This window comes from Lachnoanaerobaculum gingivalis (assembly GCF_003862475.1).
Classification (GTDB): domain Bacteria; phylum Bacillota; class Clostridia; order Lachnospirales; family Lachnospiraceae; genus Lachnoanaerobaculum; species Lachnoanaerobaculum gingivalis.
Map to the genome: position 1 here is coordinate 1 of NZ_RRCO01000001.1, position 57,671 is coordinate 57,671.

At 36.7% G+C, this 57,671-nt stretch carries 53 protein-coding genes (1 of these 53 running past the window's edge); 2 read left to right on the forward strand and 51 right to left on the reverse strand.

Translation table 11 applies throughout. From position 1 onward, the window contains the following. Nucleotides 1-454: 454 nt before the first annotated feature. The 36 genes from EHV10_RS00005 to tkt all read right to left on the reverse strand — a co-directional run bounded on the left by EHV10_RS00005 (nt 455) and on the right by tkt (nt 39,101). The gene (locus EHV10_RS00005) at nt 455-1,483 is read right to left on the reverse strand and encodes an RNA ligase family protein (RefSeq protein ID WP_128672764.1); all 1,029 of its coding nucleotides are present in this window, start codon (nt 1,481-1,483) and stop codon (nt 455-457) included. A 65-nt stretch (nt 1,484-1,548) separates the two neighbouring features. Next, on the reverse strand, nt 1,549-2,412 hold the full coding sequence (locus EHV10_RS00010) for an N-acetylglucosamine kinase (RefSeq protein WP_128672766.1): 864 nt from the start codon (nt 2,410-2,412) through the stop codon (nt 1,549-1,551). Then, nucleotides 2,412-3,509, reverse strand: a complete 1,098-nt coding sequence (locus tag EHV10_RS00015) for a DUF871 domain-containing protein (protein ID WP_128672768.1) — start codon at nt 3,507-3,509, stop codon at nt 2,412-2,414. The genes EHV10_RS00010 and EHV10_RS00015 overlap by 1 nt, the downstream gene beginning before the upstream one ends. A gap of 29 nt (nt 3,510-3,538) precedes the next feature. Continuing rightward, nucleotides 3,539-4,885 (reverse strand): PTS sugar transporter subunit IIC, encoded by a 1,347-nt coding sequence (locus EHV10_RS00020; protein ID WP_128672770.1) that lies wholly within the window; start codon nt 4,883-4,885, stop codon nt 3,539-3,541. 1 nt (nt 4,886) lies between these two features. Then, complete coding sequence (locus tag EHV10_RS00025; RefSeq protein ID WP_128672772.1) at nt 4,887-5,198, reverse strand: PTS sugar transporter subunit IIB; 312 nt, start codon at nt 5,196-5,198, stop codon at nt 4,887-4,889. 71 nt (nt 5,199-5,269) lie between these two features. Further along, nucleotides 5,270-6,184, reverse strand: a complete 915-nt coding sequence (gene murQ, locus EHV10_RS00030; protein ID WP_128672774.1) for an N-acetylmuramic acid 6-phosphate etherase — start codon at nt 6,182-6,184, stop codon at nt 5,270-5,272. After that, on the reverse strand, nt 6,168-7,616 hold the full coding sequence (locus EHV10_RS00035; protein ID WP_128672776.1) for a glycoside hydrolase family 1 protein: 1,449 nt from the start codon (nt 7,614-7,616) through the stop codon (nt 6,168-6,170). Before EHV10_RS00035 ends, murQ begins: the two co-directional genes overlap by 17 nt. Before the next feature lie 22 nt (nt 7,617-7,638). Then, nucleotides 7,639-8,481 (reverse strand): MurR/RpiR family transcriptional regulator, encoded by an 843-nt coding sequence (locus EHV10_RS00040; protein ID WP_128672778.1) that lies wholly within the window; start codon nt 8,479-8,481, stop codon nt 7,639-7,641. 39 nt (nt 8,482-8,520) lie between these two features. Then, nucleotides 8,521-8,871 carry a PTS lactose/cellobiose transporter subunit IIA gene (locus tag EHV10_RS00045; RefSeq protein WP_128672780.1) on the reverse strand — a complete coding sequence of 117 codons (351 nt, stop codon included), beginning with the start codon at nt 8,869-8,871 and terminating at the stop codon, nt 8,521-8,523. Between the two features lie 121 nt (nt 8,872-8,992). After that, nucleotides 8,993-9,568, reverse strand: coding sequence for a GNAT family N-acetyltransferase (locus EHV10_RS00050; protein WP_128672782.1), 576 nt, complete (start codon nt 9,566-9,568; stop codon nt 8,993-8,995). Beyond that, nucleotides 9,561-10,253 (reverse strand): potassium channel family protein, encoded by a 693-nt coding sequence (locus tag EHV10_RS00055; protein WP_128672784.1) that lies wholly within the window; start codon nt 10,251-10,253, stop codon nt 9,561-9,563. The genes EHV10_RS00050 and EHV10_RS00055 overlap by 8 nt, the downstream gene beginning before the upstream one ends. An 18-nt stretch (nt 10,254-10,271) precedes the next feature. Then, nucleotides 10,272-11,612 (reverse strand): TrkH family potassium uptake protein, encoded by a 1,341-nt coding sequence (locus tag EHV10_RS00060; protein WP_128673567.1) that lies wholly within the window; start codon nt 11,610-11,612, stop codon nt 10,272-10,274. A 58-nt stretch (nt 11,613-11,670) separates the two neighbouring features. After that, nucleotides 11,671-13,086, reverse strand: a complete 1,416-nt coding sequence (locus EHV10_RS00065) for an oxaloacetate decarboxylase subunit alpha (RefSeq protein WP_128672786.1) — start codon at nt 13,084-13,086, stop codon at nt 11,671-11,673. 9 nt (nt 13,087-13,095) lie between these two features. Next, a complete protein-coding gene (locus tag EHV10_RS00070) occupies nt 13,096-14,247 on the reverse strand; it encodes a sodium ion-translocating decarboxylase subunit beta (protein ID WP_009664072.1) in 1,152 nt (383 codons plus the stop codon). Between the two features lie 18 nt (nt 14,248-14,265). Then, entirely contained in the window at nt 14,266-14,631 is a 366-nt protein-coding gene (locus EHV10_RS00075) for a biotin/lipoyl-containing protein (protein ID WP_128672788.1), read from the reverse strand. 11 nt (nt 14,632-14,642) lie between these two features. Further along, entirely contained in the window at nt 14,643-15,371 is a 729-nt protein-coding gene (locus tag EHV10_RS00080; protein ID WP_128672790.1) for an OadG family protein, read from the reverse strand. A gap of 9 nt (nt 15,372-15,380) precedes the next feature. Then, nucleotides 15,381-16,832 (reverse strand): acyl-CoA carboxylase subunit beta, encoded by a 1,452-nt coding sequence (locus EHV10_RS00085; protein ID WP_128672792.1) that lies wholly within the window; start codon nt 16,830-16,832, stop codon nt 15,381-15,383. Between the two features lie 230 nt (nt 16,833-17,062). Then, complete coding sequence (locus EHV10_RS00090) at nt 17,063-17,884, reverse strand: purine-nucleoside phosphorylase (protein WP_128672794.1); 822 nt, start codon at nt 17,882-17,884, stop codon at nt 17,063-17,065. 10 nt (nt 17,885-17,894) lie between these two features. Next, nucleotides 17,895-19,082, reverse strand: a complete 1,188-nt coding sequence (locus EHV10_RS00095) for a phosphopentomutase (protein WP_128672796.1) — start codon at nt 19,080-19,082, stop codon at nt 17,895-17,897. A 48-nt stretch (nt 19,083-19,130) separates the two neighbouring features. Then, nucleotides 19,131-20,102 carry an adenosine deaminase gene (add, locus tag EHV10_RS00100; protein ID WP_128672798.1) on the reverse strand — a complete coding sequence of 324 codons (972 nt, stop codon included), beginning with the start codon at nt 20,100-20,102 and terminating at the stop codon, nt 19,131-19,133. Nucleotides 20,103-20,110: 8 nt separating this feature from the next. Further along, nucleotides 20,111-20,767, reverse strand: a complete 657-nt coding sequence (gene deoC, locus EHV10_RS00105) for a deoxyribose-phosphate aldolase (protein ID WP_128672800.1) — start codon at nt 20,765-20,767, stop codon at nt 20,111-20,113. A gap of 7 nt (nt 20,768-20,774) precedes the next feature. Next, on the reverse strand, nt 20,775-21,710 hold the full coding sequence (locus tag EHV10_RS00110) for an ABC transporter permease (protein WP_128672803.1): 936 nt from the start codon (nt 21,708-21,710) through the stop codon (nt 20,775-20,777). Then, nucleotides 21,710-22,777, reverse strand: coding sequence for an ABC transporter permease (locus tag EHV10_RS00115; protein ID WP_128672805.1), 1,068 nt, complete (start codon nt 22,775-22,777; stop codon nt 21,710-21,712). The genes EHV10_RS00110 and EHV10_RS00115 overlap by 1 nt, the downstream gene beginning before the upstream one ends. Then, nucleotides 22,770-24,287, reverse strand: coding sequence for an ABC transporter ATP-binding protein (locus EHV10_RS00120; protein WP_128672807.1), 1,518 nt, complete (start codon nt 24,285-24,287; stop codon nt 22,770-22,772). Before EHV10_RS00120 ends, EHV10_RS00115 begins: the two co-directional genes overlap by 8 nt. A gap of 41 nt (nt 24,288-24,328) precedes the next feature. Next, nucleotides 24,329-25,171, reverse strand: a complete 843-nt coding sequence (locus EHV10_RS00125; protein ID WP_128672809.1) for a YjjW family glycine radical enzyme activase — start codon at nt 25,169-25,171, stop codon at nt 24,329-24,331. Continuing rightward, nucleotides 25,171-26,715 carry a YjjI family glycine radical enzyme gene (locus tag EHV10_RS00130; protein WP_128672811.1) on the reverse strand — a complete coding sequence of 515 codons (1,545 nt, stop codon included), beginning with the start codon at nt 26,713-26,715 and terminating at the stop codon, nt 25,171-25,173. Before EHV10_RS00130 ends, EHV10_RS00125 begins: the two co-directional genes overlap by 1 nt. 100 nt (nt 26,716-26,815) lie before the next feature. Continuing rightward, nucleotides 26,816-27,916: a BMP family lipoprotein gene (locus tag EHV10_RS00135; protein WP_128672813.1), complete on the reverse strand. Its 1,101-nt coding sequence runs from the start codon at nt 27,914-27,916 to the stop codon at nt 26,816-26,818. 133 nt (nt 27,917-28,049) lie between these two features. After that, nucleotides 28,050-28,823 (reverse strand): uridine phosphorylase, encoded by a 774-nt coding sequence (gene udp / locus EHV10_RS00140; protein ID WP_128672815.1) that lies wholly within the window; start codon nt 28,821-28,823, stop codon nt 28,050-28,052. A 114-nt stretch (nt 28,824-28,937) separates the two neighbouring features. After that, nucleotides 28,938-30,551, reverse strand: coding sequence for a C40 family peptidase (locus tag EHV10_RS00145; RefSeq protein ID WP_128672818.1), 1,614 nt, complete (start codon nt 30,549-30,551; stop codon nt 28,938-28,940). Between the two features lie 20 nt (nt 30,552-30,571). Beyond that, on the reverse strand, nt 30,572-31,450 hold the full coding sequence (gene rsmA, locus EHV10_RS00150; RefSeq protein WP_128672820.1) for a 16S rRNA (adenine(1518)-N(6)/adenine(1519)-N(6))-dimethyltransferase RsmA: 879 nt from the start codon (nt 31,448-31,450) through the stop codon (nt 30,572-30,574). Nucleotides 31,451-31,492: 42 nt separating this feature from the next. Then, on the reverse strand, nt 31,493-32,278 hold the full coding sequence (locus EHV10_RS00155; RefSeq protein WP_128672822.1) for a TatD family hydrolase: 786 nt from the start codon (nt 32,276-32,278) through the stop codon (nt 31,493-31,495). 32 nt (nt 32,279-32,310) lie between these two features. Then, entirely contained in the window at nt 32,311-32,985 is a 675-nt protein-coding gene (locus EHV10_RS00160; RefSeq protein WP_243116025.1) for a TraX family protein, read from the reverse strand. A gap of 65 nt (nt 32,986-33,050) precedes the next feature. Beyond that, complete coding sequence (gene metG / locus EHV10_RS00165) at nt 33,051-35,015, reverse strand: methionine--tRNA ligase (RefSeq protein ID WP_128672826.1); 1,965 nt, start codon at nt 35,013-35,015, stop codon at nt 33,051-33,053. A gap of 98 nt (nt 35,016-35,113) precedes the next feature. After that, nucleotides 35,114-35,563, reverse strand: coding sequence for a MarR family winged helix-turn-helix transcriptional regulator (locus tag EHV10_RS00170; protein WP_207667106.1), 450 nt, complete (start codon nt 35,561-35,563; stop codon nt 35,114-35,116). A gap of 71 nt (nt 35,564-35,634) precedes the next feature. Then, a complete protein-coding gene (locus tag EHV10_RS00175; protein ID WP_128672830.1) occupies nt 35,635-37,044 on the reverse strand; it encodes an amidophosphoribosyltransferase in 1,410 nt (469 codons plus the stop codon). 65 nt (nt 37,045-37,109) lie between these two features. Then, the gene (gene tkt, locus EHV10_RS00180; protein ID WP_128672833.1) at nt 37,110-39,101 is read right to left on the reverse strand and encodes a transketolase; all 1,992 of its coding nucleotides are present in this window, start codon (nt 39,099-39,101) and stop codon (nt 37,110-37,112) included. Between the two features lie 246 nt (nt 39,102-39,347). Here tkt and rpmB point away from each other — a divergent pair, with 246 nt between their 5' ends. Beyond that, nucleotides 39,348-39,533, forward strand: coding sequence for a 50S ribosomal protein L28 (rpmB, locus tag EHV10_RS00185; protein ID WP_007592637.1), 186 nt, complete (start codon nt 39,348-39,350; stop codon nt 39,531-39,533). Nucleotides 39,534-39,595: 62 nt separating this feature from the next. On the opposite strand, the gene fsa is transcribed toward rpmB, so the two are convergent. From fsa to EHV10_RS00230, 10 genes are all read right to left on the reverse strand, one after another. Beyond that, a complete protein-coding gene (fsa, locus tag EHV10_RS00190; RefSeq protein ID WP_128672835.1) occupies nt 39,596-40,246 on the reverse strand; it encodes a fructose-6-phosphate aldolase in 651 nt (216 codons plus the stop codon). Nucleotides 40,247-40,325: 79 nt separating this feature from the next. Further along, complete coding sequence (locus EHV10_RS00195) at nt 40,326-41,375, reverse strand: hypothetical protein (RefSeq protein ID WP_128672837.1); 1,050 nt, start codon at nt 41,373-41,375, stop codon at nt 40,326-40,328. Nucleotides 41,376-41,397: 22 nt separating this feature from the next. Further along, nucleotides 41,398-41,943, reverse strand: a complete 546-nt coding sequence (locus EHV10_RS00200; RefSeq protein WP_128672839.1) for an HdeD family acid-resistance protein — start codon at nt 41,941-41,943, stop codon at nt 41,398-41,400. Further along, the gene (locus EHV10_RS00205; RefSeq protein ID WP_128672841.1) at nt 41,943-43,280 is read right to left on the reverse strand and encodes a tetratricopeptide repeat protein; all 1,338 of its coding nucleotides are present in this window, start codon (nt 43,278-43,280) and stop codon (nt 41,943-41,945) included. Before EHV10_RS00205 ends, EHV10_RS00200 begins: the two co-directional genes overlap by 1 nt. Nucleotide 43,281: 1 nt before the next feature. Continuing rightward, nucleotides 43,282-43,422: a hypothetical protein gene (locus tag EHV10_RS14590; protein WP_007592648.1), complete on the reverse strand. Its 141-nt coding sequence runs from the start codon at nt 43,420-43,422 to the stop codon at nt 43,282-43,284. Continuing rightward, nucleotides 43,419-44,621 (reverse strand): bifunctional folylpolyglutamate synthase/dihydrofolate synthase, encoded by a 1,203-nt coding sequence (locus EHV10_RS00210; protein ID WP_128672844.1) that lies wholly within the window; start codon nt 44,619-44,621, stop codon nt 43,419-43,421. The genes EHV10_RS14590 and EHV10_RS00210 overlap by 4 nt, the downstream gene beginning before the upstream one ends. A 1-nt stretch (nt 44,622) precedes the next feature. Beyond that, a complete protein-coding gene (locus tag EHV10_RS00215; RefSeq protein ID WP_128672846.1) occupies nt 44,623-47,265 on the reverse strand; it encodes a valine--tRNA ligase in 2,643 nt (880 codons plus the stop codon). Nucleotides 47,266-47,276: 11 nt separating this feature from the next. Further along, nucleotides 47,277-48,092, reverse strand: a complete 816-nt coding sequence (locus tag EHV10_RS00220; protein WP_128672849.1) for a tetratricopeptide repeat protein — start codon at nt 48,090-48,092, stop codon at nt 47,277-47,279. Beyond that, nucleotides 48,083-49,312, reverse strand: coding sequence for a DUF5716 family protein (locus EHV10_RS00225; RefSeq protein ID WP_207667107.1), 1,230 nt, complete (start codon nt 49,310-49,312; stop codon nt 48,083-48,085). Before EHV10_RS00225 ends, EHV10_RS00220 begins: the two co-directional genes overlap by 10 nt. Before the next feature lie 61 nt (nt 49,313-49,373). Next, on the reverse strand, nt 49,374-52,931 hold the full coding sequence (locus EHV10_RS00230; protein WP_128672853.1) for a DUF5717 family protein: 3,558 nt from the start codon (nt 52,929-52,931) through the stop codon (nt 49,374-49,376). Between the two features lie 177 nt (nt 52,932-53,108). Between EHV10_RS00230 and EHV10_RS00235 the strand changes: the two genes are divergently transcribed. Next, a complete protein-coding gene (locus EHV10_RS00235) occupies nt 53,109-53,636 on the forward strand; it encodes a DUF4364 family protein (protein ID WP_128672855.1) in 528 nt (175 codons plus the stop codon). 24 nt (nt 53,637-53,660) lie between these two features. Here EHV10_RS00235 and EHV10_RS00240 read toward each other — a convergent pair whose 3' ends face one another. From EHV10_RS00240 to EHV10_RS00260, 5 genes are all read right to left on the reverse strand, one after another. Beyond that, nucleotides 53,661-54,371: an ABC transporter ATP-binding protein gene (locus EHV10_RS00240; protein ID WP_128672857.1), complete on the reverse strand. Its 711-nt coding sequence runs from the start codon at nt 54,369-54,371 to the stop codon at nt 53,661-53,663. Between the two features lie 8 nt (nt 54,372-54,379). Beyond that, complete coding sequence (locus tag EHV10_RS00245; protein ID WP_128672859.1) at nt 54,380-55,132, reverse strand: ABC transporter ATP-binding protein; 753 nt, start codon at nt 55,130-55,132, stop codon at nt 54,380-54,382. Next, entirely contained in the window at nt 55,132-56,091 is a 960-nt protein-coding gene (locus tag EHV10_RS00250; RefSeq protein WP_128672861.1) for a branched-chain amino acid ABC transporter permease, read from the reverse strand. Before EHV10_RS00250 ends, EHV10_RS00245 begins: the two co-directional genes overlap by 1 nt. Before the next feature lie 7 nt (nt 56,092-56,098). Beyond that, entirely contained in the window at nt 56,099-56,980 is an 882-nt protein-coding gene (locus EHV10_RS00255; RefSeq protein WP_128672863.1) for a branched-chain amino acid ABC transporter permease, read from the reverse strand. Nucleotides 56,981-57,100: 120 nt separating this feature from the next. Beyond that, nucleotides 57,101-57,671, reverse strand: the 3' portion of a protein-coding gene (locus tag EHV10_RS00260) for an ABC transporter substrate-binding protein (RefSeq protein WP_128672865.1). It continues 611 nt past the right edge of the window; the window shows 571 of its 1,182 coding nt (coding positions 612-1,182); its start codon lies beyond the right edge, outside the window; it ends in the stop codon at nt 57,101-57,103.

The following is a 57,671-nucleotide window of genomic DNA, read 5'->3' on the forward strand; positions in this document are numbered from 1 at the left end:
TTTCATCAAGTGAAAAATGCATCTGAAATCTCATCGATTATTATTAAAATAATCAAGTTATTTTCAGGGTTGTGTGTACTGTTTAATCTTAAATTATCAAGGTTCATATCGCTTCGCTGTTTGAAACAGCTTAGCTATTATATCAAGCTTATTTCATCTTGTCAACAACTTTTTTAAAAAGTTGTTTCAGATTATTCCAAGCTATTTTTGCTCTTTTCAAGCAACTCAGATATAATATCATCAATTCAACATCTTGTCAACTACAATTTAAATTATTTTTAAGTTATTCTGACGTTTGAATTAAGTCCTCTGCAAAAGCAGTGTATTTATTATACTTTTTCATATTTCCAAAGTCAAGTTACTTTTTTTAAAAAATTACAAAAAAACAGCTACAGTTTCGAATTCATTTTTATATTCCAAACTGTAGCCGTCTCAGATTTATAAAAGCGGTTTACTACTCTTTCAAAAGATAATCATTATTTATAACTTTCATAGACAGCGGACCTGCTATGGTATTCGAATACACAGCTTCAATCGGTCTTATTACGATACCTTCCTTATTCTTCCCTGAAGCATACTTTCCCTTCGCTCTCTCCAAAAGTTCATCAACACTTTTATACTTAAACTCTTCTTCCACTTCCTCTACAGGCACCATATTTAAACCCAGAAGCTTGCATATCTCCTCAGTCTTATACATGGAAAGTCTTGTATTGGTTTTCATATCTGTTACTGTAAATACATACCACTCAGGTTCTGTCAGCTTCAACCTGTTTTTTTGAATACCCGGTCCGCAAAATTCACCCTGAATTGCTATATTATCAAGATTATTTTCTTTTAATCTCTCTTCTATACTATGCTTATGTGCATATTTCCACATATCACATTTATCATCATCTGCATATTCATAGTTTCTTCCGCATACACCGAAATGATCGCCGCTCTTATACATTGTCACACTGCATCCGTCCATTTTGGTAGTTATGTAATATCCCTTTACAGATTTAAACTCCTCTATTAACTCAGGATATGACTGCACTCTAAGCTCGTCGGTTTTTGAGATTTCACTCGGAAACTCTGCAATAACAGTACCGTCATTGCTTACTCTCTCCTCTATCTCCCATTTCCTTATTCCAAGAAGTTCGGTTACATCATCACCTATTTCATATTTACCTTCAGGAAGTATTTCTAAAGGTTGTACCAATCCCTGTGATATCTGTCCTCTGAATTTCATGGTTTTCAGCCTGAATCCTGCTCCCATTATTTCATTCTCTTTAAAGCTGCTTGCTCGGAGGAATTCAAAAAGTTCGCATACAGGAAGGAATGAATCCACTTCCATATATACACATTTATCCCCTATACTGAATTGACCTTTGTTAGCTACACATTGCCACCCCAATACATGTACACATTCTATCTTTTCAGCACCCTCTATAGGCGTGATATTATGTACATACTGTATGGATGCCAGTTTTCTTTTTCCCATTTTTCACCTCAACAAAATAAAACTTTTCTTTATACTCATTCTATCATAAATATTTCCGTTTTTCATTATACTTGTAGTATACTTCCCTTTTCAGGTGGAAATATCGGTGAAACAATATCAATATCCGGATTCATTTCCTTTATCGTTTTCATTATAAACTCTGACTTAAAGACTCCTCCTATATAACTTAACTTTATTTTATTATCGAATTTTTTACTTAGTGCTTTTATATGTAGGGTTATTTCTCTTGCCGCTTTTTCAAATATAATCTTTATACTTTCACAGCTATAGATATATTTTGATACCTCCGCTGCAAGACCTGCTATATGTTCTCTTGTGAAATCGCTCGTTGCTATATCATTGACACTATTCATCTTAAAATATTCAAGTACCAGATCATATATCTTGCTTTTTTTATTTCTTCCGTCAGATTCTTTTAAAGCTTTTGATATAATCTCTCTGCCTATGCTGTATGCACTGCCCTCGTCACCATACCTGTATCCGAATCCGCCACACCTGTATGTATTCTCACCTATCTTTGCAAGTCCTATACTTCCGGTACCTGCAATTATAAGTATTCCGTCATCTCCTCCAAGTGCACCGAGCATTGCGGCGTAGGCATCAGAATAGAGCCTAAACTCTTTAAATACTGACGAAAACTCATCTTCAAGCTTTTTTCTGTAATCCTTATTTATACCATATCCGCCAAGGCCTGCTCCCACCTTTAAATCATAATCACAGTCTTTTATATTAATAAGCAGCTTTTCTCTCGCCTCGGTAAGAATAGATACCGCTTCTTTAAAACTTGTCTGTGCAGGGTGGATTGTAGGCATTAAAACAGATGCTATACTGTTTTTATCACTGTCAAACAGTATAAAATTTGTCTTGGTTCCTCCACCGTCTATTCCGATGTAATAAGTATTTTTCATCATACTTCCTTTGATTCCTTCATTGCAAACTTCTGCCATGGCCTTATATAATCAAGCAAAAACAGCTCATCTTTATCAATATGCCCGACCACGGAGCTCATTCCCGAATTTCCCATATCGCTTAGAGCAATCTGCAGTTCTCCCGCATAATGACCGTAAAGTGAGCTTTCAATTATAATATCACCTCTTTTTATAGGTGCAGGATTTATCACTTCAAACTTTTCGCCCTTATACTTTACCCTTGAAGCTGTCGATCTGATAAAATTATCCGATTTATCGCCTCTGTTAAAATGCATTTCTTTTAAAACTATAGTTCTTTCAAGTTTTGGAAGCTCAGGTAGTAATTCCACATCAAAGCAAACTCTGTCAAGTGGAATGCTTTTTATCTTTTCAATTTCTTCATCCGTCGGATAGCAGTTTGAAATAATGATATCGTCAATGTCATACATTGCAATCATATGCTTTAATTGCTTATCAATACTCATATTTCTGTGCATTTCTAAAGTCGGAAGACCGAAATCTGTAGGCCATGGACCAAATGATCCTTCACTTCTTGTGGTAATAAATGCCGCAGTATTCAAGCCATATTTTTTAAATCTTTTTGTACAGCTTTTAAAGAAATCAAGTCCAAGTCCGCTGTAATTATGCGGATAAAAGTTATGACAACCGTATAGATTGTATCTGTTCGGCTCATAATTCATTATCGTATCAATAGTTGAAACATCGTTTGACATATTTATCTCTATCTTAAGACCATATTCGTTGAAAGTCATCAAAGACTCTTCCAATCCTGTAAATCCTATGTCAAGTCTCAGACCGTCAGCACCTATTTCCTTGAAGAAAGTAAGGTCCTTATAAGAAATATCAAGCTTACTAAAAACCGCCGGTGATACATCCACTATTATTTCAAACCCCAGACTTTTTGCATAAAGGTTAATTTCTCTAAAATCATGTATTATCTCTTCTTTTGATTTATTCACTGATAAAAGACATGAGAAAATACGAGAAAAGCCGGAAAATCCGGCTTTCTTAATATATTCAATAATATTTTCCACACTGTCTTTTTCAGGATAAATTGATATCCCAAGTCTACGCATAACTCTCCTTTATATTGTTACGTAAAATATTATGCAGCAACATCACTTTCTTCCTGCTTCTTTAAATCAGCATCATACTTGTTAAAGAACGGAAGGTAAATAAGTATTGAAAGAATTATCAAAAGTACATTTAATATAAGTGCTCTGATATCTCCGTTTGTTGCAAGGAATGCGCCTATAGGTCCCGGCAAAGTCCAAGGCACTGATGCCACCACCCTGTTTACAAGTCCAAGCTCTGTTGCAATCCATGCAATTACAGCACAAATAATAGGATTTAAAACAAAAGGTATCAAAAGTACAGGGTTAAGGATTATAGGGCATCCGAAAATCATCGGTTCGTTAATATTAAATAATGCCGGTACAAATGCTACCTTACCAAGTGTCTTGCCATACTGTGATCTTGATCTTAAAAGCAACAAAATTGCAAGTCCTATAGTTGTTCCTGAACCTCCGATGTAAATAAACCACTGATAGAAAGGCTCCGGAGCAATATTAGGAATAGCCATTCCTGCCGCAAATGCATTTGAGTTCTGCTCAAGAAGCATTAACCAAACAGGTCTTGTAAGACTTCCTACTACACTGCTTCCATGTATACCGAAGCACCAGAAAAATGAATCCAGGAATGTAAGAAGCAATACTGAAGGAAGTGTATCCGCAACATTTACTATAGGTCTGATAATAGAACCTACGATATCATGAACCTTTATACCGAGCCACATTGTGACTGTTGAGAAAAGAAGAAGAATGATAACTGTAGGTGTAAGTGCTTCAAAACTTCTTGCAACAGATGCAGGAACCTGCTCAGGCATTCTGATTTTGAATCCTGACTTTTGTGTAAACCTGTAAATCTCCACAGCAATAAATGCTGAAATAATACCTACAAACATACCGTCCGAACCTATATATGACATTTTAAGATGCCATCCGTCAGGAATAGCCTTGATATAATCCGCCAAAGCCTGATTGTTTGCAGCAAGGCTTTGAATTTCTTCACTTGCCTCAGGAAGTGATACAGGTACAACTGTCAACAAAAACGCAAGCTCTGAAAGAATAGCTCCTGAAAGTCCGTCCAAGTCATAACTCTTAGCCAATGAAAATCCTATTCCGAATACTGCATACAATGTCATAATATACATTGCCATACGATACGGAAGCAGGATTCTACCTGCATTAGCCTTAATAAACTGTGCAATACCCCAGCTTGCCGGCATCTGGTTCGGTAAGAACGCAATTACCAGGAAAAGTGAACTTACTACTACAATCGGCAAAGTAGCGATAATACCGTCTCTTATAGCTCGCAAATGCCTTTGTTCACTGAGTTTTGCCATTGGTGTACTTAGATTCTTATCTAAGAATGCAGCAATTTTGTCAAACATTTTAATTACCTCCTGTTAACCCTTTCATCTGTGTATAAAGCTTAGGTCCACCCAGTGGTGAATAAGCCATAGGTTCAATAAGTGCACATGGAATATTCTGTGTATCTGCCGCAGCCTTGATATTATCAAATCTATGGCGAATTTGTGGTGCAACCATTACACAATTCCAACCGTTCTTTACCTCGTCATCAACAGCCTGAGTTCCTATTGCAAGAACTTCAATATTTTCACCATGCTTTTCAGCCTCTTTCTTCAAGGCATTTACGGCAATGGTTGATGACATACCGCCCGAACAAACAAATAATACCTTCATATATTACCTTCTTTCTAAACCCGATTTTGTATGAAATCGAATTTTAATATTTTTCAATAAATATTTTTTAATCACTTATTATTTTTAAGCAATTTCTTTATCGTTGCACTGACATCAAGATTATTATTTTCCAAAGTTTCCTTAGCCTCATCGGCAGTCACAGATGCGATTCCCATAACTATGGCAACTTTGACATCATATCCTGATTCTTCCAAAAGCTTTTTTGATGTATCCTTATCTATTCCTGTAGCTTCACTTATTATATTCAAAGCCCTTACTCTAAGCTTTTCATTGGTTGTAGCCACATCTACCATAAGGTTTTGATATACCTTGCCTATCTTTACCATTGTAGTTGTGGAAATCATATTAAGGACCATCTTTTGTGCCGTACCGGCTTTCATTCTGGTTGAACCCGTTATCGCCTCGGCTCCTACAACCACTTCTATTTTTGCATCCGCATAATCGGATATCCCGGCTCCCTGTACACAGCTGACAGCTACCGTTTTACTACCCAGACTTCTTGCATACTCAAGGCCACCTATTACATAAGGAGTTCTACCGCTTGCTGCAAGTCCTACCAAAGTATCCCTTTCGTCAAGTTTAAGTTCCTTTAAATCATTAACGGCAAGTTCTTTGGAATCCTCCGCACCTTCAACAGCTTTTCTCATGGCCTTGTCACCTCCTGCCATGATACCTATCACCATATCAAAAGGTACTCCGTAAGTCGGTGGACATTCACTGGCATCCAGAATTCCAAGTCTGCCGGATGTCCCGGCACCGATATAAATAAGTCTGCCACCTCTTTTTATACTTTTTACTGCAAAGTCCACCGCCTTTCCGATTTCCGGAATAACAGGCTCCACACAGTCTGCAACTTTTTTATCCTCTTGATTTATTTTCTCAATGATTTCTACTGTGGAAAGTTCGTCAAGATTCATCGTGTTAATATTTCTTTTTTCAGTATCCAATCTATCGAGACTTAACACTTTCTCTCTCCTTTTCTATATAATCCTTGTAGAATTCAAAACTTTTCTTTTTATATCTTTTATAGCTTCCGTTTCCAAGATTGTCGGCATCGACATATACAACACCATATCTCTTACTCATTTCCAAAGAACCGGCCGATACAATATCTATAATTCCCCAAAGCAAATATGCCAGACATTCCACTCCGTCATCGATTGCCAGCTTTATCTGTTCAAAATGGTCTTTCAGATATTCTATCCTATAATCATCATTTATAATATTACCTTCCAAAAGTACATCATTGTATCCGAAACTGTTTTCAGTAATCATTACAGGCTTTTTGTATCTGTCATAAATCTTGTTCATGGAAATTCTTATTCCGACAGGATCAATCTGCCATCCCCATTCATTTGCTTTTAAATAAGGATTCTTTGTACTTACAACAAGATTTCCCGCTGTTTTTTCCATTTCTTTTGATGCACATACATTTGACTGATAGTATGAAAATCCGACAAAATCTGCCGTATTATTCCTTAACAGCTCTTCATCTCCCGGTAGAAACTCCACTTTCACATTATTATCTCTAAAATACTTTTTCATGTAATACGGATACTCTCCGCCTGCCAATACATCTGTAAAGAACCATTGATTCACCTGTTCATATTGAAGTGTCTTTAACTGATCGAAAGGATTACATGAATATCCGTAATAGCAAAAACATGCTGCCATACATCCGAAACTTGCATCAAGCATTTTTCTTCCAAGCTCTATAACCTTTGTCGAAGCTATAAACTGATTGTGCAGTCCTGCAAATATGTCATTTAAATCGTATCCGCTTCCTTCTTTATTTTCATCTCTGAGAAGTCCAAGTCCGTTGAAAGGACTGAAAAAACCGGTATTTATCTCATTGAAAGGTACTACATAATCCAAGTACTTCCCGAATCTTTCAAATATTACTTTTGCATATTTTAAATACAAATCGACAAGCTTTCTGTTTTTCCAACCGCCATATTTTTCAACCAGTGCAAGCGGTAGCGCATAATGTGTAAGACTGAGATATATCTTAATACCCTTTTCTTTTAATTTTTTAAGAATATCCCCGTACATATTAAGAGCATCTTCATTCGGTTCTTCTTCTTCACCTGTCGGGAAAATTCTTGACCAGGCAATGGAAATTCTGTATATATCTATCCCAAGTTCAGATAAATACTCTATATCTTCATCAATATGGGCAAGCCCTTCACTTCCCCTTCTTCCCGGGAAGAAGTCACCGTCTTTCGGATTTTTTGCTCTTTCTATATCGGCTTTTGTTAAAAGTCTTGTAGAGGTAGTCGCATTATCTGTTCGCTTTATATATCTTCTGCAGTCTTGAGTATCCATACCCTTATCAAAAAGAGTAAACCCTCCTTCATATTGGCTTGAGGCACTTGCACCTCCCCATAGCATTCTCATTTTTTTACTTCCTTTAACAAAATCATTCTCTAAGCTTCTTTATCAAATCTCTTGTAGCTTCAATATCTTCAAGAACTTCAGGATAATGTCTGTGTGATATTGCAAGATAAATCATATCAAGTAAAGTAAGCGTTGTATTACGACTTGAAATTGCTCCAAGTCTCAACTCTCTCTCATCATGCGGAACACGAAGAGTTATATCACAGATTTTAGACAATTCATTCTTTCCGAAACAACAAATACCTATTGTCTTTGCCCCTGCTCTTTTTGCAATTTCGGCCACCAAAACAGTCTCCTTTGTATTTCCGCTATAACTTATGCAGACACAGGCATCTTCTTTTTTAATAAAATTCAAATTAACAAGTTGCAAATGTATATCATTATTAAATACAACATCCTTACCTATTCTTGATAGCTTATAATTTACATCGTAACAAACTATACCGCTGGCCCCTACTCCGAACAGATATATTTTCCTTGCATTATCTATTGCATCTATCGCCTCTTCAATAAGGCTTATATCCATCAGCGCATAAAGTTTTTCAATACTGTTAATAAGATTTATCTTATTTTTTTCAATAATATCTTCAAGTTCGTCTTCGGGATGTATTATCTCACAACCTGTATAATCTTTATCCGAATCCAAATCTGCGGCCAATGCCAGCTTAAGCTGTTGAATACCGTCAAATTCCAGACTTTTTACAAATCTGATGACTGTAGCCGGTGATGTCTTCGTTATTGCCGCAATTGATTGTGTACTTAGATTTATAGCATCTTTATAATTATCTATAAAATAATCCGCCACTCTTTGTTCCGACTTGGTCAATTTTGAATATTCCTCTTTGATTTGCAATACTATATCCAATGTATTACCTCCAAATTTTATGGAACTCCTATATCAGTGTTATATTTTCTTTTTTATTTCCTCTATTTCCGTCTTAAGATCTGCTATTGTTTTATAGAGTGAAATCATCTCCTCCGCCAACTCCTCAGCTACATTCGCCATTGTAAGGTGGTCTTGTGAATGTATCAGAATAATATTTACAGGAACCTGCTCACCTCCGGCTTCCTTTGCAATCATATCGGTCTGTAATTCATGAGCCTGTAAAAGTCTTTGATTCGCCTCTTTAAGCTTTTCATTTGCAGATTCAAAGTCGCCTTTTCTTGCATCACAGATGGCATCCATCGAATACCCCTTACTGTCCCCTGCTGTAGCGATTATTTCAAAAGAAATCTGATAATCTTCTTCTCTCATAAAACTCCTATCATTCGCAAAATTATAAAATATTATTTCATTAAATATTTTATTTTATGGAATATTGTTTCTAGCCTTATTTAATCATATTCATACCTTTTTGTCAATGAAATATTAATAATTAAAGTATATAATCAGTCTCCTCAAACTTTATAAACTCTTTAATCTCCCCATGCTTACCTATAATTTTCTCCATCCACACCATATGATACCATCTACCGAATTTATGTCCGCAGTTTTCAAATTTTCCAACCATTCTAAACCCGATATGTTCATGAAACTGTACACTGTTATTATTTAAATATTCATCCTCTTTATCCACATAACCGATACACGAATATAAATTTGTTATATTCTGCGCCTTTGCTATATCCTCCAAGACAGAGTATAATTTTTTGCCTATACCCATTTTCTTCTTATCCGGATTTAGGTATATGGTAGTCTCTGCACTTAATTCATAAGCCTTTCTCCCTACAAATGAATGCAAATAGGCATATCCCAGTATTTCATCATCCTTACAGGCAACAATAAACGGATAGCTTTTTAAAACCTCTTCTATTCTTAATTTAAACTCTTCCTCACTTGGTACTTCTGTTTCAAATGATATTGCCGTATCCGTTACATAATATGCATATATTTTGAGCAGCTCTTTAGCATCCTCAGGATTTGCCGATCTTATAGAAATATCATCAATCATCTTCTTCAGCCTCTTCTTCAGTTGTAAAATTGCTTGAATCAAAATGTAAGAATTTTTGCAAATATTTATTTGCTCCGTAGACCATTATATCCTGATCATTTTCAAACTTTGTCTGTGGAGTAATAGTCATATACCAGTTCTCACCTTTTTTTATTCCCATAATATTAACTTTGTATTTTTTCCTTATATCCAGCTCCAATACTGTTTTTCCCTCCCAGCTTTTAGGCACCTTACATTCAAATATAGAGTTTTCTCCGGGCAATTCAATATAATTTGAAATATTATTTGAGCTGTATCTTATAGCGGCCCATTCCGCCAACTGCCTTTCAGGATATACCACTTCATTTGCTCCGTTTCTAAGTAAAAACTTAGCCTGTGTATCTCTGGATGCTCTGGATACCACATATTTTGCACCACATTCACTAAGCAGCGATGTGGTTTCCAAAGAAGTTTGAAAATCATCACCTATGGCTACAAAACAGGTGTCAAAATTACTTACACCGATTGATTTTATAAAATCCTTCTTTGTACTGTCTCCTATCATTGAATTTAAAGTATAAGGCAATACCGGTTCTATACAGTCCTCATTTCTGTCTACAGCCATTACATCATATCCCATTTCATACAACTTTTTACATAAATGTCGTCCATATCTTCCGACACCAATTACCAAAAAACTCTTCATAATTCACCTCTATAAAATTTATCCTACCGCTACCTGATCCTTAGGGTATCTTGCATTCCCGTTCTTTTTTGGAGTAACTGCCGCAAATATAAGTGTTATACCTCCGACTCTACCGATATACATCATACATATCAACAATATTTTTGAAATAATTCCAAGATGTGGTGTAATACCCAAAGTCAGTCCTACCGTTGCAACAGCAGATGCACACTCAAACATTGTTTCTTTAAGCGAAAATCCTTCTATTCCGCTTATAATCATTGATCCGACTATAAATAAAAATATATCCAAAGCAAATACCGCAACGGCATTCTTTATTATATCCGGTTCAATCCTTTTCTTAAATACCGCTACCTCTTTGTCCTGCTTTAAAACAGAACACATTGTAGCAACTAAAATAAAAATTGTAGTCAGCTTGATACCGCCTGCTGTAGATCCCGATCCTCCACCTATCAACATCAAAATAATCGTCATTGCTATACCGTTGTCGCTAAACTTCGTATAATCTATAGTATTAAATCCTGCGGTCCTTGGTGTAACCGCCTGAAATAAACTTGACAGCACTCTTGTCTTGATGTCCAATCCGCTAAACTCTGTAAAGAAAAACAGTATAGACGGAAACAATACCAAAATAAATGTCATTGTAAGCACTATCTTAGTTTGAGTGGAATATCTTTTTATATCAAACCTGTAATCAACTATATCCTTCCATATAAGAAAACCCAGACCTCCTATCAGTATCAATAACATTATTGTTATATTTATCATTATATCGGATTGATACTTTGTCAAAGATGAAAATTTGCTTACATCACCCATCAAATCAAAACCTGCATTACAAAATGCAGATATAGAATGAAATACAGAATAATATATTCCCTTTGTTATCCCAAAATCTTTCATAAACCTTGGGAACATAAGGAGTGCACCAATCATCTCTATAATAATAGTCGCTTTAAATATAAAACTTGTAAGTCTGATAATACCGCCAATTTGCGGTGCTGAAAGTGCGCTTTGTAATGTGGCTCTGTCTCTTAGTCCTATTTTTTTGCCTGTAACCTGAGTAAATACGGTTAACATCGTTACCACACCGAGTCCTCCGCATTGTATCATAGCTATTATTATAATTTTCCCAAATACCGACCAATGTGTAGCGGTGTCATATACTATAAGGCCTGTAACACAGCTTGCGCTGGTTGCGGTAAACAGGGCATCTATAAAAGGTGTAAATTCCCTGCTTCTTGATGAAATAGGCAAACTTAGAATACTTGCCCCTAAAAATATCATAATAATAAATCCAAACATAATAATTCTGGCACTGCTAAATTGTTTTAAAACTTTTCTCTTTATTTCTCTCATTTTCACTTACATAAAAATCCCCTACATTAAGTAAGGGATTTTTGAATACTTATTTTACTTATACCGGATATGCTCCTGCTTCTTTGTCTGCTTTAGTCATATCCACTTTTGTCTTTTGTGCTGCTCTGTACTCAAAGAACTCCTCTGCAACCTTTGGGAAAAGTGCATATGTAAGCACATCTTCATCCTGCTCTTTCCACTTTGCAACCTGCTTCTCAAACTCAGGAAGCTGTGGTGCAATAAGATCTGCCGGTCTGCATGTAATAGGCTTCTCATCACCTATTATCTTCTTTTGCACTTCCTTATTGAAAGGTTTGATAGTCTGACCGAATTCTCCAAGCATTATCTTCTTTGATTCCTTTGGAACCAACTTATATCTCTCACCTGAGAGCACATTCATAACCGCCTGTGTACCTACTATCTGTGATGAAGGTGTAACAAGTGGCGGTTCTCCGAAGTCTTTTCTAACTCTTGGAATCTCCTCCAAAACTTCTCTGTACTTATCTTCCTTACCTGCTTCTTTTAACTGATTTATAAGGTTTGAAAGCATTCCTCCCGGAACCTGGTATTTTAAAGTATTGATATTTACTCCAAGTACCTTAGGATTAAGTAATCCGCTCTTTATAAATTCTTCTCTTATCGGACGGAAATAGTCTGCTATTTCAGAAAGTAAGTTGATATCAAGACCTGTATCATATGGTGTTCCTCTGAAAGTCTCTACCATTACTTCTGTTGCAGGTTGTGAAGTTCCAAGTGCAAGAGGTGAAATAGCTGTATCAATTATATCACATCCCGACTCTACCGCCTTTAAAAGAGTCATAGACGCCAAACCTGCTGTATAGTGAGTATGAAGTTCTATAGGTAACTTTGTAGATTCCTTAAGGCTTGTGATAAGTTCCTCTGCCGCATATGGTGTTAAAAGTCCCGCCATATCCTTTACACAGAGAGAATCTGCACCCATGTCCTCAATTCTCTTTGCAATATCTTTCCAATAATCAAGTGTGTATGCATCGCCCAAAGTATAGCAAAGAGCTATTTGAACTTCAGCATTCTTTTCTTTATTTGCCGCATCAACGGCTGTCTTTAAGTTTCTGATATCATTTAATGCATCAAAGATACGAATTATATCAATACCGTTTGCAACCGACTTTTGAACGAAGTACTCTACAACATCATCTGCATAATGATTGTATCCAAGGATATTCTGTCCTCTAAAGAGCATCTGAAGTTTAGTGTTTTTGAATCCGTCTTTAAACTTACGAAGTCTCTCCCACGGATCTTCATGTAAGAATCTGAGTGAAGCGTCAAATGTAGCACCACCCCAACATTCTACAGCTCTGTAGCCTACTTTATCCATTTTATCTATTATAGGAAGCATCTGTTCTGTAGTCATTCTTGTTGCTACCAAAGATTGATGTGCATCACGTAGCACGGTCTCAACTATCTGAACAGGCTTTTTCTGAATTTCTGCCATAATCCCTCCTTATACTATTCCAAATATTGCCATAAAGGTTCCCGCCGCTACAGCCGTACCGATAACACCTGCTACATTAGGTCCCATAGCATGCATCAAAAGGAAGTTTGTAGGATCATATTCCGCACCAACCTTTTGTGAAACTCTGGCTGCCATCGGCACTGCCGAAACACCTGCCGAACCGATAAGCGGATTTACTTTACCGCCGGTAACCTTACACATTATCTTACCGAATATTACGCCTGCCCAGGTGCCGAAAGCAAAAGCTATAAGTCCGAGAGCTACAATCTTTAAAGTTGTAACTTTAAGGAATGCCTCCGCACTTGTTGTAGCACCCACACTGGTTCCAAGTAAGATAACAACAATATACATCATTGCATTTGCGGCTGTCTCTGTAAGTTGCTTTACAACACCACTCTCTTTAAAGAGGTTTCCAAGCATCAGCATACCTACCAAAGGTGCTGTAGTAGGAAGTATAAGACATACCACTACTGTAACTATTATAGGGAAAAGTATCTTCTCAAGCTGTGATACAGGACGAAGCTGCTCCATCTTGATTCTCTTCTCTTCATCAGTTGTAAAGAATTTCATAATAGGCGGCTGTATAATAGGTACTAAGGCCATATATGAATATGCCGCTACGGCTATAGGTCCAAGGTATTCAGTCTGTCCAAGCTTTCCTGCAAGGAAGATTGAAGTAGGACCGTCCGCTCCACCTATAATAGATATTGCCGCTGCCGCTTTATCATTGAATCCCATAAATATTGCTATAAAATAAGCTGCATAAATTCCAAACTGTGCCGCTGCACCAAGTAGGAATGATTTCGGATTTGCAATAAGCGGACCGAAGTCGGTCTGTGCACCTACACCCATGAATATAAGTGAAGGCAATATACTCCATTCATCCAATACATAGAAATAGTGAAGTAAACCTCCCACACCGTTTGCTGAATTCTCAGGTCTAAGCATTATATCCGGGTAGATATTTACAAGTAACATACCGAAAGCAATCGGAACCAGCAAAAGAGGCTCAAATCCCTTTTTGATTGCCAAATACAGGAATATAAAGGCAACAAAAATCATTATCAAATTGCCAAAGGTAAGATTCATGAATGCGGTCTGAGCAATCAAATTGGATAATGTATTTAATATATAATCCATTTTTTCTCCCTCCGGATATTAGTTGATTGTTACAAGAGTTTGATTGGTTTCAACACTGTCTCCAACATTTACATTTATACTTGCTATTGTACCGTCCTCAAGTGCCACTATATCATTTTCCATCTTCATAGCTTCGAGTACAGCTACTACTTCACCTTTTTTAACTGCCTGATTAAGGCTTACCTTGATACCAAGGATCTTTCCGCTCATAGGTGCAACAACCTTTACTCTACCTTCGCTTCCACTTGCAGCAGGTGCCGCCGCCTTAGCAACAGGTGCAACCGGTGTAGATGCTACAGGTGTAACAGGAGCACTTGCTCCTCCTCTTTCCTCAACAGAAACTTCATATGATTTGCCATTTACTGTAATAGTATAATTCTTCATTTTTCCCTCCACTATCTTTTAACTCTCTTTATTGAACGAACAATAAGATTTGATGCATCTGTATTGCTAAACTCCGCTATAGCTGCCGTTATTACCGCTACCAGCTCCAAATCATCCTCAAGATTTTCAGGCTCATTTACAGTAGCCACCTCGATTACAGGTTCTTCCTTAGCCTTTGCTTTTAATTTATTTTCAAATACACTTATATACTTAAACAAGCTTATAAGGAATGATATAAAAATCAATATAATAAATACCGTTCCCATACCGAGAACTGTATTAAGTGCGGCCTTTTCCATATTTTCAATAACACTGTACTTAGGTGTGATTGAAAATACCGCTACCTGATTTGTCTTACTGTCAAAACCGAGTGTCATCTCGGATTTTCTGTTTTTACCGGAATAATTTACCTTAACAACATAATTGCCTTCTGAAGCTGAGACTTTTGTATCATCAATACCTACAAGATCTCCGACAAGTTCTTTTGTTGATTTAAAGTTTTTTACACCTTCGGCAAAAGCCGTCTGACCGTTTTGCTCTACACTCTCAATTACCTGATCAAGCTCCGCATCATCCATTTTATAAAGCTGGTTCAATAAACTTTCAGCCTGTACCGGAAGCTGATTTGAAACCTCCTCAGGTATTGAACTCTCAGAGTCGGCCTTTTTACCGCATGCACTAAGTGCCAACATGGCAATCATAAACAGACTTAAGATTAAATACTTTATTCTCTTTTTCATGATTCACCTCTAAATTGATCCATGTTTCTTATATGGACGATCTTCTTTCTTTGTAAAAAGCATTTCAAAGGCTGCCAACAATCTCTTTCTTGTATCAGCTACTGCGATGATATCATCTACATAACCTCTTCTTGCAGCATATACCGCTGAATTTTGCAAATTCTCATACTCTCTTGTTTTCTGATCAAGAGTCGCTTTAATATTCTCACTTGAATCAATTTCTTTAGAATATATTATCTTTACAGCCTCACTTGCATTCATCATTCCCATCTTTGCATTTTCCCATGCAAAGACAATGTCTGCACCTATTGATTTTGAATTCATTGAAAGTGAAGCACTTCCATAAGCGTCACCCACTATAAGGCTAACCTTTGGAACAGTTGCATTTGCATATGCATATGTGAGTTTTGCACCTGCCTTAGGCATTCTCTTCTCACTGCATTTTGTAGCTCTGTATCCCTTTACATCTACTAATGTAAGAACCGGAATATTGAAAGCATCACAGAATTCAACAAAACCTGCCGCCTTATCACTTCCTTGATGAGAGAGAACATTTTCAAACTCATCTGCAATCTCGCCGTTCTCATCATAAAGTGCTCTTCTGTTAGCTACTACACCTACAGTGTTACCGTTTAATCTGATAAATCCTGTAAACATCTCTCTTGCAAAGTTTTTCTTTACTTCAAGCACATATCCGCTGTCTGAAATAATATTAAGTGCAAGTGTGGGATCGCTTATTCTTCCCTCAAGCTCAGGTGTAAGTCTGTTTAAATCATCTGTGCACTCGATATATGACATATCATCTTCATTATTTGCAGGAAGAACTGAAATGAGCTCTCTTATTCCTGAAATAATTTCAGACTCGGTTCCTATAAAATCAACCAAACCTGTAGATTCCGATTGGAACTTGGCACTTGAAAAATCATTCTTATCCTGTGAATTTCCGTTTATAGCATTTGGAGAATTTACAAAGACTTTTGCCTTATCCTGCTCCATAAATACAAAATCACTGAGTCCGTTGCTTATTGCCATTCCACCGCCACTCAGACCGAATACCGCCTGTATCTGCGGAATAACACCGCTTGCTTTTGTTTGTGCTAAATATATTTTTCCAAAGGCATCCAATGCATCAAAAGACTCTTCCAGCCTAAGACCCGCACAATCAACAAGCCCTACTACAGGTGCTCCCATCTTCATTGCCATATCATATAGTGCAACAATCTTCTTTGCATGCATTTCTCCTATTGAGCCGCCAAGCACTGAAGGATCCTGACTGTACACATATACCAGACTGTCGTTAATCGTACCGTAACCGGTCAAAACCCCATCCTTTGGAGTCTCCTTGTCAGATAGATTAAAATCTGTGTTCCTTGAACTTATATATGAGCCAATTTCCACAAAACTTCCGGTATCGAGCAAATCTTCAATTCGTTTCATAGCAGAAACTCCTATTTGAGCCATATACAAACCTCCGTATTAATTAATAAGTTGTTGTAATTAAAGTATATTTTAATCACTATAATATTATATTTTTCCTGTAAAATATAATATTGATAAAATTGTTAAATACAAAACAATCTTAAACTATTTTATAATGAAACTACTAAAAAAACAAGTGGATAAAACTGAAAATCACATTCATTTTAATAATAATTGTATAGTGAAAAAGGGGGCACTATGCCCCCAAAAAATTATATATTTTTTATTATGTTTTTAACCAGTGACTCGAATATATGAGAAACCTTATTTGCAGCCTCGGAAACCTCTTCATGGCTGAGAGGTTGATCTAAGATACCTGCCGCCATATTTGTAAAGCATGAAATACCGCAGATTTCTATTCCCATATGATTTGCAGCCACAGCCTCTATCGCAGTGGACATACCCACAGCATCGGCACCAAGTAATCTTGCAAGTTTTACCTCGGCAGGTGTCTCATATGCCGGACCGCTAAATTGCATGTATACACCTTCTCTTAAAGTAACTCCCACTTCCTTAGCTGACTTTCTGACCACATCCTGAAGTCTCTTTGAATAAACATTACTCATATCGGGAAATCTTGTTCCGAACTCACTTATATTTTCACCTATAAGCGGTGAAGGTACTATAGTTGATATATGATCTGTAATCATCATCAAATCACCCGGTTTATATGAAGTGTTTACTGCGCCTGCCGCATTTGTAAGAATTAACTTCTTTGCTCCAAGCATTATCATAAGTCTTGTAGGAAGTACAACATCTGTTACAGGATAGCCCTCATAATAGTGAACTCTTCCCTTCATGATAACAGTCTTTACACCCTCAACCGTACCGAAAAGAAATCTTCCGTCATGTCCGGCTACAGTCGATACAGGAAATCCCTCAATACTTGAGTATGGGATCTCACATTCAACTTCCATATGCTTTGCAAACTCACCAAGACCTGAGCCCAGTACCAAAGCAACTTCAGGTGTAAAATCTGTAACTGTTCTGATATAATCATAGCTCTTTTTTACTTTTTCAAAAACCGGATTCATATAACCTCCATTATAGCTTATCTAATATACTGTAGCCTATTGTATTTTCAGGCATCTTCAGTCCGAAGTTGTCCACTATACTCGCACCGATTACTGCAAATGTATCGGTTGTATCAAGTAATTTTCCGCCGTCAAATTTCTTTGAATATGACATAAAGAATACGGCCTCTCTTGTGTGGTCTGTTCCCGTATGTGTAGGATCGTTTCCATGATCTGCAGTGAGTATTAAAAGATCGTCATCATTCATCCTTTCCATAAACTCACCAAGCTTAACATCAAACTTTTCAATTTCTTTTGCATATCCTATCGGATTTCTTCTATGCCCCCATAGAGCATCAAAGTCAACAAGATTTGTAAAGCAAAGTCCTGTGAAATCTTGTGAAAGCATATCAATGGTCTGTTCCATACCATGCACACTTGAATCAGAATGATACGCCTTTGTAATTCCTTCTCCGACAAATATATCATTTATCTTTCCGATAGAAATAACTTCAAGTCCGTTATCCTTTAATACATTAAGTGCGGTTTGCCCGAAAGGCTTCAGAGCATAGTCATGTCTGTTTGAAGTTCTCTTAAATTCGCCTTTTTTCTTACCTACATAAGGTCTGGCAATTACTCTTCCTACCTTCCATTCGTCCTTCATTGTAAGTTCTCTTGCAATTTCACAGCATCTGTATAAGTTTTGCAGGTCGAATGTCTCTTCATTTCCACAGATTTGAAGTACCGAATCGGCAGATGTATACACTATCATTGCTCCGGTATTTATCTCTTCTTCCGCAAGTTCTTCAAGTATCTCTGTACCTGAAGCGGACTTGTTACCTATTACTCTCTTACCGCATCTTTTTTCAAGCTCATCTATAAGCTCCTTAGGAAAACCTGTATCAGTGAATGTTTGGAAAGGCTTTTCAATTCTAAGTCCCATCATTTCCCAATGACCTGTCATTGTATCCTTACCGTTACTCATCTCTTCCATTCTGCAAAATCTTCCAAGCGGTTTTTCCACTCCGGACTCCCCTTCTACAGGATGAAGATTGTACATTCCAAGCTTTTTTAAATTTGGAATATCAAGTTTTCCATAGCTTTTTACTATATGTCCGAAAGTATCTGTATTTGTATCACCAAATCTTTCGGCATCAGGCATTGCACCGATTCCCAAAGAATCCAGTACAACCACAAAAACTCTTTTATATTTTCTCATAAATAAAACCTTCCGGTCAAACAAACCTGTACACAATCAGATATTACCTTAATTTAATTCTTTTAAGAGCATATCTTTAATATTATCACTTGCAAAGGATACTTCTATTGCATTTCTTATTCCCTGAATAATATCAGAATCGGATATCATATTTCTTTCCTGTAAGAACAATATTTCATTTGTTATACTTGTGTTGCTGACCAATCTGTTGTCTGTATTGACCGTAGCAAGTATGCCCCTCTTTATATAATCGGCATATGGATAAGTTTCGTTTTTTCCTACCGCCTTTGTCTGATAATTACTTATAGGGCACATTTCTATACCGATTTGTCTGTCTTTAGCAAGTTTCAAAAGCCTTTCATCATTTCTCATCGCAATACCGTGTCCGATTCTCTTTGCACCGTATTCTATAGCGCCCTCTATATTTGACTTTGGTCCTGCCTCACCTGCATGAATAGTAAAATTCATACCCAAATCTGTTGCGTATTTAAACAGATCTTTAAACTCTCCTATTGGATGATTCGCTTCATCTCCTGCCAAATCAAGTCCTGCCACGCCAAAACCGTAGTATTCTCTTGCAACTTTAAACATAGCCTTACTCTCTTCAATATCATGATGTGTCATTGCACAGCATATAGCATTGCCATGAATATTAAAAAGTTTGCTTCCTTCATTAATTCCTGCTATTACAGCTTCTATCACATCCCCTGTCTTCATACTGTCTGAAACAGACAAAAGAGGGGCAAATCTTATTTCAATATATCTTACACCCTCAGCTGATGCCGACTTCATCACATCAACAGTAGCGGCCTTGATATTTTCTATTGTACTCATGGCTTCCAGCGGAATATCAAATTTTTCAAGATATTCCACCAGACTGTTACAATCCATACTGACTGAAAGCTCTTCCACGGTAAAAGTTCTTCCCAAAGCATTCTCTAAAAATGTCTTTGATAATGAACCGTCCAAATGGCAATGCAAATCAAGTTTGGGTAATTTTATAATATCTTCTTTATTCATATTAACCGTTAAACATCATAAAAGGCTGATTCCACTATCTTTATAGTAGCGCTTGTTCCAAGTCTGCTTGCACCTGCCTCAACCAATGCATTCGCAAACTCTTTATCATGAATTCCACCGCTTGCCTTTACTCCCATGTCCTTACCTACAGTTTCTCTCATAAGTTTAATATCATCTACTTTTGCACCTGCAGTAGAAAATCCTGTAGAAGTCTTTACAAAGTCGGCATTTGCCTCTTTTGAAAGCTCACATGCTTTAATCTTTTCTTCGTCAGTCAAAAGACAGGTCTCAATAATTACTTTTAAAAGAGCGTTTCCGCAAGCTTCTTTTACAGCCTTTATATCTTCCAGAACAACATCATAATCTTTATCTTTTAATGCACCGATATTTATAACCATATCTACCTCATCGGCACCGTCCATTACAGCAATCTTTGCTTCAAGCGCCTTTGCCCTTGTAGACATAGCGCCCAAAGGAAAGCCTACAACGGTACATATTTTAACATCACTTCCGTGAAGAAGTCCTGCAACATAAGGAACATAGTATGAATTTACACATACGGAGCAAAAGCTGTAAGCCATTGCCTCTTCACATACCTTTTTTACATCTTCCTTTGTTGCATCAGCCTTTAAAATTGTGTGATCGAATAATTTTGTTGCTAACATAATCCCCCTATCTTGCCTTTAAGAAAGGCTTACCATTTGCAGCCGGTACTCTTGTACTTCCTACTACAAATACAAGTGCAAGAATTGTTACTACATATGGAATCATTGAAACTAAATTCGGTGAAACAGCATTACCTGCTCCAAGCAGTGCCTTTATACCGTTACAAAGTCCGAAAAGTAAACATGCCTTAAATGCTCCCTGCGGCTTAAACTTACCGAAGATTACCGCCGCAATCGCAATAAATCCCTGCCCTACTATTACTGCAGGTCTGAACTGACTTACAGTTGCAAGTGTAACGAATGCTCCTCCAAGTCCTGCAAGAAATCCAGAAAGTATAACACAGATATATCTTGTCAGATATACATTAACTCCAAGAGTTGCACAAGCCTGAGGATGCTCACCTACAGCCCTAAGATGCATTCCGAACTTTGTTTTATAGAATACAAACCACACTACCAAAACTAAAATAAAACTTAAATATGCCACTGAATAAGTGGAAAAAACATTATAGCCGAATGAGCCTGACTTAAACACACCTTCAAACATCTTCGGAAGCTTTGCGGCTGTATCAAGTGCAGGTGAATCGGATGAATTGTCAAATATCGCCTTACATAAAAACACTGCAAGTCCCGGCCCTATAAAGTTTATTGCGGTACCTGATATAGTCTGGTCCGCTCCGAACTGTATACATGCAATTGCATGTATAACTCCCAGAACGGCGCCGCTAAGTCCGCCTGCAAAAAATCCTAACCATCCGTTTCCGCTAAAATATGCCACACATGCACCAATGAAGGCACCGATTGTCATCATACCTTCTATACCGATGTTTACCACACCGCTTCTCTCAGAAAAGCATGATCCCAGAGCCGCCAAAAGAAGAGGTGGTGTTGCTATCAATATTGCATTTATAAGAAGACCTAAATTCCTTATTAAAACGTCCATTATACCGCTCCCTTCTTTCCATGATTTAAGAATATATTTTTAAACAGGCTTGATATTGCTATAAACAAAATGATAATACCCATTATAATATCTACAACCTCTGCCGGAGCGTTTACCAAAGAGAGTTTACCGCCGCCGTATTTCATTGCACCGTAGAATATTCCGGCAAAAATACATGCAATAGGATTTGATGAAGCGATAAGCGCTACTGTAATACCTTGGAATCCGTATCCTTCCTGACCTGAGAACTGTGAAATTCTTCCGCTCATGCCCATAAGCTGTACGGCACCTCCTATACCTGCCAGTGCACCTGAAAATGCCATTGCCGTAAGGAATGATTTTCCTGTATCAATACCCGCATACTGTGCAGCCGTATTACTGAAACCTACAGCTCTAAGCTTAAACCCAAGCGTTGTTCTGTTTATAATAAACCATACAATTACGGCAAATATTATTGCAAGAATAAAACCGTAGTTTGTAGCTGACGCACCTGTAGCGGCTATAATTGATTTAGGAGCCAAAATTCTTGCTGTTTCCGCTATATCCTTTGTTGCCTCACCGCCACCGTCTTTATGGATAATACCAAGATTTACAACGAAGTTTGATAAATAGAAAGCTATCCAGTTAAACATAATATAGGATAAGACTTCATTTACACCTTTTTTGATCTTCAAAACTCCTACTATTGCTCCCCAGATACCGCCTGCAAGCGCAGCACCTATAAAGCAAAGCGGAACATGAATAATTGCAGGAGCCTTTATAAGTATACCTAAAACACAGGCTGTGAGTGAGCCTACTACAAATTGTCCCTCCGCACCTATATTAAAAACACCTGTTTTAAATGAAAATGCTACGCTGAGTCCTGTAAATATAAGAGGTGCCGCATAAATCAAACACCATACCATAAATTTCGGCTTACCGAAAACACCGTTGAATAGCTGTTTATACGCATCCAAAGGATTGATTTTTGCGATGCTTAAAAGTATGGCACCTACAATAAAGCCTATGACTATTGATATAAGAGTATAAAAAGCATTGCTTGAAAGTATACTGTTTTTCTTACTCATCCTTTTTTCCTCCCGCCATCAAAAGTCCAAGCTCCTTCTCATCGGCATCCTCGCCAAGAACTTCACCTGTTATCTGTCCGTCAAAAATTACCTCTATTCTGTCTGAAAGATTCATTATCTCATCAAGCTCAAAAGATACCAGCAATACCGCCTTATCTTTATTTCTTTGTTCCACCAGATACCTGTGAACAAACTCTATAGCTCCTACATCCAGACCTCTGGTAGGGTTTACCGCAATCAAAAGATCGGAGTCGTTTGTAACCTCTCTCGCAATTATAACTTTTTGCTGATTACCTCCGGATAATGTCTTTGCAGCTTTTTTCGCACTGTCATTCGGTCTTATATCAAACTTTTCTATAAGTTTTTTTGCATGAACTTCTATATTTTTATCATTTAATATTCCGCTCTTTGAGAAGGGCTCTTTTTCAAAGTTTTGCAAAATAAGATTTTCAGCAACTGTGAAATCCAGCACCAGACCATGTTTTTGTCTGTCTTCAGGTATACTTGTAATACCCATGTCAAAGCTCTGTCTCGGTGTAACATTAAAAGCATTTTTCCCAAGTATGGTTACGCTTCCCGACTCGGCTTTTTTAAGCCCTGTAAGTATCTCCACAAGTTCAGACTGTCCGTTTCCGTCAACACCTGCAATACCTACTATCTCACCTCTTCTTACATTAAGACTTAAAGACTTAAGAATATCTACCTTTCTATAGTCTTTGGCGCAGATATTTTTAACTTCAAGAACCACTTCTCCCGGCTCTCTTTTTTCTTTTTCAACTGTAAATGAAACATCTCTTCCTACCATCATGGCGGCAAGCTCACTTTCACTTGTTACTTTTACATCTACAGTATCTATATATTTTCCATGTCTGATGATAGTACAGGAATCCGCACAAGCCTTTATTTCTTTTAACTTATGTGTGATAAGAATTACAGATTTGCCGTCTTTTGTAAGACTCTTTATTATATCCATAAGCTCTACTATCTCCTGTGGAGTAAGTGAAGCTGTCGGCTCGTCAAGTATCAAAGTATTTGCACCTCTGTACAAAACTTTTATAATCTCTACTCTTTGTTGCATACCTACGGAAATATCTTCTATCTTTGCATCGGGGTCTACCGACAATCCGTATTTCTTTGAGAGTTCTACAATCTTTTCTCTTGACTTTTTCAAATCGAGAACAACACCTTTTGTATCTTCCATACCAAGCGCAATATTTTCGGTAACGGTAAACGGCGGTATCAACATGAAATGCTGATGCACCATTCCTATTCCCAAATCAATTGCTTTTTGTGGAGTACCTATAGCGGTTTCTTTTCCGTCAATAAATATTTTTCCTGATGTAGGATGGTATAAACCGTATAAAATATTCATAAGTGTAGATTTTCCGGCACCGTTCTCACCTAAAATTGCATGAACTTCCCCTTTTTTTACAGTGAGATTGATACCGTCATTAGCAACAAAGTCGCCAAATTTCTTGACTATGTCCTGCATCTTGACAGCTACGTCCATTTTTCCTCCTTACCCTATAAAAGCTTCGGATACCGCTTATGCTATATAAGCACAATATCCTTAAAGCCGTTTTTTTGTGCTATTTCTTTAGCCTCATTCATCTCTTCTTCAGTCGGCATTCTATAATTTCTGTATTCTTTTCTTACACCGTTTTCTCTATATGAAATAAGCTTATATCTTATATTTGACTTTACCAGGAAAGGAGCCAAAGCCGCAGATGTATCAAATACAGTCTTTCTAAAGTCAAATAATTCAGGTACTATTACAGTTCTTACTTCAAAGAGTTTACCTACCGATGCCAAAAACAACGCATTTTTTAACACGATATCATTTTTTACATCGGTTACATTTATATGCTCGTTTTTGTCATATGCCTTTATATCAAGCATTACTCCGTCTGTAACTTCCAAAAGCTTTGTATGCTTTTCAAAATCCACACTTCCGTTGCTGTCTATCAGTGTTCCGAGACTTTTTTCTTTGCATATGGTAAATACCTCCCTCATAAAATCCGGATAAAGCATACATTCACCGCCTGAAAACGTTATTCCTCTTATAAAAGGAACATTCTCACATATCTTTTCAAATGTCTGCTCTGAAGTAAGTCTAACTATTCTTGGTGTAGCACCATGTTTACAAATATTTATACAGGTATCACAGCCTATACATTTTTCAGGATAAAATACAACCTTACCGTTTTCATTTTTTAAAGCAGCGCTTGGGCACGGTTCTACACAGTCCATGCAATTAATGCAATGGTTTCTGGTTTCCGGATTGTGACAATATTTGCAATTAAAATTACAACCTTGCAAAAATATCGCAGTCCTGTTTCCCGGTCCGTCCACGCTGCTAAACGGTATTATCTTATTGATATCGGCACTGTACACTAACGTACTTTCCTCTCCAATATCTTACAATTGTGTTTTGCTCCCATTCCGAGAGCTGTAGTATCCTGAAGTACACTTTGACCCTTTTCAAGCTTATTTATTTCTGATTTTTTTACAAGATATCCTGTAATTCTTATTACATCCGAATCTGATGAATAGAATGAAAGATATCTGATATCTTCTTTCATCGCACCCTTTATAATATCAAGTACATATTCATGATTTTTATGTACTGTAAGGTCGATAGGGAAAATATCTCCTGTACCTGAAGGGAAATACTTGTGGAATTTCTTACAATGCTTCAAATGCTCTATAAGATCTTCAGGCTCCTCACCTATCGGAATTCTTGTTCCCGGTGATACATTGACATCTGTAGCAATTCCCACCTGTGCATGTAGGAGGAAATGACAATCGGATACTTCACAGTATTTATTAAAATGATTTTTATTAAACTCATCTATGATATCCATTATTTCCACAGCCAGCTTATCTGCAACTTCACTGTGTCCGTATCTTCCTTCAATACCTTCTTTCTCAAGAAGAATGTTTACAGCCTCTGCAAGACCTACCATACCGAACATTGCCGAGAATCTGTCTCTTTTTATAAATCCTTCTTTTGCAAGGAAATTGTTTTCAAAGAATCCGCTCTCTTCAACTTCGAACTTAATTCTTTCATCCATATATCTTGCCATAATATCCATTACATAAGGCAATGTATTTGTCTTGAAATCCTCTATATTCTTGGCTCTTTTTGCAATATTCTTTATAATCAATCTTGAAAGAGTATATGCACCTCCGCCAAGAGGCAGGCCGTTATAGCAACTTGCAATAACATATCTTTCACCAAACTCACTTGTAAACATCTTATGGTTTGCAAATGAAGGCTTTGCACTGTGAAGTGCGGTATTTATTCCCATAAGTGCAAACTCATCACTTGTAACATCAGGATCATACTTAAGTGTGATATTTGGAACCGCCTGCTCAAGCTCGGCCTCAACTTCAAGTATCAATCTTCCCGCCAAAGTGTCCTTAGGACCTATATTTGCATGTGAAAATGAATCCAAGATAGTTCTGTCCATATTGATAAAGAAAAGCTTTATCATCTTTTTTGCCAGATCTCTGTCTACATCATGTACAAAAGGCTCAAGCAATTCATCAAGTTGTCCCACATATACCGGAAAATTTGTTACACTCGGTACATGACGATAGAAAATCAATAATGAATTCAGTGCCTCATAAAGATCCTTTGGCGGATCAAGCTGAAGGAACTTACTTCCTTCCTTCATAAACTTTGCGTAATCAGGTATTATGTATCTCGGTCTCATAGGAGCATGTCCTTCAAACAGATCACATATACATTGACTTTCTATATCCGCATCAAGTAACTCGTCAAGTCCCTCCGGCTTATCCAAAACTTCAAGAAGTGAATCCGCATGGTTTGCCATAGTCGCCACTTTCTGCTCATGTGTGAGGCTTGCAGTCTTTACAGTCTCAAGCATTCTCTCTCTTATTTCATTTACCTTATCTAAACTGATATCTCTCATATTACTCCATTCTATAAGGGTATCCCCTTAAATATACCTACGAAATTCGTAGATATGTTTAAGGGGGCAGCTGATTGCTGCCCTTTAAAAAACCGATTAATTAATCCAATTCGTAGATATCACCATACTTAGCTTCAAAATCAGCCTTGTTGTTTGGAACCTTGATTTCTCCTGCTACAATCTTAGCCTTAACATCTTCAACTTCCTTAAGAAGTTCCTCTGAAAGGTTATCTGTTGTAGGTGCTATATCAACACCACCATCTTCCAATGTATAAGTCTTAACTCCGGCCTTATATTCACCGTCAAGAACAGCCTTTGCCTCATCATATACTGCATTATCAACTCTCTTCATAGCTGATGTAAGGATTGTCTTTGGAGCAACCTTTGACTGATCCGAGTCAACACCGATAGCCCAGATTCCTGCTTCCTTACATGCATCGATAACACCAAGTCCTGTACCGCCTGCCGCATGGAAAATAACGTCTGCATTGTTTGCTACCATATTGTTGGCCGCTGTCTTACCTGCACCTGTATCAGCAAAGCTGTTTACATTGTTCTGTAAGATATTTGCATCGGGATTGGCATCCTTAACACCTGCGAGGTATCCATATCCGAACTCGTTCATAACATCTGTAGCCATACCGATAACAAAACCTGCAGTATTTGTCTTTGTTGTCTTTCCTGCAATATATCCTACGAGATATGATGCCTGTGCCTGTTCAAACATAAGGCATGCAACATTGTCAAGCTCAATTGAAGCGTCATCTACAATTGCAAATTTCTTATCAGGATTTGCTTCAGCCTCTGTTCTTAGAGCATCTGCCAACTGGTATCCGATACAGATGATAAGATCGTAGTCATCATCAACCAATGTTTCGATATTTGGAATATAATCGGCATCTGTCTTTGACTCAAGATACTTTGCCTGTATTCCAAGCTCCTTTTGTGCTCTCTGAAGGCCTTCCCATGCAGACTGGTTAAATGATCCGTCATTTACACCGCCGACATCTGTTACCATACCGATTTTTAAATCTGTAGATGCCTTCTTCTCTTCAGCTGCACTACTCTTGTCACCTTCCTTGCTCTCCTGTGCCTTCTCAGTGCTCTCAGCCTTTGTGCTTTCAGTTGAACCTGAAGAACAAGCAACAAGTGAAAGTCCCATAAGAGCCGCCATACCGATAGCCAATAATCTTTTTTTCATTTTTTCCTCCTTAAAAACGAATATAAATATTATATTTGAATAACATTTTAAGTATATATCATAAATTATTTGTAATCAAGTTGTTATATTTAAATGTAATATTAAATAGATTTAATCTTTTAATCTGTTTATTTTAACTGCTCTTTTTTATCAGTATTCTGATAGCTTCAACAGCCGTCTCAATAGCTTTACTTGTATCATGTACCTGCTCATTGCTAAGGCCTGCCTTTGCTCTCTCCTGATTTGCAATTGCCAAAAATATCGATCCGACCTTTACACCAAGATATGATGCCACTGTAAACAATGCTGCAGACTCCATCTCTGAAGCCAATGTGCCAAGCCTTAGCCAAGCCTCCCATTTATTTACAAGTTCATAGCTTACAGGCTTGTTTTCAGGTTCATGCTGACCGTAGAATGCGTCCTTACACTGAACAACTCCGATATGTGATTTGAATTTCAATTTATCGGAAGCTTCCTTTAATGCGGTAATTATATCAAAATCAGCCACTGCAGGAAATTCTATAGGGGCATACTCTTTACTGGTACCTTCCATTCTTATAGCTCCGTTTGCAATTACCAAATCACCGCCACATACATCAAGCTTCATTCCGCCACATGTTCCCACTCTTATAAAAGTATCGGCACCGCATCTTACAAGCTCTTCAAGCGCTATAGCCGATGAAGGTCCTCCTATACCTGTTGAAGTTACTGAAACCTTTACACCGTCCAAATAGCCTGTATATGTTACAAACTCTCTGCTGTCCGCCACAAGTTTTGCATCATCAAAATATGCTGCAATCTTTTCACATCTTTTCGGATCTCCCGGAAGTATTACATACTTTCCCACATCACCCTTGCCGACGCCAATATGATATTGAACGCCTGCGCCTTCGGTATAATCAATCATCTACTTGTTCCTTTCAATGTTTTATAAAAACATTATATATTTAGAGCGGTTTTTTTACAATCTAAATTAATCAACAAAAAAGCCTATATCCGAAACAGATATAGACTTTAAATATTAGAATATTCTCCAAGCAACTATAAAGTTATTTCTCCACCAGCTTGACATACTGCTTCTCTTTACTCTACCTCTTGAAGATGAAGCATCTATTATCTCACCGCCGCCGGCAGCTATACCTACATGTCCTGAAACTACTACGATATCTCCTGCCTGTATATCTGAGAATGAACTTATTCTTGTATATCTTCCCGGATTTCTCCATCCCGAAGATGTAATATACGACTGACCTACTCCCATCTGCTTAAGAACCCAGTATACAAATCCCGAACAGTCAAATGAGTTTGATCCCTTTGCTCCCCATACATACGGACTTCCGATTTTTGATGAAGCAATACTTATCATATTTCCTACGCTGCCTGAGTATGAACCTCCGCCGCCTGAACTTCCTCCGCCTGATTTCTTGTCGGACTTTCCACCGTTTGAAGAATCATTTCTTGAAGGTCCGTTTGTATTTCCCGAACTCAACTTGGCAAAAGTCTGTGCTCCGGCTCTACCGTCTGCAGAAAGTCCGTTATTGCTTTGGAATCTCTTTAATGCCGATTCTGTAAGTTCTCCGAAATATCCTGTTGCATTTGATTCATTTAAATATCCGGCCTTAGCCAAAAGACTTTGAAGTCTTGCAACCTGCTCGTTTTCATCACCGAGTCTGAGACCGTTTGCCTTTGCTTCACTTGAAAGTATAACAGCTCTTGTAGAAGGTCCGAGGTACCCGTCCACTACAAGGTCATTCTTTGACTGGAATACTCTTACGGCAAGCTCTGTATCATTACCATATGTACCGTCAGGTCTTGTAGTAAGATAACCCAGCTCAAACAGTCTGTTTTGAATATTTTGTACCACTTCACTATGCTCTCCAAGTGAAAGTGTATTTGCCTTTATTTCATCCGAATATAAAAGGTTCATAGTCTCACTTCCGACCTTACCGTCTTCACTTAAAGAGTTTACCTGCTGAAGCTTTAATGCGGCTTCCTGCGTTTTCTCATCATATGTACCTGTAATCATATCTGCAGAAGCCAGATATCCAAGTTCATACAGACGATTCTGTATTCTTTTAACGTCCTCACCGACATCACCGAGCTTAGCCGCATAATGCTTTGCATTTTCGTCCATCAAAAGAGGTAATGTTGACGGTCCGATAATACCGTCCTGTGCAAGACCGTTTTGTCTTTGGAAAATCATTACGGCCGCCTTTGTAACCTCACCGAAGTAATTTGTAGGCTCATCATTGTCCATAAAGCCAAGCTGCATAAGTCTTTCCTGTACTTTTGCAATATATGAGTGCTGTACACCCTCTTCCAAAAGTTCAGGTCTCGGCTCCTCCGTTTCCACTTCAATCCCAAGTGAAGGAAATTCATTTCCGGCCTTCTCCATAGGCATTACCTGTGCCGCCGCAATCGGGGCCGCTGTAGTTGAACTCTCAACAGAAGCGGTCGTTTCGATAGCAACACTTCTTGCACTCTTTCCGGACATATTCACACCTATAATTGCCGCCAAAGCAACTACACCTATGACTCCTCCGGCCATTATCTTTTTACTTTTATCCATGTCCTGTATAGTTTCTACTCTATCTTTTACACTTCGTAAAAATTCATTCTTTTTTTTCTTGCTCATCTTCTCTTCCTTGTCAAAATTTATATGCTCTCTTTTAAATATCCTGCCAATTTTGCAAACTCCTCTAAAGTAAGGGCTTCACCTCTTATCTTTTCAGACTTTCCAAGCAATGACAAAGCGTGAATTATCTTCTCTTTTGAAAAATTAAGACCTTCAAAATTACCGAGTGAGTTTACCAAAGTTTTTCTTCTTTGATTAAACCCCGCACGAATAATTTGAAACATCAATTTATCATCAACCGCCTTGATAGGTTTCTCCTTGTAAATATCCAGACGTATAACACTTGATCCGACCTTAGGCCTTGGTATGAAGCAATTAGGCGGAACAAATGCTACGATATACGGATCCGAGTAATACTGCACAGCCAAAGACAATGCACCGTAATCCTTGCTTCCCGGCAATGCCTGCATTCTGTCGGCAACTTCCTTTTGTATCATAACTGTAATACTGTCTATATGAGTATGTGACTCTAGTACATTCATGATTATAGGAGTGGTGATATAGTACGGCAAATTTGCAACAATTCTTATATTCTCAAAGTCGCCGTATTTTTGCCTGCACTCCTCAATAAGCTTTTCCAAATCAACTTTTAGAAAATCAGCATTTATTATACTTATATTTTCATAATTTGCCAATGTCTCATTTAATATCGGCAATAAATTTTTATCAATCTCAACAGCAACAACCGCCTTTGCGGCATTTGCAAGGTATTGTGTCAATGCACCTATTCCGGGACCTATTTCAATAGCCAAATCATTTTTACCGAGCCCCGATGCCTGACATATCTTATCTAAAACATGTGTATCTATCAAAAAATTTTGTCCGAATTTCTTTTGAAAGTTGAAATCGTATTTTTTGATTATTTCTATAGTATTTGCCGGATTAGCAATATTTGTCATTTTAATCTCCGTCTCACTCTGTGTGAGTATAATGAAAACTCATTATTTCATCTTAGGATACAATTTTTTTGCATTCTCAAAAGACTTCTCTATAATAAAATCTTTTGACACTCCCTTTATCTCACTTAATTTATCTATAATGTAAGTCAAATTCAATGAAGAATTTCTTTTTCCTCTGTTCGGTACAGGGGATAAATACGGGCAATCCGTTTCAAGTACAAAATCATCAAAAGAAATCGCTTCTGCAGTTTCTTCAAGTTTTTTTGCATTCTTAAATGTAATCACACCGCCGATACCCAGTACATATCCGAGTTTAATAAATTCTCTTGCCATTTCTTTGCTATAAGAATAGCAATGTATAACTCCCTTTACACCTTTATATTCACTTAAGATATCAAAAGTATCTTTTGCCGCATCTCTTGAATGTATAACTACAGGCAAATCACACCTCTTTGCCAAGTCAAGCTGTGCTCTGAAGCACTTTTTTTGTATCTCTCTATCCGGCTCATCATAGTAATAGTCAAGTCCTATTTCTCCGATAGCCACTACCTTCTCATCAAAAGACATTTCTTCAAGTAAAGAAATATTTTTATCTGAGATTTCTTCTGCACAAGACGGGTGAATTCCTACTACAGCATAAACAAAAGGATATTCCTTTGCCAATGTGATACTGTTTCTTGAACTTTCCATTGAAGCACCGATATTTACAACTCTCTTTATACCCTTGTCTTCAAAGCTTTTTAAAAGTTCGTCCCTGTCTTCTTCAAATGCTTCATCATCATAATGAGCATGTGTATCTATTATATATAAATCTTCTTTTTTGTCCATGTAATATTTTCTTAAAATTTATGTAATATTTTTTATCGCAAAATTTTCTTAATTAAAACTAAAGCCAGCAGATGTACAGGGTAAAAGAAGTAGAACAAGTATTTCAGACTCTTACCCTTCTCACCATTGTACATATTCATCGGTATAAGACTGAATAATGCCGGCGGTTCAAATGAAAAAATAATTGCCGTAGCAACATTTTTATATACCGCTCTTTCTCTGAATAAATACATACATCCCACAGCCAAAGGTCCGATATACTCATAGTCGGACTTTATAAACCAAGCGGCAAAACATCCCATACCTACAAAAATCACGCTAAAATCCGGATACTTTTTTATTCCGCAAAGCATGATAACACATATAAGCAATGACCACATTACATTTTGATGCTGCATATTGAAAAAACCGCCCCAAAATGCCATATCAAAAGGTACTTCTGAAAGTATTGCAAATAATGTAAGTCTGATTATATATTTTTTTATGTTCTTTGTGTGAACAAATCCTTCAACAAGTAAAAAAAGATATATCGGAAAGGATACACGTCCTATCATCCTTGAAATATAGTACATCCTCATGGAAACCGCTATATTAAACATTAAAAAGATCAATCCGCTTGCTCCGATATGATCTATAAGCATAGTAACCATTGCTATATACTTCAGTATTGCTGAAGAAAAAAACTTTATTTTTATTTTTCCCAACACATTCACCTTTATGCGCTTTTAAAAATCGGGGAACGCAAAGAAAAGCATTCCCCACACAATAATATTTATGCTATTTCAGAACCTGTCTTTATATTCTTCTCAGGTAATACCAAAACCGCATTTCCGGCATCATCCTCAGCCATAAGTATCATGCCCTGACTCTCAAGTCCTGCAATATTTCTCGGTGCAAGATTTGTTACTACAAGCACCTGCTTTCCAACCATATCTTTTGCAGAATACCACTGCTTAATGCCACTTAAAATCTGTCTTGTTGTGCTTCCTATCTGTACCTGTGAGCAAAGAAGTTTCTTTGACTTTGGAACTTCCTCACATTTTATAACCTGTCCTACCTGTATCTGAAGCTTGGCAAAGTCATCATACTCTATAGTATCCTTTGCCTTTACATCAATACCCTCCGGCTCCTGCTTTTCAGTTTTTCCGCCGAGATTTAAAGACTCAACCTGCTTTAACACTTCTTCAAGTTCAAGTCTCTTAAATAATATTTCAGGCTCTTTTACAACCTTCGTTCCACTCATAAGAAGTCCGAATTTATTCATATCTTCAAGACTTCTCTTATTTGTTCCGAACATATCAAGTATCTTTTCAGATGTCTCAGGCATAAAGCTGTAAAGCAAAGAAGCACCTATAGATATTGACTCCGCCAAATTGTATAAAACAGTCTGAAGTCTGGCCTTCTTATCCTCTTCCTTTGCAAGTATCCAAGGTGTGGTCTCATCAATATATTTGTTACATCTCTTAAACAATGTCCATATCTCTGTTATGGCATCCGCAACACGAAGTTCAGACATCTTCTTTTCAACCTTTTCAACCGACATAAGCACTACATCTTTTAAATCTGTATCTATTTCTGTAGAACCTGCAACACTTTCATCATCTGTTTTGGTCAAAACTCCGTCAAAATACTTGTTAGTCATTGATATAGTTCTGCTTACAAGATTTCCAAGTACATTTGCAAGGTCGGAGTTGAATCTTTCCACCATAAGATCCCAGCTTATAACACCGTCATTATCAAAAGGCATCTCATGCAATACAAAGTATCTCACAGCATCCACTCCGAAGAAATCAACCAAAGTATCCGCATAAAGAACATTTCCCTTTGACTTACTCATCTTTCCTTCACCCTGTAAAAGCCACGGATGACCGAAAACCTGCTTTGGAAGCGGCAAATCAAGCGCCATTAAGAATATAGGCCAGTATATAGTATGGAATCTTATAATATCCTTACCTATAAGATGAAGATCTGCAGGCCAAAACTTTTTAAATCTCTCACTGCTGTTTCCGTCTACATCATATCCGATACCTGTGATATAGTTTGAAAGTGCATCAAGCCATACATAAGTAACATGCTTAGGATCAAAATCTACCGGAATTCCCCATGTAAAGCTTGTTCTGCTGACACAAAGATCCTGAAGTCCCGGTAAAAGGAAGTTATTCATCATCTCATTTTTTCTTGAAACAGGCTGTATAAACTCAGGATGCTCATTGATATGTTTAATCAGTCTGTCCGCATACTTACTCATCTTAAAGAAGTATGCTTCCTCTTTTGCAGGATATACCTCACCGCCGCAGTCCGGACATTTTCCGTCAACAAGCTGAGAATCTGTAAAGAATGACTCACATGCTGTACAATACATACCCTCGTAAAATCCCTTATATATATCACCCTGATCATAGAATTTTTTAAAAATCTTTTGAACCTGCTTTTTATGGTCTTCATCAGTAGTTCTGATAAACTTGTCATATGATGTATTCATCATATCCCAGATTTTTCTGATCTGTCCTGCAGCATTGTCTACATACTCCTTCGGAGTAATACCGGCATCCTTTGCCTTGTTTTCTATTTTTTGACCGTGCTCATCTGTACCTGTCTGAAAGAAAACCTCAAGTCCTTCTTCTCTTCTGAATCTTGCTATTGCATCAGCCAATATTATCTCATATGTGTTTCCGATATGTGGCTTTCCTGAAGCATAGGCAATAGCCGTTGTTATATAATATGGTTTCTTACTCATTTGTCATTCCGCCTTCTTACAATTTCTATTATATCTAAAATATGAAGAATAAAATTCTCCATCAATATTGATATCCGTATTTATTACCGATATACTTTTTAAGCTTTATTTTGTTTAATACATCTGTTTACTTTTAATAATGATCTCATTAATATGTCCATTTCATTGTCTTCCAAGTCTTCAAGCATTGAATTGACCATCTGATCATACAGCTCTTCATTTCTTGAGAAAGCCGCTTTACCTTTTGATGAGAGGTTCACAAAAACCACTCTCTTATCCTTTTCGGATCTCTCCTTTATGACATAGCCCTTTCTGACAAGGCTGTTTATTGAAATCGTCAAAGTTCCTATGGTAACCGCCAACTCCTTTGCAATCATTGACATATTCTTTTTTTCATTTATTCCTATAGCTCGTATTACATGTATATCATTATTGGTCAAATCCTTAAACTCGGAAGCACGTAAAACGCTTTCCTCATAATCAAGTATATCATTAAATAACTTAACAAGGATTATTTTAAATTCCTTTGAACCCCTCAAAATGCTCATCCTTTTCGTATTGCATAAAACACAACACCTGATTTATCAAACCAATATTATACTAGATTTATTACGGAATATCAAGCTTCCTTACCGTTCCAGCAATATGTACACAGTTTACAGGGACTTATACCTATTGATTCTGTTAAATCATCAAGTCTGTGAAATCTAAGGCTTGAAAAGTTTTGAATCCTCCTTATTTCTTCAACCATTTCTTCATAGTTTTTACTGTTCGGATCGGCATAGTCAAAAAGGAGTTCTTTACTTACATTGTCCCCCTCCCTTTCCCTTATTATTCTTCTTGTAATCAAATCATAGTCGGATTTCGATCTTGAAAAGTTAAGATATTTACATCCGAATAAGAGCGGAGGACATGCCGGTCTGACATGTACCTTCTTTGCACCCGAATTATACAAAAACTCTGTAGTTTCTCTTAACTGTGTGCCTCTTACTATGGAATCGTCTATCAGAAGAATATCATTATTTTCTATTAACTCCTGTACCGGTATAAGTTTCATCTTGGCGATAAGATTTCTCTGACTTTGATTTGTAGGCATAAAAGACCTGGGCCATGTGGGTGTATACTTTATAAAAGGTCTGGCAAAAGGTATGCCCGATTTATTCGCATAACCTATGGCATGCGCAGTACCCGAGTCAGGAACTCCTGCTACAATATCCGCATCTATATTATCTCTTTTTGCCAAAAGTTCACCGCATTTGTATCTCATAGTTTCTACATTTACACCTTCATATGAAGCTGTCGGATAACCGTAGTATACCCATAAGAACGAACAGATTTTCATCTCGGATTTTGCAGGTGATATTTCTTTTACCTTATCTGATGTGATAAATACTATCTCTCCGGGGCCAAGCTCCTTATAAAAGCTGTACCCCAAGTTTAAATATGCATGATTTTCAAATGTAATACAGAATGTATCTTTCTTGTGACCTATAACCAGAGGTGTTCTTCCGAATTTATCTCTTGCGGCATATATTCCCTCCTTTGTCATAATTACAACAGTCATAGAACCTTTTATGGTTTCCTGAACATACTCAAGTCCCTCTTTAAAAGAAGGCATTGAAGATATCAATGTGGCCACAAGCTCATTATCATTCACACGTCCGCCGCTCTGCTCCTGAAAATGTACTCTGCCGTCTTTATAGAGTTTTTTTATTATCTCATCATGATTGCTTATCTTCCCGACTGTGGTTATAGCATAACTTCCCAAATGTGATTGTATTAAAAGCGGCTGCGGATCCTCATCCGATATGCAGCCTATTCCCATGTCCCCTTGCAGTTCTTCCACATCTTTTTCAAACTTTGTTCGAAACGGCGAGTTTTGAATATTGTGGATTACTCTGTTGAAATACTCTCCGTTAAATACAGCCATTCCTGCACGTCTTGTACCAAGATGTGAATGATAGTCAACCCCGAAAAACAAGTCCATAACACAATCATTTTTTCCTACTACACCAAAAATACCGCCCATGTTTTTTCCTTCCCTAAATAAGCACAAAAACAGATATAGAAATTCTATATCTGTTTTAATATTATTTATTGATTAAATACCTCTTTAGCCGTAGCTACAACATTTTCCTTTGTAAATCCGAACTTTTTGAAAAGCAAATCCTGAGGCGCAGATGCACCGAAAGAATTCATTGATATTACTCTTCCGTCAAGTCCTGTATATCTATCCCAGCCGAAGCTTGATAAAGCCTCTATTGCCACTCTGTTTCTTACAGCTTTCGGGAGTACTTCTTCTTTATATTCCTTGCTCTGTGTTTCAAACACATCCATACATGGCATACTTACAACTCTTGTAGATATATTATCCTTCTCAAGTTCTGCAGCGGCTTCAACAGCAAGAGAAACCTCAGATCCTGATGCTATTAAAATCATATCAGGCGTGGACTTTGAAGCCTCCTTTATAACATAAGCTCCCTTAAGAGCTTTCTTTCCGCTTCCGTCAAGCTGTGGAAGATTCTGTCTTGTAAGAACAATAGCTGTAGGTGTGGACTTTGAAACCATAGCCGCATACCATGCCGCAATAGTCTCTCTTGCATCGGCAGGTCTGAATGTGTTGAAATTAGGTAATGATCTTAGCATTGCAAGCTGCTCTATAGGTTCATGTGTAGGTCCGTCCTCGCCGACACCTATAGAATCATGTGTAAATACAAATATTGTAGGAATATTCATAAGCGCAGAAAGTCTTGCCATCGGCTTTGTATAATCACTGAATACAAAGAATGTGGCACAATACGCTCTAAGTCCGCCATGTAATAAAATACCGTTTGTAATGGCTGTCATTGCAAACTCTCTTACACCGAAATGTATATTTCTTCCTGAAAAATCATCCTTTGAGATATATCCTTCACCGTTCATTACGGTCTTGTTTGAAGGTGAAAGGTCTGCAGAACCGCCTATAAGATTAGGGAATATATCCTTTAATCTGTTGATAATACTTCCCGAAATATTTCTTGTAGCCGCAGGTGCATCATCCCATGCCCAGAACTCATCATTATCTATTAAAGAAGCATTGATTTCAGAATGGTAGTTATCCCATTTCTTTGCATCTTCAGGATATTTACTTGCATACTCCTTAAAGAGTTTATTCCACTCTTCTTCAATCTTGGCATTTTTTTCATTTATCTTATTAAAGTTCTCGTATACATCGGCATCAACTTTAAAGCTCTCTTCCGGATTAAATCCGAAACCTGATTTAAGTGCTGCAAGCGCTTCGCTTCCAAGAGGCTCACCATGTGCTCCTGCAGTTCCCTGCTTCTTTCCGGCACCATATCCGATTACCGTATTTATCTTAATAAATGAAGGTCTGTTCTTGTCGGCCTTAGCCTCTTCTATAGCCTTTCCGATAGCGGCAAGGTCGTTTCCGTCCTCTACCTCTATTGTCTGGAATCCGAAAGCCTTCATTCTGTCTACTACATTTTCTGTAAATGCTGTATCTGTGCTTCCCTCAATAGAAATTCCGTTTGAGTCATAGAATACTATAAGCTTTGACAGTCCGAGTGTTCCGGCAAGTGAAAATGCCTCTGATGATATTCCTTCCATCATACAGCCGTCACCACCTAATACAAATGTATAGTGATCCACTATATCAAAACCTTCTTTATTGAATACACTTGCCATATGTGCTTCAGCCATGGCCATACCTACTGCCATACCCATACCTGCACCAAGCGGCCCTGTAGTAGCTTCTACACCTACTGTATGACCATACTCAGGATGTCCCGGAGTCTTTGAATCCAGTTGTCTGAAACTCTTCAAATCATCAATGCTCAAATCGCCATATCCGAAGAGGTGAAATAATGAATATAAAAGCATTGAACCATGACCTGCAGACAGAATAAATCTGTCTCTGTTTGCCCAATCAGGGTTCTTAGGGTTATGCTTCATATGATTTGCAAAAAGTTCATATGCAATCGGGGCAGCTCCCAGCGGCAATCCCGGATGGCCTGATTTTGCTTTCTCTATACCGTCTGCACTAAGAACTCTGACAGTATTTACGGACTTGATGTCAATATTATTCATTTCTATGCTCCTTTTTACATAACAATACGATTTTTCAGTTCACAAAGATAATCTAAAACTTCGCTCTGAACTACAATCTTTTTCATTTTACCACAATATAATAAATTATAAAATGTCTTGCAAATAGTATTTTTATTTGGTAAAATATATCCGTTATGGATTTTGCACGGGTTTTTCCCTATTGTGATGAAGTCCAATCCAAAATAATTATAAATCTTTATAATTAAAGTCAAAGGAGGTGTAACCGTGGCAAAATGTTCAATATGCGAAAAAGCTGCTCATTTTGGTAATGCAGTAAGCCATTCTCATAGAAGATCCAACAAAATATGGAAGGCTAACGTTAAGTCAGTTAAGGTCAAAACAGAGGGTGGATCTAAGAAGATGTATGTATGTACTTCATGCCTTCGTTCAGGTTTTGTAGAGCGTGCATAATTAATACTTGAGAATACGTATTCAAACAATAAAAAAGAGCCCATAAAGGCTCTTTTTTATTGCTATTTAACAGACTTCTCATAATCTGCTATGAATTTTTCAATGCCTGCCTCTGTCAGAGGATGATTTAACATCGACTTAAATACGGAATAAGGTACTGTTGCAATATCCGCTCCCGCCTTGGCACACTCAAGTACATGCATATTGTTACGAACCGATGCGGCTATGATTTCAGTCTCTATACCGTGAATTTCAAATATCTCCACAATATCCTCTATTAAAGAAACACCTCTTGTTCCCACATCATCAAGTCTTCCAAGGAATGGAGAAACATAACTTGCACCTGCTCTTGCAGCCAACAGTGCCTGAAGCGGTGTGAAGATTAAAGTACAGTTAGTAGCTATTCCATCTTTACTGAGTACAGCTATTGCCTTCAGCCCTTCAGCAGTCATAGGAATCTTTACCACCATATTTTTATGGATCTTTGCAATCTCTCTGCCCTCGGCTATCATATCCTCAGCCTTTGTAGTGGTAGCCTTTACTTCACCGCTTATAGCACCGTCTACAATGTCTGTGATTTCCTTGATAACATCCTCAAATTTTCTTCCTGACTTTGCAACTAATGAAGGATTTGTTGTAACGCCTGCTAACACGCCCCAGGCAGCAACTTCTCTGATCTCATCCACATTTGCGGTATCAATAAAAAATTTCATACATACACCTCACATATATTTTTATTCTATTTTACCACTTTTGTGTATTATTTCAAAGTATTATATATATAATATTATACTAGTTTACAGGAATAATCCATTTGCAGATCCCATATTCAATAACTTCACCATCTTCTGAGTAAATAAAATATAAATAATCCGATATATCTGAGCTTATTCTATAATAATCAGCATCAGCAATCTCAAAAACAGGATCACCCAAATAATCTGTCACCTGAACTTTCTTTAAATATTCATTTTCATTCGGTAATAAACCCAAATTATATAGTAACTCACCGCCGTTAATATCTTCTTTACTTGGATGAACGACAATCGCTGATACTTCCTGTTCACCCGATCCGTTATTTTTAGGTGTCAGTTTAAATAAGGTGTAACTGTTTTCATCTCCATAAGTATAAATAGATTCCAAATCATCTTTCTCTTCTCTTTTATCAGGATCTCCATTCCTCTGTATCAAGGTTTCTTCATCAGAACCAAGTCTGATACGATTATAAAATAGTCTATCTGCATATATTGCATTATTAAATTCCACTAATTCATTATAATAACTTCGATTTTCTTTCATGTACTCAAAGTTTATATTTTTTTGTAATAAGCTTTCTCTGCTTATTACATCGACTATTTTTTCCTCTGTTCCTTCTACATACTCTTTTGGAATATTAACTACTGTTTTTATATATGAAATGTATTCATTTTCAAGCATCAATAACATGCTGTTATTAAATTTAAATGTATTAAAATAAGGAGAATGATACAAAGGATTCTCAGATAATTTCAGTTGTTTTGCCTTATCATATATTTCATCATACTCTAAAACAAGTCCGACACCTATGTCTGAGTTTTCGATTTTTGCATCCTTTATTTCAAGATAATCTGCCAATATCGGCAACTTATTAATTATACTCTTAATGTTTTCACTGTCAGCATTTTTATCAATGGACAGTTCAGGTAAATCTTCATAAAGAAAATAGTTCTTTTCTACTGATACTTTCACTTTCTGTGTCATCTGATTTCCCTGTGCATTTACAGCGGTCCTGCCACATCCTACTAAAGCAAAAGCGATACAACCCAATGCTACACATATCGATAATTTATTTTTAATATTCATACTGTTCTCCTTATTGCATTATTTATTTCAACTTTCTCTCCATTCTGTTTAATCTGAAGAATCTGAAAATTGCAACCACGGCCTGCACTATCAATGAAATTCCAAAAAGGACTGAGATATAACCTGCCACAAACACAGGATTTATTACAAGTATAATGCCAAGTAATATATCAATTATTGCAATAAATATAAGTCTTTGACCTATATTCTTTTCAAATTTCACCACTCTCATTCCCATAAATACTCTGCTTATTCCGACAAGAAGTAACCAAATACCTGCTGCCACTATAAAGGCAATCGGCAATCCCAAAGAATCTTTCACAGCAAAGTATATTCCTGCCGCAACAGATAAAATACCTTCAATCAGTCTCCAAATACTTCTGCCTTCTCTTTTCTCAGACATATAGGCGCTGATTTGAGAAATTCCCTCTATTAACAACAGCACACATAATATAATATTTATTGTACCTGCAATAAATAAAGGATTTACAATCACATATATTCCAACTATCAAGAATATTATTCCTGAAAAAAGCGAAAAATATTTTGCACTTGAAATATTATTCATCAATAACCTCTTTCTTTCTTTGATTCATTTGCAAACCTGTCATCAGGATAATTTGTAATAATTTCTGTAAACAGATTGTTTGCAGTATCAACATCACCCATAGCCTTGTATGCCAAAGCTTTCTTATACTTGGCTTCCACATAATCCGGTGATATTCTCAGAGCGGCATCATAATAGCCTATGGCTCCGGCAAAATCACCCGATCTGTTAAGTCCGTCCGCCACTTTAAGTAAAAGTTTAGGACCCTCTTCTCTCATCTTAGGTGCCATTTCGGCAAATATACCTGTTACGGATATCCCCAAGCCGTTGTCAACATCGGTAAGCTGGCCTACATCCAAATTTGAGAATATCTCTGCAGCCCTCGTATAATTTTTTGTATTGTACTCTTTTATAAGGCCTAAGAAATAAACATACTGCAAAAGTTTATAGTTCATATTCTCTGTTGATGTGTTATTAACTTCTGTAAGTTTATTTACCTGTTCGTTCAATCCTTCATTTTCACTCTTCAAAGTTTCTATGGATAAATTCACATCATTAAGTTGTTGTGATATCTCTACAATTTCTTTATTATGTGCATTATTTAATGCCACCTTCATAGTAGGCATATATAAAAATACCATTGCACAAGCACCGACTATCAATCCTATTCCTACATTGATAGCTGTAAACATTCCCGAATAATTCTTATATATCTCGGTTACAGGCATACCGTTATTTGTATTTTCTACAGGTTTTTCCTTCTTTACAGGACTGCCTATAACACTTAGTTTTTCTTTTCTTGCATTTTTTTCAGTCAAAGGTTTCATCTCTTCAAGATAAGTGATAGCCTTTGTATTGAATCTGTCAATTGCAAGCACATTATCCAAAAGCTTTTTTGCCTCACTGGATTTTCCTTCTCTGATATCAAGAAGTGCAAGTGCGAGCATTGCCTTTACAAAATGCGGCCTTATATCTACAGCCTGTTTTAATGTTATCCTTGCCATATCATAATTCACAGTCTTTATTTGAGAAATTGCCTTATTATATTTTGAAATGGCATCCTGTGATTTTTCCAGGTAAGCGGATTTATTTCTCAATTTTTGCAAATAATTCTGTGCCGGATTGTTTATAGGATTAATATTTATACTTATAACCCATGAAATCAAAGCCTTAGTCTCTTCGCCCATCTCAAACTGTATAAGTCCGTATAAATTTCTGGCATCGATATTTTTCTTATTCAATCCCAAAGATATGCTTAACGCATTCAATGCAGAAGATAAATTTCTTTCCTTTGCAAGAGACAAACCCAAATTATAATAACCGTTTGATATCTGTTCCAGACGTCTGTTTTTCTTCATATCAGCCCTTTACTTGCTCTTTCAACAATTCCATCAAAATATCATTCATATCTGAAATATCACTTTTTGCTATAATATCCTCCACTGCGGAAATATCCGGTGAAGGCTTAAATTTTCTTAATTCTTCCTCAAAATCTATCATCTGTTTACCTCTAATATCTCTCCCATTAAATATAATGATCCGACACAAAACAAAATTTCATCATCAGCCTTTTCCTTTTTTGCTTCGTTAAAGGCCTCTGTACTGCTATTATAGCAACTTATCTTTGACTGTCTTTTATTTTTTTCTAAAAGTATATTTAAGCTATTATAAAGCTCATCCGTAGAATTGCTTCTGTAAGAATTCATGGCTGTCAGATAGTACTTTTTTACTTCAAGTTTAGAAGTAATAATATCAAAAATCTTTTCTACATCTTTATCTTTTACTACTGAGAGCAAAAGCTTGATTTTCTTATTATTTGCTTTTGCAAGCTTTATTGCATTATCCGTAAACTCTATGATTGCCGGTTCATTATGTGCACCGTCAATAATAATGTCCTTTTCTATCTCTTCCATTCTGCCATGCCATACAATTTTTGTTATAGCTTCATCTATATTATATATAGTATTAAGCAGCTGCCCTGCTCCCAGTATAGCAAGCGCAGCCGCTTTCTTTTTGTACTTTACATATGTAAATTCCAGGCTTTCATAATCAAAATCGGAAAGCGGTATGGTTTTTGTAGCTTTAGCTTTGGCAAATTCTCTTATTATCTCATTTACCTCTTCATTTGTGTCATCAAAGATTACAGTGGAATTATGCTTAATAATACCGGCCTTTTCATAAGCAATTTCCTTTATACTGTTGCCGAGAAACTGCATATGATCCATTCCTATGCTTGTAATAATACTTAGAGTATCTTCAAAAACATTTGTTACATCAAGTCGCCCACCCATTCCGGTTTCAAGTATTACATAATCCGGATTTGATTTTGAAAAAAAGACAGTTGCGATATAGAAGATATATTCAAAATATGTAGGTGCCGTATCGGATTTACCAAGTTTTTCCCTTACATATTTAGATATACTCTCAAGTTCCGGATCACTTATAGGTATCATATCAAGCATTATTCTCTCATTTACTTCAATCAAATGAGGTGAGATAAATGTTCCCACCCTCATATGATTTTCCATAAGAATATTACTGAGATATGCACATACGGAGCCTTTCCCATTGGTACCTGCCACATGTATTACTTTCGGCAGCTTTATCCCAAGAATTTCCATATTCTTTTTTACTTCCGAAAGTGAATTCTTTTTCTTGGCCCACATGGGAATACTCTCTATATATTCTTTTTCATTCATATCAGTCGGCTAATCTTGCAAGCTGTTCTCTTACCTGTGAAAGCATCTGCTCATAGTTTTCAAGCTTTTTCTTTTCTTCCTCTATTTTTGCCTGAGGAGCCTTACTTACAAACTTCTCATTTGAAAGCATACCTGTCGATCTGGCCACCTCGCCTATAAGCTTCTTTTCTTCTTTTTTAAGTCTTTCAACTTCTTTTTCAATATCTACAAGCTCTTTTAAAGGTAAACATATGGATGCATTCGGTATTGCAACTCTTACGGAGTCTTTTTTAACAGTACTGTCATCCGAATCTATTATAAGCTTATCAAGTCCGGCAAGCTGCTTAAAGAAATCTCCGGCACTTTCAAATGTATCTCTTATCTTTTCACTTTCACTTACGACAATTCCCTTTGCCTTATGTGAAGGCGGTACATTCATAGATGCTCTTACATTTCTTATCGCTCTTACAGCTTCTTTTATAAGCTCGGCCTTATTTTCATCATCCTCAAAATTGTATTCAGGATTTTCTACAGGCCAAGGCTCAATCATTATACTCTTGACATCTTCATTTACGGTACAATAGATTTCCTCTGTGATAAAAGGCATAAAAGGATGTAAAAGCTTTAGTATGTTGTTAAGAACATATATAAGTACGGCAAGTGCAGTTTCTCGTGTTTCATCTTCCTTATTCCAAAGTCTTACCTTTACCATCTCGATATACCAGTCACAGAACTCTTCCCATGCGAAGTCGCATATCTTTGAAAGTGCTATACCAAGCTCAAACTTATCCAGATTTGTTGTAACTTCCTTTATAAGTTTGTTTGCCTTTGAAAGTATCCACTTATCTGAAAGCATAAGCTTTGAATTGTCTATTTTACCCGGCTTGTCCTCACCTATATTCATCATGATAAGTCTTGCGGCATTCCAGATCTTATTTGCAAAGTTTCTGGCACTTTCAACTCTCTCATAGTAGAATCTCATGTCATTTCCCGGCGCATTTCCTGTAATAAGCATCATTCTAAGTGCATCTGCACCATACTTGTCTATTACTTCAAGCGGATCGATACCGTTTCCGAGAGATTTACTCATCTTTCTACCCTCGGAATCTCTTACAAGTCCATGTATAAGAACAGTGTGGAAAGGTGATTTTCCTGTCTGCTCATAGCCTGAGAACACCATTCTTACAACCCAGAAGAATATAATATCATAACCTGTTACAAGAACATCCGTAGGATAGAAATACTTCATTTCCTCAGTATCCTCAGGCCAACCGAGTGTTGAGAAAGGCCAAAGTGCTGATGAAAACCATGTATCCAAAGTATCCTCATCCTGTACAAGCTCATGGCATCCGCATTTCGGACAACTTTCAGGTTTCTCTCCGGCAACAGTTATCTCACCGCATTTTTTACATGTATATGCAGGTATCTGATGTCCCCACCAAAGCTGCCTTGAAATACACCAGTCTCTTATATTTTCAAGCCAATGTAAATATGTCTTTGCATAGCTTTCAGGTACAAACTTAAGTTCTCCCGTCTCAATCGCCTTTATTGCAGGCTTTGCCATCTCGTTCATAGCTACAAACCATTGCGGCTTTATAAGCGGCTCTACAACTGTCTTACATCTGTCATGTCTACCTACATTGTGGCTGTGAGGAACCACCTTTACCAAGAGACCGGCCTCGTCAAGATCCTTTACTATAAGTTTTCTTGCCTCATATCTGTCAAGTCCGTCATACTTGCTTCCCGGCATATCAATAATTGCATCATCGTGCATTATATTGATTTCCGGCAGATTATGTCTTTTTCCTACCTCAAAGTCATTAGGATCATGTGCAGGTGTTATCTTTACACATCCTGTTCCGAACTCTTTGTCAACATATTCATCCGCTACTACAGGTATTTCTCTTCCTACAAGCGGCAAAACAAGCTTCTTACCTATAATATCTTTATATCTTTCGTCCAAAGGATTTACCGCAACCGCAGTATCTCCAAGAAGTGTCTCAGGTCTTGTTGTAGCAATCTCGACAAATTTTCCTTCTTCTCCTACAACAGGATACTTTATATGCCAGAAATTGCCGTCCATCTCAATATGTTCAACCTCGGCATCTGAAATAGATGTTTTACAAACAGGACACCAGTTTATAATCCTGTTACCTTTGTAGATATAGCCTTTTTCATACAATCTGAGAAAAACTTCCTTTACAGCCTTTTGTCCCTGTTCATCCATAGTAAATCTTTCTCTGTCCCAGTCTGCAGATGAACCAAGTCTTTGAAGCTGATTGATTATTCTTGTACCGTAATCATTTCTCCATGCCCAAGCTTCCTTTAAAAATCTTTCTCTTCCAAGCTCGTGCTTATCCTTGCCCTCGGCTTTAAGTTTTTCAATAACCTTTACCTCCGTAGCAATAGCCGCATGGTCCGTTCCCGGCTGCCAAAGCGCCTCATATCCGGCCATTCTCTTATATCTGATCAGAATATCCTGCATAGTATTATCAAGTGCATGACCCATATGCAGCTGACCTGTGATGTTTGGCGGCGGCATTATAATTGTAAACGGCTTTTTATCCTTATTTACCTTTGCATGGAAGTACTTTTCTTCCAACCATTTTTTATATATTCTTCCCTCTATTTTTTCAGGGCTGTATGTTTTTTCCAATTCTTTCATATCTACCTGCCTTATTTCATATTTCTGTAATCCGCTTTTAAATCAGCGATATAATCACCTAAAACTTTTTTCTTCCTTGCCGTATCTTCCGTCTCGAATATTGAATTTATATTCTTCATTCTTTCACTTTCACCAACGCCTTCTAATGCTATATCAAAAGCTTTCTTGGCTTCGCCTGCCAAATCGGCTTTTAACAGTTGTGACATTTCCTCATCATTTTCTTCATATGATGATATAAATATTCTCTTAAGGAAATATATTTCCATCAAAATCACATCATCATTTGTAAGTTCATATGATTTTTTCAGCGCATCCAAAGCTTCTTCATACAAAAAAAGATTTGCATAAATAACACCCAAATTATGATACACACTTCCTATAAAACCGTTCTCAGCCTTTGTATCCATATCAAGGATTTCCAGATAGTACTTTTTTGCCAAATCATACTTTCCTATATAAAACATATAGTCCGCTCTTTGCTTGGCAACCTCATGTACCGCCATTTTCTTTATCTTTCCCATGGCATTTCTGAAAATTATTTTCTCCGCATTATTGTACAGACTGCATGAATCAATGATATATACCAAAATATCTTCATCAGCCGTTCCGTTAGACATTTTTCTTTTCACATTATCGGCTAAGACTTCTAAATTCAAGTCATCCCTTATAAATTCAACCAAAGTATCACTTACAATTCCCTCGGTGACTAAAATGGGATTCTCAAATATTATATAGCACAACTCTTCATAACTGTGTATGTTCAGCGATAATACTTCTATATTGAAAGGCTTTTTTACTTTTAAGGCTTCACATAGTATTAATCCCATATATTTACCTCGATATTTCTCTTTACATCAGTAGGTGGATACATATCTCCAAAGCCTGCATCCTCTATTTCGACATTCATGATTTTATCGTCCAAAAATTTTGTTCTGAAATAAAATCTTCTGGTCTTTATAGGCCTTTTAGGTAAAAAGTCCAATACAATTGGAATGTTTTTCTTGACCTTACCGTCAACCCCTGCCACACTGATATCTATTACTTCCTTCTCATCAGGTATCATTAAAAGTTCAGTATCGGGCTCATCCCAAAAGTCTCCCGCCTTTGCAAGGTATATCTTTCCGTCTTTGCCGTTGTTCTCTACATTTATATAAACATCCGACCTCAGTCTTCCTTCACAAAGTGCAGTTAAATTATATATGGAGTTCCCACTCGCAAGGTCAACACCTTTAAATGCCGCACCTTTTGCAAAAATATTTGTATCGAGATATACCTTACCTCTTGAACACAGATAACTTATAAATCCGTCTGCCCACTCATGTTCTGCAAACACCTGCCCTGTAAGAAAAATAGATGAAAATTTTTTCTTATCCATTACTTTCTCGGCAACTGAAGTCAAAATCTTATCCGCAAGCTTGGCTCCTGACGGATTATTAAGTATCTGCAAGTTAAAAGCCTCATCCATATTTTCAGACTCCGCATTAACAAGCAGTTTTCTTGAATTTCTGTTTACAAGCATTTCATAGTATGTAAGACTTACATCAGAAAGATCGTACATTCCCACTTTATTGTTCCATATATCTTTTTTTAATGAAAGAACAAAATAGATAAAACTTTCTTCTTTACTGATTATATGTATATGGTTCGGTTGATAACCAAGTCCTACAAAGGCCTCCTTTATATCACCGACTATATCTTCTTCCAAACCTGCCATAGCTACAACTACTTCCTCAGGCTTTTCCTTATATAATTTTTCCATTCCGGCATTTATTATTTCTCTGAAGTAAATTTTCAATATTTCTTTTCCTTCATATCTTGTGCCATCAATGGTTGCTATACCGTCTTTTCTTGTCAATTTTAATAATTTATCGGTAATTATACCTTTTCCGTCCAATGCCAAAGCATAAGCATCTTCACCCACTACCCAGGCATCTTCACCCTTTTTTTTGCTTATAACGGTGGGGAAAATTAATGCTTCATCATCAGGGTAAAATATAAGATTTGTACTTATATCCGATAAAGCGATTCCAAGTACCTTCGGATTCATCGTATCTCCCATTTTATATAAATATCAAATGTAAATATAAAATTTACATTCCTTTCATTTTTTATATCAGTGTAAATAAATTAGCTACCAACTCGTCTTTATACACAAACTCGGTCAATTTTTCCTTAAGTTCTTTTTCTTTGTCTTTCGGCAGTTCCTCTATATCATTTATAAGAATAAACCTACTCTCTCCGGCATTATCTGCTTTACTGAATTGAACACAGTCATTTACCGAAACTTTCATATCTCCGTCTTCATTTTCAAGTATCTGATATTCCCATATCTCATCTGAAAAAATCTTCTTATATTTAACAAATATATTTTTATAGATATTGGGAAACTCCTCCTCAATAAAATCATCATTTAAAGGAAAAATTCTTGACTTCAATATAGCAAAATCTTTCTTTGCCTTGTATTCAACAAAAGTGGATTCGAGTATATCTCTTTCAACAGGTACAAACTTTGACAGATTTTTAAAGTATGAAAATACCATTCCCATATCGCAAAGATTATTTACTATCTGCTCACATAATCTTGTCTGCTTAAAGTTAAGTTTATCCTTATTTGAATAATACTTTGACAATGCCAGCATATAAATATTCGGGAATTCCTTTATATCGTCAACATCACTGAGTCCGTCTTCCAGATACTCAAATATATTGTCTTTTATATTTTCATCATTCATGAAGAATAAATCACTCTTTACAGTAAAATATGCTCTTATGATTATATCCGTAACTCTTTTTCTCTCCGTATAAATTCTGAAAGCCTCATCCAAATCTGCTGTCTGATTTGAGAAAAGCATTTGTATAAGTAATCTTTCTTCAAAATCATATGTTTCAATATTTTTCTCAACACATAACTTTAAACAATCAAACATATTTTGTGTTTTTCCGTTGTATACCTTTGCAATAAATTCCAAGGTTTTATCTGTGTACTTTTCATCCTTATAAAGATTAAAAGCCATCAAAGCAAGTATTTTATTTTGATTAAATGCTTCATCGTCAATTGCTTTAATAATGAGTTTAAGTAATTCATCTTTTTTGAAATTATCGACTCCGAAGAATTTAACTACATCTATTGCCTCTTTTACATTTCCGGTATTCATCAATGTATCACAATACATAAAAATATTGTCTTCATCCAAATTCATCTCAGCCGTCTTATAAAGAAGCTTAAAGTTAATCTCTTCTTCCTTCTCTGAAGCTTTCCATAAATGCTCAATAAGCTTTGATAAAAGTATATTTTTAAATCTTGAATCAATGTCTATTTCATCCAATACACCTTCTATTAAAGCTATATCTTCATCACTGATTTCACTGCTCTTTGCAATCTTTCCAAGCATCTCAAGCCTGTGCATATCATGATTTTTATCCAACTCATAAGACCTGTCTATAAGATTTTGCATATGGAATATCTTATCTACAGTCATATTTTTTGAATAATATCTGTTGCCCTCACAATCCTCTACAAGGATAATTGCATTTTCCGAATACAGTGCCACAAAAGCCCTGTTATTTACAAGTTCATATTTCTTTTCACCGTTCAATTCCGGATATACAACCACTATAGAACCCGCTTTATCTTCAGGCACTCTCACATCATATGAGTTCATTAGAAACGGAATGATTTTTGCCAATCTTTCATCTATATCATCATCCTCCAGAATTCCGGAATAGATATTTATAAGATGATCATCCATTTTCAATTTCATCGCATTATCAATGGTAAAAATCTTTATTCTCTTTATAAAACCTCTGTATATTTCACTGTTATGCGGATAAAACTCTACGATATTTTCAAATATCTTTACCTTAAAGTCATCAGCCATCGAGTTTATTCTTTCAAAATGCTTCAGCACAGATTCAGGTATGGGTAAATCATATTTTTCCGGAAGTGAGTAAACAAAGTACTCATATATGCCTTCCACAGGCAATCTCTTTTCAATGCATCTTTCATACCATGCATTTACATACTTTTTTCTGACATTACCTTTTATAAAAATCTCACATATATCTGTAAGCAGCTCATTACTTGGCAATGCATTGTATATTGAAAGTAAAATATTTAATATAGCTCCGTTAATTTTCTTTGTCTCTCTTACAACGGAGAGTATTTTTTCCGAAAGATTAACCGATATAAGATTATTTCTTATACCGAAGCTAAGCGCCAACACTTCAAATCTTGTACAGCTTGTCAAAAGATGTGGATTTTTACAAAGTAACAGAGCATATTCCATCATCAATATTTTCGATCTGTCACCAAGCTCAAAAGCTCTCTTTAAAAACTTCTGTCTTTCCGCCGGGTTGTCTGCAAGACTTTCATCAAGATTTAATACAAGCATAAATTCAATGTTTGAATGATATTTCTTATATAAATCCTTTATAAGCTTTGTAAGATCTCTCATCTTTTCGGCATCAGGATACATATATGTATCCAGGTATTCTAAAATAAGATACTCATCTCTGAGTTCATGCCTGTTCTCTTTTATTTTTGAATCCAGGCTGTTTATAATAGACTTCGCCGTAGCTTTATCTCCCTGCATCAGGTATATTTCCGCCTTTAAAAGCTTTACCAAAAAACTCCTGTATGTACTTGCCTGCAATCTGTCAAGTACCGCAAGCATTTTAAATAAAATCTCATTTTTTTCGATTTTATCACTACAAAGTTCATGCTCAACTCTAAGCTTTACATAGCTGATCCACTGTTTTCTTTCAAATATTCTTGCTTCTCTTTGATATTCTTTTTCAAGATTTTTATTTATTACAACTTCAAGATATTTTTCATTTAAACCGTTACAAAACTTTATACTTGCAATATTTTTTCTGTCTTGCAAGAGTTCGGAATCTATAGTAAATCCAAGCTCAAAAGTATTATCTTCAAAGTTTTCGTTTTTTATTTTATCCGTATTTAATTTAATAAAATCTGCATTTGTTGATACGTCAATATCAAGCAATCCCCAGTTTTCTTTGTAAACTTTTACGGTGTAAACTTTATCTTCTTCTACTGTATTTAAATAAAGCGAATCCGATTCAAGCAAAAAATTCACTGCTTCTTTATTTCCCACAGCCTGCAGGAAATTTTCAAGGTTTAATCTGAAGTTATTACCCTTATTAAGTACCTCATAAATCTTTTGATATCTCAGGTCCTTCATAAAACCCGACTTACAAAAGTCTTTATACATAAAAATAGCCAATGCAATATTTATGTCTTCCTTTGCAATGACCATAAAATCATCCACTGTCTTTAATGACTCAAGCACAAGTACAGTATCGGTATTTTTTATATAAAAAGTATAGGGTATATCTTTTTCTCCGGCATTTGTTACCAAAGTTATAATACCCTCTATTTTTTCTTCTCCGTTCAAATTCTTTGAGTTGATCTCAAGTACAACTTTGTTCTTTATTCCGCCAAAAGTTGCATCAACCACTCTTACTCTTATATTGTCGGAATATGCCACTCCTCTCAAAGGTACTTTATTGTCACTTCGTACCTCTATTTCAAAGCGAACAGATTCATCCATCTTTATAGGCAGTTCTATATTATCCGGCTCACAGACCAATATAGGTAATTCTTCTTCAATAATCCCCTTTGCCAAACGATTGATTCGCTCTCTCATTTATACACCTCTTCCATAAACCATAACCTACATTTTATCATAAATAATAATGAATTTCTATATCTAATCAGCAGTTAGTCATCCACAGGCAAACGAATAAAATCCTCGGTAATGTATTACACTTTACATAATATCCCATTTGTTGTAAAATCTTTATATTACACAGGAGGTCCGACGATGCTCTCAGAACCGATGACTTTATATAAGTTAATGATACTATATATGTTAAAACAAGTTAAATTTCCACTTACAAACTCAAATATATCCGACTTTTTTGTCAGTAAAGAATATACTACATATTTTATAGTCCAACAGGCTCTTTCAGAGCTTTTGGAATCAAACTTACTGAGTGTCGAGAATATAAACAACAATTCCAGATATGAAATGACAAAAGAAGGCAATGAAGCCCTCTCTTTTTTTGAGAAACAGATTTCTCCGGCTATAATTACAGATATAAACGAGTTTATACAGACAAATAAATTCCGTATGAGAAATGAAGTTTCCACTACAGCAGAATATTATAAGCTTCCGGGAAACGACCTGATTGTACACTGCGAAGTTTTAGAAGGTAAAACTCCACTTATAAATATAGAAATAAATTCCCCTGATGAAGAACAGGCCAATATTATGAAAAACAATTGGCGCTCATGCAGTCAGGATATTTATCAGTATATTATGAAAAGACTTCTCGGAGGCATGGAATAAAAAAGGACACTTATGTGTCCTTTTTTATTCCCCAAGATATGCTTTCTTTACACTGTCATCATCCATAAGTTTCTTTGCATCTCCGTCAAGAACTATATTTCCTGTTTCAAGAACATAGGCTCTGTCGGCAATACTAAGCGCTTTTTTGGCGTTTTGCTCAACCAACAGCACTGTGGTCCCGCTCTCATGAATTTCTCTTATAATATCAAATATTTCATTTACATAAAGCGGTGACAGACCCATTGAAGGCTCATCCATCACAATAACTTTAGGATTACTCATAAGAGCTCTTCCCATTGCAAGCATCTGCTGCTCACCGCCTGAAAGTGTACCTGCAATCTGAGTCTTTCTCTCAAACAGTCTTGGAAATCTCTTATAAATTTTTTCAAGACTTTTTTCAATTCCGGCCTTATCATTTCTTATATATGCGCCAAGTTTCAAGTTCTCAATTACCGTCAAATCACCGAAAACTCTTCTTCCCTCAGGCACATGTGCCATTCCAAGCTTTACTATATCGTGCGCCTTTGTTTTTGTAATATCCTTGCCGTCAAACTCGATACTTCCTTCTTTTGCACTGAGAAGTCCTGTAACAGTGTGCAAAATAGAAGTTTTACCGGCACCGTTTGCACCTATAAGAGCAACTATTTCACCTTGATTTACGCAAAAGCTTGCACCCTTTACAGCCTTTATCATTCCATAGTTCACGACAAGATCTTTTACTTTTAATATTTCCATCGTTCCTCCTACTCTCCCAAATACGCTGTAATTACATCAGGATTATTAAGCACTTCACTCGGTGTTCCGCTTGCAAGCTCAGTACCGAAATTAAGTACCGTAAGCTTTTCACAAATTCCGGCTACCAACTTCATATCATGCTCAATCAAAAGAATTGTAAGATTATACATATCTCTGATTTTTCTGATTGTTTCCATAAGCTCTTCCGTCTCGTTAGGATTCATACCTGCCGCCGGCTCATCAAGTAAAAGCAAAGAAGGACTTGTCGCAAGAGCTCTTGCTATCTCAAGTTTTCTCTGCTCACCGTAAGGCAGATTTCCCGACAGAACATCTTTCTTTGAGCCGAGTGAAAATACATCAAGTATCTCCAAAGCAAGATTATCCATTTCCTTTTCCTTTTTGGAAAATCCGAACATATGAGTCATAGACGTGAGCAGAGGATATTTTACCTTTTCATGTAATGCCGCCTTTACATTATCTAAAACCGACATATTTGAAAAAAGTCTTATATTCTGAAATGTTCTCGCAATACCCATATTATTGATTTGTGTAGGTGTTTTTCCGTTTATAAGATTTCCGTCAAGTCTTATTGTACCTCCGGTTGGCTTATATACTCCTGTCAAGAGGTTAAAAACTGTAGTCTTTCCTGCACCGTTCGGTCCGATAAGACCGTATAATATTCCTTTTTCAATATTAAGATTAAAATTGTCTACCGCCTTTAATCCTCCGAATTGAATTCCAAGATTCTTACACTCCAGCATTAATCCTCCTTTCCAAGCTTTCTAAAGGTTTTATTCAGTGATAAATTAGCCTTAAACTTACTGTTGTTAAATATCATCATCAAAATCAATACTATAGCATAGAGTAACATTCTCAAATTGTCCGCACCTCTTAAGAACTCAGGTAATACGGTAAGAATTATTGCGGATATTATTGAACCCGGAATATTTCCCATACCGCCAAGAACCACAAATACAAGTATCTCAATTGATTTATTATAGTCAAAAATATTAGGCTTTATAATACCTACATTATGTGCATAAAGCGAACCTGCAAGTCCTGCAAAAGCTGCAGCTATAACAAAAGCGCTTACTTTATACTTACTTATCTTTATTCCTATAGACTCCGCAGCAATATCATTGTCACGAATTGACTTTATCGCTCTTCCGTCTCTTGAATTTATAAGATTTGAAATCAACACTATACATATTACCATGATAATAAATACTACTGTAAAATTATTATAATCGGAATATAAAGGAATCTTGCTAAGTCCCTTTGATCCTCCTGTAAAATTAAGATAATTTATAACAGACTTTATTATCTCTCCAAATGCAAGTGTTACTATAGCCAGATAGTCACCTCTAAGTCTAAGTACAGGCACACCTATCAAAAAACCGAAAACAGCCGCAAGTACACAGCCGCAAACCACAGCTATAAAGAAAGACAACGCCGGAGGTAAAAAGCTTGTATTGATAGAAATCAAAGCACTTGTATATGCTCCTATTGACATAAAACCTGCATGCCCCAATGAAAGTTCTCCCAAAAATCCCGTTACAAGATTCAGTGAAACAGCCAACATTATGTTCACACAAATAGGAACTATCAAAGATTTATATTGTCTGCTGAGTATTCCTGAATTTATCAAAACAAATACCAATACATAGGCCAGTAACATTATAGCTATATTAAATATAGTTTTTTTATTTAATATCTTCATACCACACCTATACCTTTACAATCTTTTTCTTGCCCAAAAGTCCTGAAGGTCTGAATAATAAAACGACAATCAAAACCCCGAAAACAATAGCATCTGCAAGCTCAGTTGAAATATATGCCTTAGACACACTTTCAATAAGTCCCAAAAGTATTCCGCCAAGCATAGCTCCCGGTATACTTCCTATTCCTCCAAGAACGGCAGCCACAAACGCCTTTATACCCGGAAGTGCTCCAAGTGTAGGCTTCATGGACTGGTACTGACTTATATACAAAATACCCGCTACAGCCGCAAGTGCCGAACCTATTGCGAAAGTCATTGATATGGTACTGTTTACATTGATACCCATAAGTTCCGCCGCTCCCTTATCTTCCGAAACGGCTCTCATTGCCGATCCCAGCTTGGTTTTGTTTATAAACAATGTAAGCAGAATCATTGCAACAGCAGTCACTATCAATGTAACCAAAGTAATACTTGAAATTGTAACCGGTCCTACCTTTATATTTTCGTTCGGAATTACAGATTGAAACGGTATCGGTGTTGAACCGAATATCAATAAAGAACTGCTTTGTAAAAAGAAGCTCATACCTATCGCAGTAATAAGTACTGCCAAAGGCTGTGCCTTTCTAAGCGGTTTATACGCAATCTTTTCAATTAAAACGCCCAAAACGGAACATACAATAACAGTCAATAAAAGCGCTACCGGAACAGGTAAACCCAATACCGATATACTAAAATAAAGAGCATATGCTCCTACCATTATTATATCTCCATGAGCAAAATTTATCATTTTAGCTATACCGTATACCATTGTATAACCTATAGCTATCAACGCATAAATGCTTCCTGTCCTCAATCCGTTTATTAACTGTTCAATAAAGTTAATTAACATTTTTTTACCCCTCTTTACCTAAACTACGGAAAACTCCTACCTTACGTTAGAAGCTTTCCGAGGTCTATGTCAGAAAAAGAGGATGGGACAATAATCCCGTCCTCTTTAAAATTTCATAGATTAATCAAAAAGCTTATACTCTCCGTTTGTTATAGTAACAAACTTAGGCTCCTTGTTCGGCTCACCGTCAGCATTGAATGATACTTTGCCTGTGATACCGTTTACCTCTATCTCGGTCATAGCCTTGATAAGGTCATCACTCTTGATACTTCCGGCCTTTTCCATAGCCGCCTTGATTACGTAAACTGTATCATATCCGTCAGCTGCAAACTGGTCAGGTGTTGCCTTATATGCAGTCTCATATGCCTTTGTGAAATCTGCCGCAGAAGGATCTGAAGCCAAGAACGGACTTAAGAATACCGCACCTTCAACAGCGCTTGGATCTGTAACCTGAGATAAAACTCCGTCCCAACCGTCAGAACCTACAAATGCCGCATCGATACCCTGCTGCTTTGCCTGCTGTACGATATATGCTGCCGCTTCATAGTATCCAGGTACAAATATAAGCTTAGCTCCTGAAGCCTTAATCTGTGTCAACTGAGTTGTAAAGTCTACATCATCATTTGTGAATGACTGCTCATTGACAAGTAAGTCAGACTTTCCGGCAGCGTTAAGCTCCTCTTTGAAAGCC

What these genes read in the sequence shown, in the direction of transcription:
- EHV10_RS00005 (WP_128672764.1), bottom strand. Translation starts at nt 1,483, where the DNA reads ATGGGAAAAAGAAAACTGGCATCCATACAGTATGTACATAATATCACG.
- EHV10_RS00010 (WP_128672766.1), bottom strand. Translation starts at nt 2,412, where the DNA reads ATGAAAAATACTTATTACATCGGAATAGACGGTGGAGGAACCAAGACA.
- EHV10_RS00015 (WP_128672768.1), bottom strand. Translation starts at nt 3,509, where the DNA reads ATGCGTAGACTTGGGATATCAATTTATCCTGAAAAAGACAGTGTGGAA.
- EHV10_RS00020 (WP_128672770.1), bottom strand. Translation starts at nt 4,885, where the DNA reads ATGTTTGACAAAATTGCTGCATTCTTAGATAAGAATCTAAGTACACCA.
- EHV10_RS00025 (WP_128672772.1), bottom strand. Translation starts at nt 5,198, where the DNA reads ATGAAGGTATTATTTGTTTGTTCGGGCGGTATGTCATCAACCATTGCC.
- EHV10_RS00035 (WP_128672776.1), bottom strand. Translation starts at nt 7,616, where the DNA reads ATGAGAATGCTATGGGGAGGTGCAAGTGCCTCAAGCCAATATGAAGGA.
- EHV10_RS00045 (WP_128672780.1), bottom strand. Translation starts at nt 8,871, where the DNA reads ATGAGAGAAGAAGATTATCAGATTTCTTTTGAAATAATCGCTACAGCA.
- EHV10_RS00050 (WP_128672782.1), bottom strand. Translation starts at nt 9,568, where the DNA reads ATGATTGATGATATTTCTATAAGATCGGCAAATCCTGAGGATGCTAAA.
- EHV10_RS00055 (WP_128672784.1), bottom strand. Translation starts at nt 10,253, where the DNA reads ATGAAGAGTTTTTTGGTAATTGGTGTCGGAAGATATGGACGACATTTA.
- EHV10_RS00060 (WP_128673567.1), bottom strand. Translation starts at nt 11,612, where the DNA reads ATGAGAGAAATAAAGAGAAAAGTTTTAAAACAATTTAGCAGTGCCAGA.
- EHV10_RS00065 (WP_128672786.1), bottom strand. Translation starts at nt 13,086, where the DNA reads ATGGCAGAAATTCAGAAAAAGCCTGTTCAGATAGTTGAGACCGTGCTA.
- EHV10_RS00070 (WP_009664072.1), bottom strand. Translation starts at nt 14,247, where the DNA reads ATGGATTATATATTAAATACATTATCCAATTTGATTGCTCAGACCGCA.
- EHV10_RS00075 (WP_128672788.1), bottom strand. Translation starts at nt 14,631, where the DNA reads ATGAAGAATTATACTATTACAGTAAATGGCAAATCATATGAAGTTTCT.
- EHV10_RS00080 (WP_128672790.1), bottom strand. Translation starts at nt 15,371, where the DNA reads ATGAAAAAGAGAATAAAGTATTTAATCTTAAGTCTGTTTATGATTGCC.
- EHV10_RS00085 (WP_128672792.1), bottom strand. Translation starts at nt 16,832, where the DNA reads ATGGCTCAAATAGGAGTTTCTGCTATGAAACGAATTGAAGATTTGCTC.
- EHV10_RS00090 (WP_128672794.1), bottom strand. Translation starts at nt 17,884, where the DNA reads ATGAATCCGGTTTTTGAAAAAGTAAAAAAGAGCTATGATTATATCAGA.
- EHV10_RS00095 (WP_128672796.1), bottom strand. Translation starts at nt 19,082, where the DNA reads ATGAGAAAATATAAAAGAGTTTTTGTGGTTGTACTGGATTCTTTGGGA.
- add (WP_128672798.1), bottom strand. Translation starts at nt 20,102, where the DNA reads ATGAATAAAGAAGATATTATAAAATTACCCAAACTTGATTTGCATTGC.
- deoC (WP_128672800.1), bottom strand. Translation starts at nt 20,767, where the DNA reads ATGTTAGCAACAAAATTATTCGATCACACAATTTTAAAGGCTGATGCA.
- EHV10_RS00110 (WP_128672803.1), bottom strand. Translation starts at nt 21,710, where the DNA reads ATGGACGTTTTAATAAGGAATTTAGGTCTTCTTATAAATGCAATATTG.
- EHV10_RS00115 (WP_128672805.1), bottom strand. Translation starts at nt 22,777, where the DNA reads ATGAGTAAGAAAAACAGTATACTTTCAAGCAATGCTTTTTATACTCTT.
- EHV10_RS00120 (WP_128672807.1), bottom strand. Translation starts at nt 24,287, where the DNA reads ATGGACGTAGCTGTCAAGATGCAGGACATAGTCAAGAAATTTGGCGAC.
- EHV10_RS00130 (WP_128672811.1), bottom strand. Translation starts at nt 26,715, where the DNA reads ATGAGAGATATCAGTTTAGATAAGGTAAATGAAATAAGAGAGAGAATG.
- EHV10_RS00135 (WP_128672813.1), bottom strand. Translation starts at nt 27,916, where the DNA reads ATGAAAAAAAGATTATTGGCTATCGGTATGGCGGCTCTTATGGGACTT.
- udp (WP_128672815.1), bottom strand. Translation starts at nt 28,823, where the DNA reads ATGATTGATTATACCGAAGGCGCAGGCGTTCAATATCATATTGGCGTC.
- EHV10_RS00145 (WP_128672818.1), bottom strand. Translation starts at nt 30,551, where the DNA reads ATGAGCAAGAAAAAAAAGAATGAATTTTTACGAAGTGTAAAAGATAGA.
- rsmA (WP_128672820.1), bottom strand. Translation starts at nt 31,450, where the DNA reads ATGACAAATATTGCTAATCCGGCAAATACTATAGAAATAATCAAAAAA.
- EHV10_RS00155 (WP_128672822.1), bottom strand. Translation starts at nt 32,278, where the DNA reads ATGGACAAAAAAGAAGATTTATATATAATAGATACACATGCTCATTAT.
- metG (WP_128672826.1), bottom strand. Translation starts at nt 35,015, where the DNA reads ATGAGTAAGAAACCATATTATATAACAACGGCTATTGCCTATGCTTCA.
- EHV10_RS00170 (WP_207667106.1), bottom strand. Translation starts at nt 35,563, where the DNA reads ATGAGCATTTTGAGGGGTTCAAAGGAATTTAAAATAATCCTTGTTAAG.
- EHV10_RS00175 (WP_128672830.1), bottom strand. Translation starts at nt 37,044, where the DNA reads ATGGGCGGTATTTTTGGTGTAGTAGGAAAAAATGATTGTGTTATGGAC.
- tkt (WP_128672833.1), bottom strand. Translation starts at nt 39,101, where the DNA reads ATGAATAATATTGACATCAAGTCCGTAAATACTGTCAGAGTTCTTAGT.
- fsa (WP_128672835.1), bottom strand. Translation starts at nt 40,246, where the DNA reads ATGAAATTTTTTATTGATACCGCAAATGTGGATGAGATCAGAGAAGTT.
- EHV10_RS00195 (WP_128672837.1), bottom strand. Translation starts at nt 41,375, where the DNA reads ATGAATATTAAAAATAAATTATCGATATGTGTAGCATTGGGTTGTATC.
- EHV10_RS00200 (WP_128672839.1), bottom strand. Translation starts at nt 41,943, where the DNA reads ATGAATAATATTTCAAGTGCAAAATATTTTTCGCTTTTTTCAGGAATA.
- EHV10_RS00205 (WP_128672841.1), bottom strand. Translation starts at nt 43,280, where the DNA reads ATGAAGAAAAACAGACGTCTGGAACAGATATCAAACGGTTATTATAAT.
- EHV10_RS14590 (WP_007592648.1), bottom strand. Translation starts at nt 43,422, where the DNA reads ATGATAGATTTTGAGGAAGAATTAAGAAAATTTAAGCCTTCACCGGAT.
- EHV10_RS00210 (WP_128672844.1), bottom strand. Translation starts at nt 44,621, where the DNA reads ATGAATGAAAAAGAATATATAGAGAGTATTCCCATGTGGGCCAAGAAA.
- EHV10_RS00215 (WP_128672846.1), bottom strand. Translation starts at nt 47,265, where the DNA reads ATGAAAGAATTGGAAAAAACATACAGCCCTGAAAAAATAGAGGGAAGA.
- EHV10_RS00220 (WP_128672849.1), bottom strand. Translation starts at nt 48,092, where the DNA reads ATGGGATTAATACTATGTGAAGCCTTAAAAGTAAAAAAGCCTTTCAAT.
- EHV10_RS00225 (WP_207667107.1), bottom strand. Translation starts at nt 49,312, where the DNA reads ATGAATCCGAAGGTACTTGGAATCGCTTTATCGGATATAAGTACAAAT.
- EHV10_RS00230 (WP_128672853.1), bottom strand. Translation starts at nt 52,931, where the DNA reads ATGAGAGAGCGAATCAATCGTTTGGCAAAGGGGATTATTGAAGAAGAA.
- EHV10_RS00235 (WP_128672855.1), top strand. Translation starts at nt 53,109, where the DNA reads ATGCTCTCAGAACCGATGACTTTATATAAGTTAATGATACTATATATG.
- EHV10_RS00240 (WP_128672857.1), bottom strand. Translation starts at nt 54,371, where the DNA reads ATGGAAATATTAAAAGTAAAAGATCTTGTCGTGAACTATGGAATGATA.
- EHV10_RS00245 (WP_128672859.1), bottom strand. Translation starts at nt 55,132, where the DNA reads ATGCTGGAGTGTAAGAATCTTGGAATTCAATTCGGAGGATTAAAGGCG.
- EHV10_RS00250 (WP_128672861.1), bottom strand. Translation starts at nt 56,091, where the DNA reads ATGAAGATATTAAATAAAAAAACTATATTTAATATAGCTATAATGTTA.
- EHV10_RS00255 (WP_128672863.1), bottom strand. Translation starts at nt 56,980, where the DNA reads ATGTTAATTAACTTTATTGAACAGTTAATAAACGGATTGAGGACAGGA.